This is a genomic window from Shewanella eurypsychrophilus (assembly GCF_007004545.3).
Classification (GTDB): Bacteria; Pseudomonadota; Gammaproteobacteria; order Enterobacterales; family Shewanellaceae; genus Shewanella; species Shewanella eurypsychrophilus.
In genome coordinates, this window is record NZ_CP045503.2 from 4783204 (window position 1) to 4840874 (window position 57671).

51 protein-coding genes and 2 pseudogenes (2 of these 53 only partly in view) are annotated in these 57671 nt (G+C 42.3%); 25 read left to right on the forward strand and 28 right to left on the reverse strand.

The annotated features are described in order from the left end of the window. The 5 genes and pseudogenes from FM038_RS20455 to FM038_RS20475 form a co-directional block, all read right to left on the reverse strand. Positions 1 to 647, reverse strand: partial view of a phosphocholine cytidylyltransferase family protein gene (locus FM038_RS20455; protein WP_142871434.1) — the 5' portion only. The gene continues 118 nt to the left of window position 1, outside the view; the window shows 647 of its 765 coding nt (coding positions 1–647); it begins with the start codon at positions 645 to 647; its stop codon lies beyond the left edge, outside the window. 111 nt (positions 648 to 758) lie between these two features. After that, positions 759 to 1526 carry a CDP-alcohol phosphatidyltransferase family protein gene (locus tag FM038_RS20460; RefSeq protein WP_142871433.1) on the reverse strand — a complete coding sequence of 256 codons (768 nt, stop codon included), beginning with the start codon at positions 1524 to 1526 and terminating at the stop codon, positions 759 to 761. Further along, positions 1523 to 2704 carry a pyridoxal-phosphate-dependent aminotransferase family protein gene (locus FM038_RS20465; RefSeq protein WP_142871432.1) on the reverse strand — a complete coding sequence of 394 codons (1182 nt, stop codon included), beginning with the start codon at positions 2702 to 2704 and terminating at the stop codon, positions 1523 to 1525. Before FM038_RS20465 ends, FM038_RS20460 begins: the two co-directional genes overlap by 4 nt. A 1141-nt stretch (positions 2705 to 3845) precedes the next feature. Continuing rightward, positions 3846 to 5981 carry a M3 family metallopeptidase gene (locus FM038_RS20470; RefSeq protein WP_142871431.1) on the reverse strand — a complete coding sequence of 712 codons (2136 nt, stop codon included), beginning with the start codon at positions 5979 to 5981 and terminating at the stop codon, positions 3846 to 3848. A gap of 658 nt (positions 5982 to 6639) precedes the next feature. Further along, positions 6640 to 7023: pseudogene (locus tag FM038_RS20475) on the reverse strand (2OG-Fe(II) oxygenase family protein); the annotation flags it as partial. Between FM038_RS20475 and FM038_RS20480 the strand changes: the two are divergent. After that, positions 7013 to 7129 (forward strand): annotated as a pseudogene (locus FM038_RS20480) (winged helix-turn-helix transcriptional regulator); the annotation flags it as partial. The pseudogenes FM038_RS20475 and FM038_RS20480 sit on opposite strands and share 11 nt — an antisense overlap. 29 nt (positions 7130 to 7158) lie before the next feature. Here FM038_RS20480 and FM038_RS20485 read toward each other — a convergent pair. Continuing rightward, a complete protein-coding gene (locus FM038_RS20485) occupies positions 7159 to 8037 on the reverse strand; it encodes a LysR family transcriptional regulator (RefSeq protein WP_142871430.1) in 879 nt (292 codons plus the stop codon). A gap of 94 nt (positions 8038 to 8131) precedes the next feature. On the opposite strand from FM038_RS20485, the gene FM038_RS20490 reads away from it, so the two are divergent. Further along, positions 8132 to 8575: a PACE efflux transporter gene (locus tag FM038_RS20490; protein WP_142871429.1), complete on the forward strand. Its 444-nt coding sequence runs from the start codon at positions 8132 to 8134 to the stop codon at positions 8573 to 8575. A 114-nt stretch (positions 8576 to 8689) separates the two neighbouring features. Then, a complete protein-coding gene (locus FM038_RS20495) occupies positions 8690 to 10315 on the forward strand; it encodes a methyl-accepting chemotaxis protein (protein ID WP_142871428.1) in 1626 nt (541 codons plus the stop codon). A 132-nt stretch (positions 10316 to 10447) separates the two neighbouring features. On the opposite strand, the gene glnD is transcribed toward FM038_RS20495, so the two are convergent. Continuing rightward, positions 10448 to 13054, reverse strand: coding sequence for a [protein-PII] uridylyltransferase (glnD, locus tag FM038_RS20500; RefSeq protein WP_142871427.1), 2607 nt, complete (start codon positions 13052 to 13054; stop codon positions 10448 to 10450). 362 nt (positions 13055 to 13416) lie between these two features. Next, positions 13417 to 13956 (reverse strand): outer membrane beta-barrel protein, encoded by a 540-nt coding sequence (locus FM038_RS20505; protein ID WP_142871426.1) that lies wholly within the window; start codon positions 13954 to 13956, stop codon positions 13417 to 13419. Positions 13957 to 14399: 443 nt separating this feature from the next. Between FM038_RS20505 and FM038_RS20510 the strand changes: the two genes are divergently transcribed. Beyond that, positions 14400 to 14645, forward strand: a complete 246-nt coding sequence (locus tag FM038_RS20510) for an HP1242/YdcH family protein (RefSeq protein ID WP_142871425.1) — start codon at positions 14400 to 14402, stop codon at positions 14643 to 14645. A gap of 463 nt (positions 14646 to 15108) precedes the next feature. After that, on the forward strand, positions 15109 to 15480 hold the full coding sequence (locus tag FM038_RS20515) for a TM2 domain-containing protein (protein WP_142871424.1): 372 nt from the start codon (positions 15109 to 15111) through the stop codon (positions 15478 to 15480). A 114-nt stretch (positions 15481 to 15594) separates the two neighbouring features. Here the strand turns inward: FM038_RS20515 and FM038_RS20520 are convergent, their stop codons facing one another. Then, positions 15595 to 16338 carry a DUF599 domain-containing protein gene (locus FM038_RS20520; RefSeq protein ID WP_185965730.1) on the reverse strand — a complete coding sequence of 248 codons (744 nt, stop codon included), beginning with the start codon at positions 16336 to 16338 and terminating at the stop codon, positions 15595 to 15597. 336 nt (positions 16339 to 16674) lie between these two features. Here FM038_RS20520 and FM038_RS20525 point away from each other — a divergent pair, with 336 nt between their 5' ends. The 3 genes from FM038_RS20525 to FM038_RS20535 all read left to right on the forward strand — a co-directional run bounded on the left by FM038_RS20525 (position 16675) and on the right by FM038_RS20535 (position 18437). Then, a complete protein-coding gene (locus tag FM038_RS20525) occupies positions 16675 to 16932 on the forward strand; it encodes a hypothetical protein (RefSeq protein ID WP_142871423.1) in 258 nt (85 codons plus the stop codon). Positions 16933 to 17283: 351 nt separating this feature from the next. Next, positions 17284 to 17880, forward strand: coding sequence for an HD-GYP domain-containing protein (locus tag FM038_RS20530; RefSeq protein WP_142871422.1), 597 nt, complete (start codon positions 17284 to 17286; stop codon positions 17878 to 17880). Positions 17881 to 17963: 83 nt separating this feature from the next. Beyond that, entirely contained in the window at positions 17964 to 18437 is a 474-nt protein-coding gene (locus tag FM038_RS20535; protein WP_223292927.1) for a hypothetical protein, read from the forward strand. A gap of 211 nt (positions 18438 to 18648) precedes the next feature. Here FM038_RS20535 and FM038_RS20540 read toward each other — a convergent pair whose 3' ends face one another. Next, entirely contained in the window at positions 18649 to 18855 is a 207-nt protein-coding gene (locus FM038_RS20540) for an AbrB/MazE/SpoVT family DNA-binding domain-containing protein (RefSeq protein WP_142871420.1), read from the reverse strand. A gap of 328 nt (positions 18856 to 19183) precedes the next feature. On the opposite strand from FM038_RS20540, the gene FM038_RS20545 reads away from it, so the two are divergent. Together FM038_RS20545 and FM038_RS20550 are read left to right on the forward strand one after the other, a co-directional pair. Then, entirely contained in the window at positions 19184 to 19657 is a 474-nt protein-coding gene (locus tag FM038_RS20545; protein ID WP_142871419.1) for a hypothetical protein, read from the forward strand. Positions 19658 to 19951: 294 nt separating this feature from the next. Further along, on the forward strand, positions 19952 to 20812 hold the full coding sequence (locus FM038_RS20550; RefSeq protein WP_142871418.1) for a delta-class carbonic anhydrase: 861 nt from the start codon (positions 19952 to 19954) through the stop codon (positions 20810 to 20812). Positions 20813 to 20923: 111 nt separating this feature from the next. Here FM038_RS20550 and FM038_RS20555 read toward each other — a convergent pair whose 3' ends face one another. The 3 genes from FM038_RS20555 to FM038_RS20565 all read right to left on the reverse strand — a co-directional run bounded on the left by FM038_RS20555 (position 20924) and on the right by FM038_RS20565 (position 23909). Further along, entirely contained in the window at positions 20924 to 21286 is a 363-nt protein-coding gene (locus FM038_RS20555) for a response regulator (RefSeq protein ID WP_142871417.1), read from the reverse strand. Between the two features lie 219 nt (positions 21287 to 21505). Next, the gene (locus FM038_RS20560) at positions 21506 to 22984 is read right to left on the reverse strand and encodes a protein adenylyltransferase SelO (RefSeq protein WP_142871416.1); all 1479 of its coding nucleotides are present in this window, start codon (positions 22982 to 22984) and stop codon (positions 21506 to 21508) included. A 142-nt stretch (positions 22985 to 23126) separates the two neighbouring features. After that, a complete protein-coding gene (locus FM038_RS20565; protein WP_142871415.1) occupies positions 23127 to 23909 on the reverse strand; it encodes an AraC family transcriptional regulator in 783 nt (260 codons plus the stop codon). A 107-nt stretch (positions 23910 to 24016) separates the two neighbouring features. On the opposite strand from FM038_RS20565, the gene FM038_RS20570 reads away from it, so the two are divergent. From FM038_RS20570 to FM038_RS20605, 8 genes are all read left to right on the forward strand, one after another. Further along, the gene (locus FM038_RS20570; protein WP_142871414.1) at positions 24017 to 25270 is read left to right on the forward strand and encodes an MFS transporter; all 1254 of its coding nucleotides are present in this window, start codon (positions 24017 to 24019) and stop codon (positions 25268 to 25270) included. A 152-nt stretch (positions 25271 to 25422) separates the two neighbouring features. Continuing rightward, on the forward strand, positions 25423 to 26004 hold the full coding sequence (locus FM038_RS20575) for a Crp/Fnr family transcriptional regulator (RefSeq protein WP_142871413.1): 582 nt from the start codon (positions 25423 to 25425) through the stop codon (positions 26002 to 26004). Between the two features lie 116 nt (positions 26005 to 26120). After that, positions 26121 to 26660 (forward strand): YgjV family protein, encoded by a 540-nt coding sequence (locus FM038_RS20580; protein WP_142871412.1) that lies wholly within the window; start codon positions 26121 to 26123, stop codon positions 26658 to 26660. 333 nt (positions 26661 to 26993) lie between these two features. Further along, positions 26994 to 29804, forward strand: a complete 2811-nt coding sequence (locus FM038_RS20585) for a CHASE3 domain-containing protein (RefSeq protein ID WP_142871411.1) — start codon at positions 26994 to 26996, stop codon at positions 29802 to 29804. Between the two features lie 142 nt (positions 29805 to 29946). After that, complete coding sequence (locus FM038_RS20590) at positions 29947 to 30828, forward strand: SDR family NAD(P)-dependent oxidoreductase (protein ID WP_223292928.1); 882 nt, start codon at positions 29947 to 29949, stop codon at positions 30826 to 30828. A gap of 70 nt (positions 30829 to 30898) precedes the next feature. Then, positions 30899 to 31960, forward strand: a complete 1062-nt coding sequence (locus FM038_RS20595) for an MBL fold metallo-hydrolase (protein WP_223292929.1) — start codon at positions 30899 to 30901, stop codon at positions 31958 to 31960. A 165-nt stretch (positions 31961 to 32125) separates the two neighbouring features. Beyond that, complete coding sequence (locus FM038_RS20600; RefSeq protein ID WP_142871410.1) at positions 32126 to 32341, forward strand: ribosome alternative rescue factor ArfA; 216 nt, start codon at positions 32126 to 32128, stop codon at positions 32339 to 32341. Between the two features lie 461 nt (positions 32342 to 32802). Further along, positions 32803 to 33735 carry a DMT family transporter gene (locus FM038_RS20605; RefSeq protein ID WP_142871409.1) on the forward strand — a complete coding sequence of 311 codons (933 nt, stop codon included), beginning with the start codon at positions 32803 to 32805 and terminating at the stop codon, positions 33733 to 33735. Positions 33736 to 33781: 46 nt separating this feature from the next. On the opposite strand, the gene FM038_RS20610 is transcribed toward FM038_RS20605, so the two are convergent. The 6 genes from FM038_RS20610 to FM038_RS20635 all read right to left on the reverse strand — a co-directional run bounded on the left by FM038_RS20610 (position 33782) and on the right by FM038_RS20635 (position 39218). After that, the gene (locus tag FM038_RS20610; protein WP_142871408.1) at positions 33782 to 34192 is read right to left on the reverse strand and encodes a cold shock domain-containing protein; all 411 of its coding nucleotides are present in this window, start codon (positions 34190 to 34192) and stop codon (positions 33782 to 33784) included. Positions 34193 to 34250: 58 nt separating this feature from the next. Next, positions 34251 to 34745: a hypothetical protein gene (locus FM038_RS20615; RefSeq protein WP_223292930.1), complete on the reverse strand. Its 495-nt coding sequence runs from the start codon at positions 34743 to 34745 to the stop codon at positions 34251 to 34253. Between the two features lie 342 nt (positions 34746 to 35087). Beyond that, on the reverse strand, positions 35088 to 35300 hold the full coding sequence (locus tag FM038_RS20620) for a hypothetical protein (RefSeq protein WP_142871407.1): 213 nt from the start codon (positions 35298 to 35300) through the stop codon (positions 35088 to 35090). Between the two features lie 309 nt (positions 35301 to 35609). Further along, positions 35610 to 36530 (reverse strand): hypothetical protein, encoded by a 921-nt coding sequence (locus tag FM038_RS20625; RefSeq protein ID WP_142871406.1) that lies wholly within the window; start codon positions 36528 to 36530, stop codon positions 35610 to 35612. A 133-nt stretch (positions 36531 to 36663) separates the two neighbouring features. Further along, complete coding sequence (locus FM038_RS20630) at positions 36664 to 37986, reverse strand: BamA/TamA family outer membrane protein (RefSeq protein WP_142871405.1); 1323 nt, start codon at positions 37984 to 37986, stop codon at positions 36664 to 36666. A 140-nt stretch (positions 37987 to 38126) separates the two neighbouring features. Then, on the reverse strand, positions 38127 to 39218 hold the full coding sequence (locus FM038_RS20635; RefSeq protein WP_142871404.1) for an endonuclease/exonuclease/phosphatase family protein: 1092 nt from the start codon (positions 39216 to 39218) through the stop codon (positions 38127 to 38129). 228 nt (positions 39219 to 39446) lie between these two features. On the opposite strand from FM038_RS20635, the gene FM038_RS20640 reads away from it, so the two are divergent. Continuing rightward, complete coding sequence (locus tag FM038_RS20640; RefSeq protein WP_142871403.1) at positions 39447 to 40712, forward strand: polysaccharide biosynthesis protein; 1266 nt, start codon at positions 39447 to 39449, stop codon at positions 40710 to 40712. 23 nt (positions 40713 to 40735) lie between these two features. Next, a complete protein-coding gene (locus FM038_RS20645) occupies positions 40736 to 40948 on the forward strand; it encodes a hypothetical protein (RefSeq protein ID WP_223292931.1) in 213 nt (70 codons plus the stop codon). Positions 40949 to 40977: 29 nt separating this feature from the next. Here FM038_RS20645 and FM038_RS20650 read toward each other — a convergent pair whose 3' ends face one another. Continuing rightward, positions 40978 to 41811 (reverse strand): hypothetical protein, encoded by an 834-nt coding sequence (locus FM038_RS20650; RefSeq protein WP_142871402.1) that lies wholly within the window; start codon positions 41809 to 41811, stop codon positions 40978 to 40980. A gap of 78 nt (positions 41812 to 41889) precedes the next feature. Then, a complete protein-coding gene (locus FM038_RS20655) occupies positions 41890 to 43524 on the reverse strand; it encodes a CHASE domain-containing protein (RefSeq protein ID WP_142871401.1) in 1635 nt (544 codons plus the stop codon). Positions 43525 to 44024: 500 nt separating this feature from the next. Between FM038_RS20655 and FM038_RS20660 the strand changes: the two genes are divergently transcribed. Both FM038_RS20660 and FM038_RS20665 read left to right on the forward strand, forming a co-directional pair. After that, on the forward strand, positions 44025 to 44684 hold the full coding sequence (locus FM038_RS20660; protein ID WP_142871400.1) for a DNA-J related domain-containing protein: 660 nt from the start codon (positions 44025 to 44027) through the stop codon (positions 44682 to 44684). 188 nt (positions 44685 to 44872) lie between these two features. Then, positions 44873 to 45526, forward strand: coding sequence for a thiol:disulfide interchange protein DsbA/DsbL (locus tag FM038_RS20665; protein ID WP_142871399.1), 654 nt, complete (start codon positions 44873 to 44875; stop codon positions 45524 to 45526). 81 nt (positions 45527 to 45607) lie between these two features. Here FM038_RS20665 and FM038_RS20670 read toward each other — a convergent pair whose 3' ends face one another. The 6 genes from FM038_RS20670 to FM038_RS20695 form a co-directional block, all read right to left on the reverse strand. Continuing rightward, a complete protein-coding gene (locus FM038_RS20670) occupies positions 45608 to 46690 on the reverse strand; it encodes a glycosyltransferase (RefSeq protein WP_419555602.1) in 1083 nt (360 codons plus the stop codon). A gap of 30 nt (positions 46691 to 46720) precedes the next feature. Then, the gene (locus FM038_RS20675; protein WP_142871397.1) at positions 46721 to 47257 is read right to left on the reverse strand and encodes a cytochrome b/b6 domain-containing protein; all 537 of its coding nucleotides are present in this window, start codon (positions 47255 to 47257) and stop codon (positions 46721 to 46723) included. Positions 47258 to 47351: 94 nt separating this feature from the next. Next, positions 47352 to 47873, reverse strand: coding sequence for a menaquinone-dependent protoporphyrinogen IX dehydrogenase (gene hemG / locus FM038_RS20680; RefSeq protein WP_142871396.1), 522 nt, complete (start codon positions 47871 to 47873; stop codon positions 47352 to 47354). 242 nt (positions 47874 to 48115) lie between these two features. Beyond that, positions 48116 to 49726, reverse strand: a complete 1611-nt coding sequence (locus FM038_RS20685) for a di-heme oxidoredictase family protein (RefSeq protein WP_142871395.1) — start codon at positions 49724 to 49726, stop codon at positions 48116 to 48118. 161 nt (positions 49727 to 49887) lie between these two features. Beyond that, positions 49888 to 51042 carry an imelysin family protein gene (locus FM038_RS20690; protein ID WP_142871394.1) on the reverse strand — a complete coding sequence of 385 codons (1155 nt, stop codon included), beginning with the start codon at positions 51040 to 51042 and terminating at the stop codon, positions 49888 to 49890. A 78-nt stretch (positions 51043 to 51120) separates the two neighbouring features. Next, entirely contained in the window at positions 51121 to 52506 is a 1386-nt protein-coding gene (locus FM038_RS20695) for a hypothetical protein (protein ID WP_142871393.1), read from the reverse strand. A gap of 358 nt (positions 52507 to 52864) precedes the next feature. On the opposite strand from FM038_RS20695, the gene FM038_RS20700 reads away from it, so the two are divergent. After that, a complete protein-coding gene (locus tag FM038_RS20700) occupies positions 52865 to 54037 on the forward strand; it encodes an MFS transporter (protein ID WP_142871392.1) in 1173 nt (390 codons plus the stop codon). An 87-nt stretch (positions 54038 to 54124) separates the two neighbouring features. Beyond that, on the forward strand, positions 54125 to 54958 hold the full coding sequence (locus FM038_RS20705; RefSeq protein WP_142871391.1) for a TIGR03899 family protein: 834 nt from the start codon (positions 54125 to 54127) through the stop codon (positions 54956 to 54958). Between the two features lie 13 nt (positions 54959 to 54971). On the opposite strand, the gene cobA is transcribed toward FM038_RS20705, so the two are convergent. After that, positions 54972 to 55805, reverse strand: coding sequence for a uroporphyrinogen-III C-methyltransferase (gene cobA, locus FM038_RS20710; protein ID WP_142871390.1), 834 nt, complete (start codon positions 55803 to 55805; stop codon positions 54972 to 54974). A 449-nt stretch (positions 55806 to 56254) separates the two neighbouring features. On the opposite strand from cobA, the gene FM038_RS20715 reads away from it, so the two are divergent. Then, a protein-coding gene (locus FM038_RS20715; RefSeq protein WP_223292932.1) for a S41 family peptidase crosses the window boundary here: on the forward strand, positions 56255 to 57671 show its 5' portion. It continues 95 nt past the right edge of the window; only the first 1417 of its 1512 coding nucleotides appear in the window; its start codon is at positions 56255 to 56257; its stop codon lies beyond the right edge, outside the window.

Below are 57671 nucleotides of genomic sequence, written 5' to 3' on the forward strand. Positions count from 1 at the left end.
TTCTTAGCGATCAGACGCTCATAGCCGCTTTCGTAATAATCCTGATGATTGGCTTTATCTTTCATCATCTCTTTTAACTCTGCGAATAACAGCTGCGCGGTCTCACTGCTAATTTTTTCAATACCAATGGATTCACCCACAGCCTTGTTAGGATTAACCTCTTTACTTGCTTTGATGACGTGACCCTTATCATCGATAATGACTTTAATCTCTTCGGCTTCAAGATTGATGTTCTTATCTACACATAAACAAGTGTCATGTTCAGATGCAATCAGGTTTTTTAGAATCTCAATATCGAAGACCACATCGGCATCGAATTTAATAAAGCTTGAATCTTTAACGGCTTCTTCTGTAAGCATTAAAGAATAACCAGTATTGGTGTCGGCGTAATGTTCATTAGTAATAAAGTGAACATTTAGATCGGGAAAGTTTTGGCCCACGAAATCTTTAATGTGATGTTCTAAATAACCGAGAACAAAAACAATCTCATTAATCCCACATGCTTGAATGTGAGAGACCATCATCTCTAAGATGGTTTTATCGCCAATTTTCAACAGACTCTTCGGGCAGTTATCTGTTAAAGGACGGATCCTTGAACCAACGCCCGCGGCTAAGATAATAGCTTTAATATTGTTTGTCTTTTTCATCTGTTACTGTAAACCTTGTCTCTGTGACATACGCTGATTTCAGCGTATGCGTTTGTATATACACAAAATATTATTTAATGATGTAATTTAACAATTGTTAAGAAGGATAAATTATTTCCCAATATTAACTGTTAGTTCTTGATCTAATTTTACACCTCGTTGCCAGGCGCGAAGCAGTCCATAAAATACTTGGCTAAGCGCAAAAATCCACAACATAGGGGTTAACATATTGAGGACCAAGGCTAATGACAGCATAAAAATAAACACGCCTTCATCGAAAGAGAATATTTTTTTCTGTTCTTTTAAAAACCATCTTAAATTTGCCATCAAACCGAATTCGATACCCGCAGTATCAGCTATTACTTCTTCTGGCGTATCGTCTTGAGTTGAGTCGCTTACTTGCGCTGCTTCTAAGTAAATAGTGACATACTTGGAGTAGCCGCGTAGCGAGTAAAACGCAATACCGAAAAGGGCCAAGAACACAGGGATCACACTGCCTGATTGCTGAAATGCCGCGTAGGCGATAGCACCAAACCAGATGAAGACTTGAATTTGATCCGTGAGCTTGTCGTAATAGCAACCTGAAATGGATGATGTTTTACGGTAACGCGCCATCTGGCCATCCATGCAATCAAACACATGGCTTAAATGGATCAGAATTGCCGCGATGATGAAATTCTGAACGCCGCCAAGCACGATAAATACCGCAGCAATAACGGCGGTGATAAAAGAGATCAAGGTGATTTTATTGGGGGTGAACCATTTGATATCCACCACAAAATAGTTGAGCACAATGGCTAGTGGCGAGGTCACAAAAGATGACCACCATTCATCGTCTTTAGTTTTGGTTGCCCACAAGTTTGTTAATTTCAGGTTCATAATGCAATCTCAGCGATGTAAGGTTCATTGGATGCAGTGCTATCGACCTGCATAATCTGTCTAGCCTGTAGTTCCCTAGCTTGGGCCCCAGGAAAATTATTTAAAATTTCTTTCAAGCAATTTAAGAAGTATTGAATATCGAGAATGGATATCTCGCCTATGTTTCCTACCTGAAACACCTTGCCCTTGAAGCAGCCTTTACCTTCATAAATGATGATGGAATTTTCACGCAATTTTTGACGCAATAAGCTGACATCGATGTTTAGAGGCATGTTAACTGTGGTAAGAATGGAGCACATATCTTGCTGCTTAAGTAAAAAATCTAGGCCTAAGTTAAGCAGGCCCTGTCGCAACATATTGGCTTTGTCTTTCATGCCTGAGTAGTGCAGATCGACACCCTGATCAATAATGTTTGCTAAGGCTTGCTCCAAGGCATAAAAGAGATGAACCGCAGGCGTATTAGGTGTTTGGTAGCATGTACTAATAAATTCATAGAACTTATACAGATTGAGATACATGGTTTTAGCAGGAATATCTTTGAGCTTTTCGAACTCAGCCGTTTTGCCCACCACGAAAGAGAGTCCGGCATAAGAACCTATTGCCTTCGAGCTTGAGCTTGATATGAAAGCAATGTTACATTTTTCCATCTCAATGATCTCGGCACCAGCACTGCTGACACAGTCAACCACAAATGTGGCTCCGTGTTTCTTGGTCAATGCACCTACATCTTCTAAAGAGTTTAGCAAGCCCGCACAGGTCTCATGATGAACCATAGCCACCACATCGATAGCATGCAGTGTCAGGTAAGCATCTATGCGGTCAAGGTCGAATTTTTCACCCCAGGGGAATTCTATCAAGTGTGTGTTTTTATTGTGGATTTTAGATATATGATGCAGTCTTCCACCAAATTCACCGTTAGATAAAATAAGAATATGTTTATTGCCCACCACCGAAGATAGTATTGATTCATTAGCAGCGGTGCCTGAGCCCGTAATGACGATGGCACGATAATTACCCGGGTTTTCAACTTTTAAAACCTGCAGTAATTTTTGTTCAATGCTGTTCAGTAAACGTTCGAATTCAACTTCACGGTGGCAGATATCTTCTTTACTGATAGCGACTCTTAAATTTGGAGCGACATTGACCGGACCGGGCGTGAATAACAAATATTTTTTCATCTAGCGTGTGTCATCCTATTGTTGCTTAGCTTATCTATTGTTTGGAATGTATGAAAACTCCCTCTTCGTTTCCACTCGATGTTAGTTAAGCGACGAGAAGAAGCGAGCAGGGAGCGGCTGTAAAAAATGTTAATCGTCAATCATGGTTTTATTTTGAAGACAGTTTAGTAATGAAAACAATACTGTTTTGCAGGATATATTTTCGAAAGAGGCTTATAAACCTGAGGTATCTAACTAGTCTGTGTGGGGGATTCGCCAGTTCAGGTCGGTGTTTTTCAAGATCGTTGGCACTCTTTACTTAAATTTCAAGCTACATTTATTACGTCAGTTTCAGGCTCTTTATCTGAATTTGGCATCACTTCGTCGATAGCTTCACAGTTGCTTATGCCATTTGACCATCGCTTGGGATCTCTTGTCCTCGCTTCCTCAAGTGCCTGCTGACGTCTAGATAAAATGCCCCTATTTTGATTTAATGGATAATTTTAAGGGGTGACAACAATCCTGACACAGAGGAAGATTGTGGAGGTCGATCTTCATGGGTGTGTCATAAACTGACAAGTTAAGCTATTTCCGCATCAGAAAACGAGCGGAGGGTCAAATTTTTTTTCGATAGTACTCCCGGAAAGCTGACCATGCAAGTTATATTCCTATTTATTTAATCCGTTAAAAACGGGGCGATATTCGGTGATCCCCTTAAACAAATTATCAAGCCACCCATGATAAAAACAAAGCTTTTTTATCATAGAGATAGTCAGGGTTAGGATTGACAACCTCACAGCAACAGCATGATTTAATTTGAATTATTATAATAAGCAGATTGGTTTGATACGATCATGATAAATAACAGCCATAAAATATATGGCTGCGCTATCCCTTACTCTATCCCTTCTCTTCTACCACAGATCACACGGAAAAAATGAGACAAAGATTAATATCTCTAAAAGCTCTAGCACTTATCTTACTCCGTGGCCCTGCGTGTTCTCCGTGGTAAATCGTTTTTGCTTTAACTAAGGCAAAGAGCATTCTCACCACTGAGCGCTTCTACTTAAACAAAAGAGCTTGGCGATGCCCTGTCTTTCTCTTATTTTAGACATTAAAAAGCCGCTCCCAAATGAGAGCGGCTTTTTGTCAGATTAACAGCTTACTTGTTTAAGCCTCTTCGGTTTAGCAGGGCTTCTGTTGTTGGCTCTTGACCCCTAAAGGCTTTATAAGCATCCATTGGTGCGACGGTATTACCGACCTCACGAATAGTTTTTCTAAACTTCATGCCTATTTCACGGTTTAAGCCGCCTTGAGTTTGCACGTAAGCAAAGGCATCGGCCGCCAAAATTTCACTCCACATGTAAGCGTAGTAACTGGCTGAATAGCCACCAGGGAACGCGTGAGCAAAGTAAGTTGATTTATACCTTGGCGGCACAGCTGATAGGTCTACACCGTGCTTTTTCAGTGCTGCCGCTTCAAAGCTGGCGACGTCTTGCAGTGGAGCATCGGCTTTGAGTGAGTGCCACTCTAAATCGAGCAGGGCTGCAGACATATATTCAAGCGTATCGAAGCCTTGGTTAAAGCTACGGGATTTAAGCAGTTTATTAAGTAGCTCTTCAGGAATGGGTTCACCTGTTTCATAGTGCTTGGCGTAGTTAGCTAACACTGCAGGATGCGCCGCCCAATCCTCTTCGAAGGTAGATGGAAACTCAACAAAATCCCGTGAGACTGAGGTGCCAGAAAGCGTTGGGTAAGTCACCTTAGAGAACATACCGTGTGTACCGTGACCCATCTCGTGGAACATGGTGGTCACTTCATCGTAGCTAACAAAGGTCGGCTCGCCCGCGGGCGCCTTTTTGATGTTCATCACGTTGACCACAACAGGCTTGCTGTTTAGCAGCTCAGCTTGGCCAACAAATGAACTCATCCAAGCCCCGCCGCGTTTACCTTCTCGGGCAAAGTGGTCGGCGTAGAAAATAGCTAAACTCGTGCCATCTTCATCAAACAGCTCATAGGCTTTAACGTCGGGATGGTATACCGGCAAGTCTGGACGCGGTGTAAAACTCACACCATAGAGGGCGTTAAGGGTGAAGAAAACACCGTCTTTTAATACGCGATCAAACTCAAAATAGGGGCGAGTTGCGCTAGCGTCTAGGTCATACTTATCTTTACGAACAAGTTCGGCATAGTAAGCCCAGTCCCATGGTGCTAGTTCAAAATCACCGCCGGTACTGTTTATCATCGCTTGGATGTCGGCAGCTTCTTTATTGGTATTGGCAACAACGGCTGGCACCATAGACCCGAACATCTGGTACACAGCTTCAGGCGTTTTGGCCATCTGAGGTGCAAGGCGATAATCTGCCCAGCTGTCAAATCCAAGTAGTTCTGCGCGCTCGGCTCGAAGTTTGGCTAAACGGGCAACAATAGAGGCGGTTTCGTTTTCGCCCTCAAGACCACGATTAGCGGAGGCTTGCCATATTTGCTGGCGTAGCTCGCGATTATCTAACTGCTTCAGCACAGGTTGGCGTGTAGTGTTAGTGATATTGAGTTGATACTTACTTTCCTGGCCATTGGCTTTTGCATCCGCAGCGGCGGCGCGAATAGCGCTATCAGATAAACCGCTAAGCTGTGCTTTACTATCTACAACAATAGCGATCTCTTTGGTCAGTCTCATTAAACGCTGAGCAAATTCATTGGTGAGTGTGGACTGCTCTTCGTTTAGCCCGCGGATCTGTTTTTTCTGACTATCGCTGAGCTTAGCCCCAGCGCGAACAAAACGCTGATAATAAACCTCGACTAAGCGATTAGCTTCTGCTGATAAGTTAAGATCGGCGCGGGTGTTATAAATATTCTCGACCCGGGAAAATAACGCTGGGTTTAGATTGATATTGTCTGAATGCGCTGCCATTTTTGGCGCCATCTCACCCTGTACTTTACGCAGTGTTGGGTTGCTGTTTGAGCTTGTGAGGTTATAAAAAATCTTAGAAGTCCGGTTTAACAGCTCACCACTTTTTTCCATCGCAACGATGGTATTTTCAAATGTTACCGCATCTGGATTATTGGCTATCGCAAGGATCTCTTGGTAATGCTCGGTGATCCCAAGTTCAAGTGCTGGCGCGAAATGCTCGTCTTTAATCAAGCTAAAATCGGGCGCTTGATATTGCAAGGTACTTGCCTGTAAGAAAGGATTTTGGGCTTGAACCATAGTCGCTACCGTTGAATCATTTTTAATGGTTGAACAAGCGCTTAACGCGAGCGTTGCTGTAATAGCAATAGCGATGAGTGTTTTATGCATCAGGTAATAGTTCCTTTATTATATACCCAAATCACTTAAAAATGATCGCTTCAGAGCTGCCGTAGGATATCAAACAAGGCTGTGATTGAGAGGGTGCTTGCTCCCTTTTTAATATCACTAACACAGTACTGTTAATACCTTGAACATTGTCACTTCTCAACAGGCTTAACGCTGCACTTTTAGGTCGTTTGGGTAAAATATTTTTTTATTAGTCTTAACAAGTGACACTAACAATTGTTTGTTAACTGCTCCTTAAAAAGGGCGCTAATTACTCTTCTGAATAGTGTCTTTCTTGTTGGTTATGCGAGCTTTGGTTTTAACCTTAAACATAGCTTTCCATACTAAGTGTAACCAGAGCGTGAATAATTAATTTTGTGCTATATCATGCTGATATAAGATTATTTAAAATAGGCGTTAACTCGCTAGTACATCGCTATTTTATAGACTGTTACGCTAGTTTGAAGATAGCAACTAAGAGATCTACCCTAGAGTTATGTTACAAGCTGGGCACCAATCGGTACCGGACTTAATGACTTCCATATCCTGAAGATGCCCCTATAAAAACAAAATTAATATACAAATAAAAAAAACAGGTTAATTATAAAACTGAAATATTAATGTTATCTTTTCTTTATATCTGGGGATTATCTGCAGAGGCTTATAACTCAAACAACAAGTCAGTTCGAATGATGTATTTCACCCCTGAAGTGATCGGTACCGAGCTGTGTATGCAATGCAAAGGGTGCATGCCGTGGGGGAAACACAATACGCTACCCGCTGGAGTTCGAATATCAACGTTAGCCATCTGGTCACCAGCTTTAGCAGGCTGAGTCGGATCATCTGCATTGACGATGAAACGCGTCGCTCCCCCTTCAAAGTCATCACTTAAGAGAATGAGAAATGTCATTTGGCTATAACGGTCAGGGTAAGCATTAGCAATCAATTCATCGTTAATGATCCGGCTTCCAGGCCAAGCACCATCTGAGTGTGGCTTGAAATAATCATCGGCGCTATATCGATAAAATCGAAAACGTGAAGTGATTTGTGACCGACATATCGCGGTCACCTATGAGATCACCGATTTTGGTCGAACGGCATTGGATATTTTAGAAAAGCTCAAAGACTGGACTGAAGAGAACAATATTTAACAAAAACTTCTAATGTGGTCAGCCGTTTTTTACTCACCCAGCAAACAAGTAACCGCTTCTGCTAGCCACATAAAGGCCGGTCCCCTCGCCTTTTGTTTTGCCATCACGCGATCAATCGGTACTCGCCATGGCTTATGATCAAAGCTTAAATTCATTCGCACCATCTCACCTTGATGCTCATATCGCTCCGCCATATGTACTGGAATATAACTCCACCCCAGCCCTTCTTTTACCATAGTATTAACTGCATTAAAGCTGTTTCCCCACCAGATATGTGAAGAGATGTGAGGGCAGTGCGCCAATTCCTGACCTCCCATGCCACGGATCAACAATTGACGATGTGGGATTAAATCCGCAGCAGTGACTATGTCCATTTTTGCCAGTGGATGCTCTGGACTCACGACGCCATTGAACGGCAAGCTACCGACGTAACATAAATCCACTTCTTTGGGAAAATCACCACTTGCAAACATTAGGCCTAAATCGGCTCGCCCCGTGTGCACTAGCGTTAACACATCAGGTGTTGAAACTGCGCAGAGCTCTATGTTGGTAGCAGGAAAAAGTGTCGCGAAATCATTTAAAATGCTAATTATAATCGGCAATAATGCATCGTCCACCGCCATTTTAATCTGTGTTTCATGGGATGAGTTTAGCGCGCTGGTCACTGAGTCAAGCTCGTATGTTTGTTGCAAAATAGCTTGAGCAAACGGTAATAATCGCTCTCCATGGGGGGTTAGTGACGGTTTACGGCTGCAGCGATCAAATAGCGTCGTATTAAGCTCAATTTCGAGGTTGGCGATCCCCTGACTCACCGCCGACTGCACTTTTCCCAGCTTGCGAGCGCATGCCGAAAATGACCCTGATTGAGCAGTTACGACGAACATCCTCAGTTGTTCCAAATTATACATATCACTTTTCCTGATAGTAACTAACTATCTTCTTCCGCTATTAATGATGATTATAGCAATCAAGAACGATTGAACAACATAAATGAGATTTAGCATGAACACGAAAGAACGTATTTTCCACAGCGTATTATTTGAAGCCATTGCCTTAATATTTGTTATCACTGCCGCCACCATCTTTACCGATGCTGGCGCACAGTCAGCCACAGGTTTAGCTATCGGTCTATCAGTCATTGCGATGTGTTGGAACTACGTTTACAACCTAGGTTTTGACCGTATATTTGGATATAACCGCATTGAGCGATCATTTAAAATGCGCATAAGCCATGGGCTCGGGTTTGAGTGCGGCATGATTGTAGCAACACTCCCCTTAATGATGTGGGTGCTACAGCTAGACTTCTGGACCGTATTTATCATGGACATAGGAGTTGTCATTTTCTTCCTAGTCTACGCGATTGTTTACAATTGGTGTTATGACATCATCCGTCAGCGTATTTTAGTTAACAAATCCGCAGTTAACAGCGCTAATGCAAGATCGTGAGTGCAAAAATTATTCAGTCATTTTTATTGTTTGTTATGCTTAATTCAGGGTTCAAAAAATGGAATGTCAGAGCCGTGATAAAGGAGGAGATAAACTGACTGAGTAGGTATATTGATGGCTAACTTACAAATTAAGCAAAAAATGACACTTGGATTGCTAGTCCCGTTAATGCTGCTGATTAGCATCTGTTTTTTAGCGATTAACATGATGGGAAAAATCGAAGCGGGTGTCATCAGTATATATAACGACAGAGTGGTTCCCCTAGAAGACCTTAAAATTATTGGAGATGACTACGCAGTTTCGGTTATCGATGCGGTCAACAAAGCCAATGCCGGTATGTTTAGCGCCGCTGAAGCGAGTCGGGCAATGACAGAGTCCAGCCGAAATATCAGCGAGAAGTGGGATGGTTACATGGCTACGACCTTGACCGACGAAGAGTCTAGGTTAACTAAGGAAGCCAATCGATTATTCAGTCCAGCAAATCAAAAAATCTCTCAACTTGTTAATAAACTCAATAGCATGCAGGGGTCACCTGTAGGCCAACTGAATGATGATATTGCACCTCTCTATGACGTGATTGATCCTATCAGTGGAAAAATTTCTGAACTGGTCGCCCTGCAGTTACGAGTCGCGGGTGAAGAGAAAGACAGAGTTGAAGAAATTTACTCATCGTCTATGACTATTTTTATCATCTTGACGCTGACTGCCATAGTGGCAAGTATTTTGATTGGACTCTGGGTTGCTCGGGCTGTAATGCGTCCCATAGATAGTATTGTCAGCACTCTCAACACAGTTCGGGTCGATTCTGATTTAACCGTGACATTTAAGACCTTTAATGACGATGAACTCGGGCAGATATCGACCAATCTGACATTAGTGATAGAGCATCTACGTGGCATTCTAAATTCTATCGCGCAGGCCGCTAACACTGTGGGTGACTCAACCGTAAAGTTGAGTGAGTTTACTGAGCAAACTAATGACAGAATGCATCAACAGCAATCGGAGACAGAGCAGACAGCTACGGCGATGAATCAGATGACAGCAACGGTGGCCGAAGTGGCTCAGAGCGCCACCAATGCCGCCGATTCTGCAAGAGATGCTGAAGCTAATGCAACAAAGGGAAATGATATTGTTCAACAATCGGTTGCCAGCATGACTCTACTCTCTAAACAGATAGAGAAAACTTCCGAGGTGATTACTAACTTGGCTAGTGAGAGTCACAATATTGGCAGCGTTTTAGATGTGATCAAAGGGATCGCCGAGCAGACCAATTTATTAGCGTTAAATGCAGCCATTGAGGCGGCTAGAGCAGGTGAGCAGGGACGCGGCTTTGCCGTTGTGGCAGATGAAGTAAGGACTCTGGCACAACGAACCCAAGAGTCGACTCAAGAGATAGAATCGATGATAGATAGCTTACAAAAAGGGGTTAATGAAGCTGTAGGCGCCATGAAAGTCGGGACTGATCAGGTTTATGATGCAAATGAGAAAGCGCACATGGCAGGAGAGGCCCTTAATGAGATAGTGCTTTCGGTAGATAATATCAGCAACATGAATACTCAGATCGCCACCGCTGCCGAAGAGCAAAGCAGTGTAGCCGAAGACATAAACCGCAGCATTATCGCCATCAGCGATATCGCGCAGACCTCCACCATGGCAGCTCAAGAACTGACAACATCAGTAACCGAGCTAAGCAGCCTGTCGGAAGGTATGCGTGAGCAGGTGAGTCAGTTTAAACTCTAATACCAATTAGTATAAACTTGCTCCAATTCGCGATCAAACAGAGAGAGCTTTATGCTTCTCTCTGTTTCAACTGTCATCTGCCTGACAGCGTTAATTCGATCATTCCATCAGGCCTAGTTACATGATGACGAATTAAATAGGTTCATGTTCTTTAATAAAATCAACAAAGAAGGATTTTAACGCTTGTTTGTTTTCATCATCTAATGATTGACCGTCTTTGTCAGAGACAAGAAATACATTGTCGACTTGTTCACCCACTGTGGTTATTTTTGCCGAGTGAATATTGAGTTCAAATTGCCTGAAACCGTTACAGAAGTGGCTCATAAATTGTGGGTTATCGAGTGCGGTAACACTGATAAGCGTTCTATCCTTTTTACGAGAGTGCAAGAATTCGACTTTGGGCTCACAGATAAATGAACCTATGTTGCTATTACGGCGTTGTTTCGGCACCTTTCTGTTCTCAAACAGTACCTGTTTCAGCCTCTGCTTGATACGCTCACGTCGCCCAGCGGTTCTTATTGGGTGCTGATCATAATCGAGTATTTTTAAAGACTCCACCACATAACCATCTTTCGTTCTGGAGATATTCGCTTGTTGAACAGAGATCTGTAATGAGGCTAAGGTATTAAATAGTGTCACAAACAAACCGGGCTTATCCTTCATGTAGACGAAGAGATCACTGCTGCCTTTAGTGCTGCTTTCATCGAGTAAAATAAGTGCACGTTCTGTCGGATGCTGTGTCATAGCTTGGGAGTAGCGAGCTATTTCACTGGGTTGAGCATTACTAAAAAATGATAGCGGTAAGCGTTTCCACAGCTGTTTAATCACATCAGGTGTTTCACTCATTCCCATCAGCTCTAGCGCTTCATTTTTGTGTTCTCGAACGATAGTTCGCTGCTCAAGCACGTTCTCTAAACCGTTACGCAATGCATAACTGATCGACAAATAAAGGTCTCGAAGTAACGTTGCCTTCCAGTTGGTCCACAGATCATCATTAGTCGCCTTAATGTCGGCAACCGTTAAACAGTAGAGCGCGTCGAGTCTGGCTTTAGTCCCTATCGCTTTAGCAAGGTTTTTAACTTCCGAAGGGTCATAGATATCTAACCGTTGGCAGGATAAAGATAGCAGTAGATGATTTTGGACTAACCAGGCAATCACCTTAGCTTGTGAAGGTTTTAGCTCATGAAACTTAGAAAATTGTAGCGCATCGACGGCCCCTAATTCACTGTGATCGCCGCCGCGTCCTTTGCCTAAGTCATGGAACAAGGCGGCTAACAATAACACCTCTTTATTTTCTATCGATCTATAAACTGCGCTAGGTTGTGCAAGCGAGGGGGCTTCGGGTTTGTTATTGAGTGAATATAAGTTTTTAAGTAACTTATGTGTATGTTCGTCAACGGGGTAAACATGGTAAAGATCGAATTGCATCTGACCCACAATTTCGCGCCATTGTGGAAGATAGGACGCTAATATCCCATGCTTGTGCATTAATGATAACGCGAGCCCCATCCCTTGAGGATGACGAAATAGCGAGATGAATTCTTTACGACAGCTATGAAAGTCTTGCAGATCCCCCAGTAATCGTCGTCTAACCTGACGGATTAACCGAATCGTTTGCGGGGTAATACCATCAATATCCTTGGCGTTTTCAGCGATATGGATAAACAAAGCGATGAGCTGCTTACGATCAACAAATACATCATCGTGACGCGCATTGATCAGTCGTCCATTTATTTCGAAGTGCTGATTTAACGGGGTAGATTTTTTGTCTGTTTGTACTAAGATTTCATCTTTAAAGTACTGCAATAGCATTTGATTAAGTTCACTGATCCGCCTCATCGCTCGATACAACTGACGCATCATTTTTTCGATAGCAAGGTGGCTGTTGTCACCAAAGCCCATCAGCCTAGCAACATCACTTTGCAAAGAGATAAGTAATCGATTTTCAGAGCGACCCGCAGCGACGTGTAATGCCCAACGAGCACGCCAGATAAAGTGTTGTGACTCTAATAGTTCTGTATATTCGTCGCCAGTAAAGAAGCCAAATCGTCTTAAAGCCGCCATATCTTCAGCTGCAAAATACTTACGGGTTACCCAGATAAGAGTTTGAATATCGCGCATACCGCCAGGACTATTCTTTAGATTTGGCTCTAGACTAAAAGCACTGCCTTGCGCCTTTAGATGGCGTTCATCTTGCTCACTGAATTTGGCTTTAAAAAATGCTTCGCTGCTCCAGACATCATCGCCATAGAGTCTGTCTAAGACCTGGTTAGCGTGAGACTCAGGTCCCGTTAAATGACGAATTTCAAATAGTGAAGTCGCAATGGTTATGTCTTCTTTACACGCCTTATCAATTTCATTCAATGCACGAACACTATGGCCGAGTTCAAGACCTATATCCCATAGTTGGGTAAAGAAAAGGCCGATCTGCGTGGTTTGATGGGTACTAAGCGCTTCGGGAAATAACACACAAATATCAATATCTGAGTGCAGGTGTAAGGTTTGACGGCCATAGCCGCCTATGGCATTGAGAGATAAATTTTCGTCAGCGAGGCCTGCACATTGCCAGAGGTGGAGAAGCAAGATATCAAAAAAATCAGCGCGCAACTTTACTATTTCGTCGATAGCAACATGGGTAAAGTTTTTATTAAAGTAGTTGTCAGCATCTTGGATTACTTTTTTATAATCAGTAATGCTCATTTCGGGACTGAGTTGAGGTGATATATCAGAGTCTGACATGTTTCTCCTGTACCTGTTGCAGTGAGTAAAATTAAGCTCTATTAACTTTATTTATACTTATTAAACTGCGCTGCAATGGCCTTTAAGTGAGCAAATAGGGTAGATGATCTCAATGTGAATTACAAACCGATAACAGCCTTGTTGACATCTCGTCACTAGAATTCCCCTTAAAATAACAGCAAAAGCAAAGGTTCTAGGTGTAGCCGTTCATGAAAAGGTGAATAGAAAGGTGCCTTACAAGACACCTGTTGAGATCTAGAGTGAAATGAGTGGTGCACAGCGAGTATGAATACGACTAGGCTGTAAGTTAATCCAGAAATGTTGAACTACAGCTTATCTGAAATAGCATTCAGTTTCGCAAGCTAAAATTTGTAATCTAATGTCAGATAGACTTGCTGACTATTGTCGATACTAATACCTTGACGTTCATAGTCTTGATCTAAATAGCGGTAGCCTAAATCAGACGAGAAATGCTCACTCCATTTGTACTGTACACCCGCTTGCCCACCCCAAACAACATCGGTAGAAGCCCGACCTGCTATCTTGTTATCATTCGCCCCGGCCGTGACACCAACAAATAGGTTCACATCTTTATGCACTGGGATTAAATAATCGTAAGAGACTAACCAGCTATATTGCTCTTGCTTATAATCTGAGCCAGCTTGCGAAAACTTATCTTCCATGTAACCAAAAGTGCCTGTGATACGGTGTTGCTGTTCTATCAATACACCCACTCGACCCTGCCATGACATATCTTCGGTATCATGTTGCAAGCTACCATCGACTTTATCCATTTGATAACCGGCTGCAGCGCCGACGAAATATTCCACTTCAGCAGCATTGACACTCGCTACCAGTAAACCTGAGCATAATACACTTGCTAATATCGTCTTAGTTTTCATTATAAACCTCACTCATTGCTTGAGAAATCGAGAATTTTGTTAGTGTCACCATCGACGCTGAGAGTAGATTACCGATAAGTTCCCATCTGAAAAAGTGCCTGAAGCCAACCAGTTTGTATTCTTTTTCATGACAATTAATCTATTGCATTAGAGTCATCGACATGAATACCGTACAAATACAGCAGTCACTCCTTGAGGAGTAGATACATAAAAACAACTAAAGATCACATTTTCGAGACAATCAACCTAAGAAAGAAACATCTAACACTGAAGCTGATGCCCCTCCTGCCAGGTGGATTGCTGTAACCTGCAATTCATTTGGATGAAATGAGAAAAGTTTGCTCTGGCTCCTCTTATTTTTAAACTTCATGATGCTATAGTGATTGCAGTTTCATAATAATGAATTTCAACTATCTTGAACAAACCGATTTCAGGGGTTATCTATGCTAAATGAGAATCATGCGCTTATTTTCGACTTCCCAGAATATAAACAAGACATTGTTTATTTGAATTATAAAGATGAAGAGTTCAAAACCTTATCCAAACAATATCACCTGTTAGACTATGATATTCGTCAACTCGAAGTCGTCGGCAGCCCAACCGATGATGAGCATATGCATCAGCTAAAATTACAACGTGCCAATTTAAAAGACGTATTATTCCAGAAGTTAAAAGCTCACCATGACTAGATAAGATGACCAATATTGGGGGTGTTCCAGAGTCAGCTTTGCGCGAGTCGCGGACTTGGGTTAGTTGAATACTGCATCCCGATGATGACATCGCCATATAGGTAGTGAAATCGTCATTCCGATATTCTTCCATTCCATCATCCCGGTGTGCTTTAGACCGGGAGCTATTCCTTTTGTTCCGAATTCCGTCATCCCGGTATGCTTTTAGGCCGGGATCTATTCCTTTTGTTCCGAATTCCGTCACCCCGGTATGCTTTTAGGCCGGGATCTATTCCTTTTGTTCCGAATTCCGTCATCCCGGTATGCTTTTAGGCCGGGATCTATTCTCTTATGCCGTAAGAAAGGCTGGGCTGCCTTATCTTTATTTTAATTATGTGAACTCTGCACCTATATTTCAGCGCACACTTGTACGCATAATATGTCATTAGCAATATTGATTAACGTATGACAACTGGAGTTTGAGATGAAAAGTAGTGACAGCCCACTCTCGCAGTATAAAGAGTCGCAATGTACACAGTGCAGCCAAAAGATCGCCTTAAATGTACTTACCTGCCCCCAATGTCATATCGCTCAAGGTCTGGAAGCGCTCGCTGGAGTCGATCCATATATTCACATTAAAAACCAAAAACTCGCCATATGGTTCAGCTTTGTACTCGGTGGATTAGGCCTACATAAGTTCTATTTAGGTCAATACGGAATGGGCAGTTTGTATTTAGGATTTAGCTGGACTCTAGTGCCTATGATTATTGGCTGGGTCGATGCGGTCCGCACCATGAGAATGAGTCCATTTAATTTTGAGCAACGTTATTGCCGTAGAGTGACTCACTGCTTTTAAAAAAGCATAACTAAGCCATCCATAGTGATTACTTCCCTAAGAGTAAGCTTTATTCAACCTAGAAGTGAGCAGTCCATTTATGGCAATGGCTCATTTAAGATGGCTAGTCAGGTTTTATAGCTTTAGACTTTCTTTTTTTAGCTCTTTCCTCTCCTGCTCTTCTCTCTGCAACATGATCATCCCTTCGGTGATAGCCATAACGGCTTTAGATTTAAACTCTCGCATATATAGGGTGTAAACAACCAGTAGGCTGGAAATAATGAAGAGTAGCGGATGGAAGAACCAGCTTAGTACAGCCATTGAAAAATAATAGCCACGCAAGCCATAGTTGTAGGCATGCGCTGCTTGATCTTGGACTATCGCCATCTGAGTTGCATAGTTTTTCATATGATCACTACTCTCATACTCTCGCAGCGGAGTAGCGCCAAGCATCACGTTGAGGAAGCCATATTGGCGCATCGACCAAGTGAACTGAAAAAAGGCCATCACGAAGATAAAGGTAAGCAGGCTTAACTTTATCTGAATCAAGGCATCGGTGGGCGTAGCCGTGAAAGGAATAGAGGCGATCACCGCCTCCAATCGACCAACCTGTGCAAAGAGTGTCAACACGCCAGCGAGTATTAGCATAGAAGTTGAGGCAAAAAAGGTAATATTTCGCTCTAGGTTTGCCAATAGTGCAGCCTCACCCACCCGCATCTCATGGCGCATCAGTTCATTCATCCAGTGAATTCGGTGCTGATGCAGACAACGGGCGATGCAGTTAGTGTTTTTTGCTTTTCGCTTGGCGAAATAGGTATAACCAATCCAACACACGACGAAACAGATAAATGCAATGAGATCTAATACTGGACTTGTCAACATAACGACTCCCTCAAGCTCTTTAGTAATATCACCACCGCCTCGATTAAGAAAAAAGACAGGCATACCTTGTCTAATCTAAACCTTTTACGCTTGATTTAAATGGATATCACAAGCTTTATTGATTTGTATCAAGTGATTGTTATTACTAGATTTGGTGGCGATTACTATCATCAACAATTCGGCAAATACATAAGCCTAACTGACACAGCTAAGCTTGATCTCAAACTACAAGCTCATATCGAGCCTCAATCTTGTACACTTGCGAATCATGCTCACCTCATGTATAAGACATAATATGTCGTAGCACTCTGCGTCCAAGATTAAGGATAATCGATGAAATTTATTGGTCTATTTATTTATGCATTACAGTGGCTAGCAGTTGCACTTTCACCAACACTCATAGGCGTTTTTATAGGGATTGCAATAAGCCTTCAATCTGAGCAGCTCAGTCCATCCGTTATCTTATCCTGGACTGCAGTAGGCTTTCTTATCGGTGGATTTTGGGCTGAAAAAATCCGCAAGACAGTTGGTTTATCCGCATTTTTTGGCCGCCTTGCAGGGGCAAATGATACCCGCGATAACAAGCTATAAGCTCTAGAAAGCTGTAAGCTATCCCATAGTCATTAAGCTACAGACGCAGATATTACTACTCGGAAAAATGAAAAAGACAGAACAGCTGTATCTTGTCTAATCTAAACCTTTTTTTACCGATAAAAAAGGCTATCAGGTGGTTTGTTGATTTGTATCAAGTGATTGTTATCAAAAGACTTGGCCTAGTCTAATTTGCCTTTCTGTAAAAGCCTAAATAGACATATATACTGGTGAATAGTGAGTTTTTCTACACTGGACAGACCTTATGCCAAATGAGTACGTAAGCATAGGTTTACATTAGAATTAGTGCTAGGTTACTCATATTGAATTTAGTAAAATGGATTTAACTAAATGGATAAACATGGACTTCATCAGCTCGTCGCGGCTATTTCTGCAGCCGCAGCCGCAAGAGATCATTACACTGCAACTCATCAAAAGAACGTTTCTTGCCTTGCCCGCCGAATTGCCCAACACTTAGCACTTTTAAGCACTCAGATAGAATGTATTAGGATCTCAGCCTTGCTGCATGATATTGGTAAACTAGGCGTGCCAAGCTCCATCCTTTCTAAGACCGGAAAACTTAGAAAAGAGGAGTTTGAATTGATCAAACTACACCCCGTCATTGGAGAAGAAATCCTACAACAGGTCGATTTTGAATGGCCAGTAGCAAGCATAGTGCGGCAGCACCACGAACGGTTAAATGGTTCAGGCTACCCTGATGGTTTAACCGGGGATCAGATCCACTTTGAATCTAAGGTCATTGCTGTTGCTGATGTGGTTGAATCCATTAGTCACTCACGTTCCTACCGTCAGGCATTAGGACAACAAAAAGCCATTGATGAGATCAGCAAGAATCGAGGCATTTTATATGAACCTATTGTGGTTGACGCTTGTATCGCATTGTACGATCTTAACCAGGGTGAGCTCTTTCCTTCTCAACAAGAATAACCCAAATAACCAAGACACCTATGATGATGTCTTTGAATAAGAGTAAGCTAAAATCAATATAGCGAGAGTTCAAGGAGTTCATTTTGAAAATACTGGGCTATGCTGCATCATTACTCGTGCCGTTAACGGGCTATACAACCACGATTGAACTAGATACATATCTAGGTGGCCATCAAACTCAACTTGATGGTAAACCAGCTCTCTCCTTTATCTTCAGCCACAATGCCAAGCTGAACAATGAGACAAGCGGTAGCGGTAGCAGCAGTAACAATTGCAGTATTATCACCACTGATCAGTATCTAAGACAATCTAAGGGTAGGCTAGAAAATATTAACCTCACCGAGCCAAACTTCTATTTTGACTGTGAATGGGAAGGTAAATTCTACATGCTCTCAAATCTCTACAGGACCTATGCAGAGGTGATCGTTAAAACCCCAGATGAAAATTTTCCAATGTCCATACACATCGAAGCTAAGCTAGTGACCTTGTCAGGTGAAAGACTAGAAGTCATCAGCGGTGATATCCCCCTAAATAGCGAGAGCGAAAGGGTTTGGTAGTCCTTTTCAATGAAAACTAGCGACGCTTGTTATTAAAAGCACTGCAGGCTTAGGGAAACCATTACGCATCTTCTTGTTTAACTCATCCGATTAATACTCATGCATCCTCTTCATGCATATAGTCTTCAAACAATGCCATCTGCTCAGCCAAGTCATCATCCTTAGAGACGATGCGATAACCCCTATCCTGTTTAACTCATCCGATTAATACTCATGCATCCTCTTCATGCATATAGTCTTCAATCTGCGTCATCTGCTCAGCCAAGTCATCATCCTTAGACACGAGACGATAACAGTCATGGGACATCTTCTCGAGACAGATACTGTCACCATTCCCGACATGGAGTCTCTCGACAACCTCTTGTGGTAACTCTAAACCTAAACCTTTACCTACATGTTGAATCTTAAGTACCGTCATATTTACTACCTATGCCTATCGTCTACATCTGCACTCAATCGTATAACTAGCGCAATGAAACAAAGAACCTACTAACGAGAATTATAGTTGCTTTCTATAAGAATGAGATAAGGCTAAGTGATATCAACCGGTTTAATAATCTTGTCAGCTCATTATTTTGGCCGCTTAATTCAAGGCAGATGACAAAGCAGAGATAACTCAAAACAGAATCGTGTTTAAAAAACCAAGAAAAAACATAAACAGATTGGTAGTAAATAGAAGTCCTGATCTAAAATTAAATTAACCCTAGATGAAATGAGTTGAGTCGCAGTAGCAAAAGGGAGCATTGATGCCAGTAAGCCAACTTCTATTTGGACTCTTATTAATCGCAGCTATCATAGGTGTCGTATTTTATATGCGTTCTCCTACGCGATCTAAACATAAGCTTAAGCGTCCGCTCTGCCCTAAGGGGACAAGTCATGTCTATGAAATATTACCTGATGAACAAGCAGTTACAGATATAGATACAGATAGTCAAACAAGACATCCCTATCACAATGTGACGATTGAGCTAACTCAGACAGCTTGCCAGGCAGTCAAAGAGTTACAAGGGAATCATTTTTTATCTCAAGATGCTCCATCATTGCCATTAACTCATTGCGATGCCTTAGCGTGTCAATGCCACTATAAACACTCGGAAGACAGAAGAGATGAGCCGCAAGAGCGCCGGATCGATTATGGTGTAACCCACGATCTATATGGCGCTTTTGGTGAAAAAAATCGTAGAGCCAGTAAGTTCGACAGAAGAGTCGATGACAAGTAATCATTACTATGACCAAAAATTTCTAGAGCGGAGAATCACTTTTCAGTTCATTCAAGCAGTCATTGACTGCTATCGATAATGCTAAAATACCAGTTTGTGCCTAAACTCAGTTAATAAAATCAACATTTAAACTGGCACTAGCAATGGCTCCTATCAATCAAACATGTCATTTATTTAATCTTTCTCAGCTTGAACCCCCATTGAATAATCAATAGGTTATAGCAAGTCTATATCCCATCACCCCTACTCTATACTTTGCAGAACTGTTCTGCTTACCAATAAAAAGGACAAAACATGATCAACAAGACTCGAGTATTCTGTGCAACGGCCGTACTTTTGCCGTTTTTGGCATGTGCAGCTTCATCACAAGATGCTACTAACAACGTTTCGGATCAGGTAATTAAAGAGCAAAGAGATGCACTGGCAACAAATACCCAAGGTAAAGGCTACGGCCCTCAGTCACCTCGAGACATAGATGCTATCAAGGGCAATAACCCACGAGTATTCGCTCAGGCGCCAGCCTATGAAAAAATGAACCTCTGTAATATTCACTTCCACAAAAATGCTGAGCACAAAGGGGGAGAATTTACTCAATATGCCGGGAATGGCGATGGCCATGGCTACCAAAGCGGCTACAAATATTCAGGTAAATTATCCAAAGCAGAATTAACTCCTCTTGAACATGAAGTGGGCACCAATAAACACGGTAGCCTATTTCCGGGAGATACCATTGAGGTTCACTATGTGCATTCAACGGCACAAGTCGGCCCAGGAGCGACTTTAGGTGCGTGTCTTAGCGAATCGAATAAAAATCCACAGCTGCGTGTAGAGACTCAAGTATACGTATTAGTTAACGATGCTAAAGCTAAAGGCTTTGTCGAGTTGACGGCATTAGGCATGAAGAATGGGCTAAACCAAGCGCTTAATATCCCAGGAGATACCGGTACCCCAATACAGTACTCAGGGTCAACAACGGGTCCAGGTTATAACGAAGCAGGTTCACCACTGCAGGTCAGTTGGAGCGTACGTCCTAACGTGATGAAAGTCGATATTAATAGTGTCGGAAAGTGGCTAGAAGGTAATGCTTTTGATGAAGATCATGCCCACGGTGTCAGAAATTTAGTGATTAACCCAGATCTGCTATCGGGTAGCTAAACGCACTCAATAATAAACCGAACACCTAGTGGACTAGCAGCTAACATTCATATTCTTAATGGTATTGTTAATTCACTAGTGATCTCATTTATTCTGTTAGTGAGTCGATGGCTATAAATACTTTTCTACCATCTTTTGGATCACATTCGGCATAATTGGCTTATTGATATAATCATCTGCGCCAAGTTTAAGCGCAAAGTCACGATCTGACACTTCAACAAGTGTGCTTATCACCACAACGGGAATATTAACCCGTGATGGGTCAGCTTGTAAAAACTTCAGCACTTGATAGCCGTTGACTTCAGGCATTGTTATATCGAGTAGTACAAGATCCGGAGTCAAGGTACTAAGAAGCTCAATACCACCACTACCAGAGTTTGCCGTAGTCACTTGATAATCATCACCAAGCATTGCCAGTAATACTCCAGTACAAACGGGATCATCATCAATGATCAGTATGTTAGCTCTTTCCATTTAGCCCCTCTCGGCTCAATTTTTATTACTTTAATTGTATCCAAATTTTAACTAAAAGATAGCCACTAATTTAACGATTAATATACATATTTAATGTAGGGCTTAGCCAGCTCCCTGTAGTAAAACATATATCGCTATAATCTAAGTTAAAACCATAAACGTCGCATTTTGTCTGCATGTATAGCTTACTCGGTAAACTTGTATATAAGCTGAATGGAGCTAAGTTCCGCAAAAAGTCGTATAACGTCCAAAACTCTCGGGTGCAGATTTTGCGTACTCTTTTGCGCCTTGCTGAAGTGTATAGGGATCAGCAAGCACTGTGATGAGTTGCTCAAACGGTTCATAATCCCCACGCTGCTCAGCCGCTTCAATAGCTTGTTCGACTTGAAAGTTTCGCGGAATATAAACCGGGTTAGCCGTATTCATCACGCTGATACTACCAACAACAGATAATTCATCACGGGTAAGTCGCGCTAACCATAGCTCACGCCATATTAAAAATGCTTTGGCATCATTAAAATAGCTTTGGCTAGTATTACAGCCAGATCCAAGGTCTTCAGCTAGCTGACGAAATAATTGAGTGAAGTCCACATCTTGACCCGCCATCGATTCGAGTAATTGCTCACAAAGCGCTAAATCACCCTCCTCTTGGCTAGATAAGCCAAGTTTAGATCGCATTCCACCTAACCACACTTCATGGTATGTATCCCAAAACCCAGTGACCGCTTGCGTCGCTAGTTCTATAGACTCCTTTTTATCTTCACTCATTAGAGGTAATAAGGTTTCGGCCAATCGAGCCAGGTTCCATTGTGCCAATACAGGCTGATTGCTGTAGGCATAGCGACCATCTCTATCTATGGAGCTAAAAACAGTATTGGCATCATAATTATCCATAAAGGCGCAAGGGCCATAGTCTATGGTTTCGCCACTAATAGTCATATTATCTGTGTTCATCACACCGTGAATGAAGCCAACCAGCATCCATTTAGCCACCAGCTGAGCCTGGTTGTCGCGTACCGCGCAAAGAAAATCTAAGTATGGTTGTTTGCTACTTTTAAGCTCAGGGTAATGACGGGCAATAGCATAATCAGCCAATTGTTTCACTTTGTCCAGCTCATCACGAGAGGCAAAATATTGAAAGGTACCAACACGTAAATGACTCGACGCCACGCGGGTAAGCACCGCTCCAGGCAGATATTGGGTTCGTAATATAGGCTCACCTGTGGTCACAACGGCTAAGGCTCGGGTGGTAGGAATATCTAAGGCATACATGGCTTCGCTGAGAATATATTCTCGCAAAATTGCACCTATGACCGCCTTGCCATCTCCGCCTCGTGAAAATGGTGTCTTGCCTGAGCCTTTTAGCTGAATATCTAACCGCTGACCTTCTTTATCAAGCACTTCTCCAAGAAGCAGCGCGCGGCCATCACCAAGTTGCGGACTAAAACCACCAAACTGATGACCCGCATATACCTGAGCTAATGGTGATGAACCCACTGGTGCTTCGCTGCCTGAGAACACTTGCGCTAACGCATCTGAGTTAACATTTGTCAGACCGATACGTTCAGCCAAAGCCACGTTTAGCTTAACAAGCTCAGGGTTAGGCGACTCAGCGCCCGTGCAGGACACATAAAAACCTTCCAGCTCTTTTGCGTAGCTATTGTCGAATATCAAACCTAGGTCAATCTTGTTACTCATAAAGTGTCCATGCTATCGATAAAGAGAGGGGAAAAGCCTACAGCCCTATAGTTTACTGTACCTCAGCTTTGGCTTTAATACCCAATAATCCAAGCGCTATTATTGGGTATGTCTGAGCTGGATATGCCTGAGCCGAGGGTAACTAGTCACGATCTTTCATATATTGTTTCGGCGATTTACCTAAGGTCTTTTTAAAGAAGGTGATAAAGGCACTGACCGATTCATAACCTAACTCTTCGGCAATACGTTGCACAGACCCACCCACAGCCAATTTTTGCAGGGCAATAATGAGGTGTAACTGCCCACGCCAGCGCCCAAAAGTGAGGCCCACCTCTTGTTTTACCAATCTGGCTAGTGTTCTTTCGCCCATAGCAAACTCACCAGCCCACTCGGCCACAGTACGTCTATCTGCGGGGTTAGCCAGCAGCCTAGATGCGATGGCATTTAATCTTGGTTCTGAGGGAGTCGGAAAGTCAAAGTCCTCGGTCGGCATATTGGTTAATTGCTCAACCAATACATCCACCAGCTTTGCTGTTGGACTATCGGGTAGGTAATGTTGATCTTGAACGGTTAAATACAGTGTTAATTCACGGATCAAAGGTGAAATTGACAGAGTGCAGCTTTTTTGGGGTAAACCGACGATGTCGGGATCGACAAATAGCATACACACATTGGCATCACTAGAGATAAGATTGCTATGAGGCACCTGACTTGGGATCCATGCAGCACAATTGGGGGGTACGATCAAAATGGCGTCGGCCACTCTGCATTTAAGATAACCACTCAATGCCATCACCAACTGACACTTATGGTGTTGATGAAAAGGCGTCTCAGCTTCACGCTCGCCACCACTCACCCTAAGAGAAACCACTTTCTGTGGAAACGCGTCAGAATCAAAATCGGGGAACTGTAGAGACTTAGACAAGGAAATTGACCGTTTTTAGATATAAAAAGTCACTATAGCTCAATACTGCATTAAAAATGAAGCATAAGCTACAGGCAAGTTTACACGTACAATTAAAGGAATACTCAGTGACACAAGTTCACAGCTCTCGCGTAACCAATGGCGCCTTTTTGATATTAGGTGTATTGCTGATCGCGATAGGTCTACGTAGCCCTATTACTGGAGTCGGCCCACTCCTCGAGCAGATGCAGCAACAGCTGAGCTTATCGGCGACTCAAGCCGGCATGTTAACCACCTTACCGCTATTAGTATTCGCATGTTTTTCACCCATAGCATCTAAGATAGGTCGCCGAATAGGCTTAGAACGGGCGTTAATGCTCTCTCTTTTTTGTTTGCTCATTGGCATCACAGTGCGATCCTTCGGCTCACTGACTAGTTTATTTGGCGGTACCTTGATCATTGGTGTCGGCATTGCCATTGCCAACGTGCTGCTACCCAGCTTGATGAAGCGTGATTTCCCTACAAAAGTCGCCACCATCACCTCCATCTATGTATTAATGATGGGCGTTGGCTCTGCGCTGAGTGCTAGTCTGGCCATTCCTATGATGCACCTTGCCGACTCTCTATCCATCAGCTTTATTCCCAACTGGGCCTTTGCACTGGGAGGCATAATTATCTTCCCAATAATCGCTATTTTTGTCTGGCTACCGCAGATAAAAAACCGCACGAAGCCGACTCAAGATACACTTGAGTTTGATAGTCATAGCTATATTTGGTACTCAGCTTCTGCTTGGCAAATCACTCTGTTTTTGGCGCTGAATTCATTTTTAATGTATACCTTTATCAGCTGGTTACCGAGTATTTTAATCGACTCTGGATACAGCCATGAAAATGCGGGGGTTATCCATGGACTATTACAATTGTTCACCGCGGTTCCTGCCATAATCATGATACCTATGATGGCCAAGATGAAAGATAAGCGATTGTTAAGTACTGGGTTAACTTCATTAGTACTCATTAGCATCTTAGGTTTTATCCTGCTGCCCACGCTAGCTATAGTCTGGTCAATGATGTTTGGCTTTGGTGCCGGTGGGGGCTTTATTTTGGCACTAACACTCATAAGCATACGCACTAGCGATCCTCACCAAGCTGCGTCTTTATCGGGTATGGCGCAATGTCTGGGTTACTTGCTAGCGGCATCGGGGCCTGTGCTTATCGGTGCCGTGCATGAAGCGAGCGGCAGCTGGACTCTGCCTCTGCTGATATGTGTCTTCGCCAATGTGCTCTGGATTATCTTCTCTTTCTTCGCATCGAAGAGTGAACTTATCTTATCACCACAACAAGATGAGCTTGCCCAGCAAACATTAGCCCAGCAGGTCTAATATTATTGCAGGGTTAAATCAGTGATGCCTGACTTAACCCAGTTTTATCATTCATTGTTAAAATAAACCTGTATGCTGTGGGCAATGCTATTGCCTTGAAGGCCATTCCTCCTGAAATCCATATTTAATAATTACAACAAAATGCCTCCCTCATGGATCTAGATCATTGCCCAGCTGAGCATCAAAGATGTCTCCGTGTTTTGACTCAACTCGGCATCAGCGAACAACAAGCTAAAGCCGCCCAAAAGCACTTTAAAACCTTAAACGTCCATTCAGGTGAGATCCTTTTACGCCAAGGAGATACACAAACTCACGCTTACTTTATTGATTCCGGCGTGTTAAAAGCTTGCCATTATGCAAGTGCAGGTACTGCATTATCTAAAGAGTTCTATTTTCAACATGAGTTGTGCTTTCTGTATTGCTCCTGGCTGACTCAAGATCCGGCAAAGTATCAGCTCGAATCGATAGAAGATACTGTAGTCATTCAACTGCCATTATTCCTGCTTTCACAAATAGACTGGCAGCAAGTAAAAATAACCTTACTCAGTCAGCAACTCATCTATAAGGAGCAAAAAGAGGAGTTTTTTTTACTCAATACACCAGAGCAGCGTTACTTGCACCTAGTAAAATACCGACCACTTTGGATAAATAAGCTTAATAATATTCAACTTGCCAGCTATATCGGCATAAGCCCAGTCAGCTTGTCACGACTAAAATCACGATTATCCAATTAAGCTGATAATTATCTTGTCACAATTATCTTAAGTTAATTACCTGATTTTATTTTGGCCCTAGCCTAGTGCACCTTAAGTTCGCAAATACGCGAACCTAGACTCTAGATAGGGTATTTATGTCTGACTTTGCTATTTCACAATGTTTAATTGCCATCGCCATTGTATTTGATCTCATCTCTTTTCAATTTAAACAAAAACAGAAAATTGTCGCGTGTTTATGCGTATCGGGAATGCTCATCAGCAGCCACTTCTATCTCCTCGAACAGTGGACAGCAGCGAGCTTAATGTTGCTCGCGTCTATACGCTATTTCGTCACGATTTTTAGTCATTCTAAGCGGATCATGCTGGTATTTTTATCTGCCAGTGTGATAGTTACCTTTTTCACTTTTACAGGTTTACTCAGTGTCATTAGCCTAGTTGGAAATGCTATTCAGACTCGAGCAGCATTTTGCCAAAGAGACCAAAATTTAAGACTGTTGATGATTATCGGGACCTGTGTTTGGCTGCTCAACAATGCACTCGTCGGCTCTTATATCGGTGTATTGATGGAAGTCTTATTTATTGGCAGCAATCTACTCGGCTATTTTCGATTTTATGGTTTCACCCTTTCAAATAAGTACAACCAGACCGAACCTCAAGGCCAACAACATCCATAACTTAAGACACATTCAGCTGCTTTTTGTCAGAAAATAAAATCAGTCTAACTAGTGATTTTAAAAACTTAGACTATGCTTTTGTTAGTTAACTTTTAAGTCTTTTGCTTACTAGCCTTGATATTGCAGCCATGACTTAAAAGTAGACAAGGAGGTTTCGGGTGCAAGAACATGAAAGCAATCAAAACTGCCCCCCCCTTAATTAAACCAGCCCTCCAAGCTTTATGACTTGCTGTCTCGCTCAACTTACACGGTTTGAAGAGATTCATCACAGCATTCGTAAAGGGACTAATTCCAATCGGTATTAGTGCTCATGATTATTCTGGAGTCGGTAATATGTCTAAGTGGTTTAAGTGGTTTAAGTGGAATGTAGGTAAAAAAATTGGCTTAGGGTTCGCATTATCGCTCATTTTTATCGTGATCATCGCCGTAACCTCCTATCAGAGCACTTTGAAACTCGTCGAAACATCACAGTGGAAGACCCACACCCATCAAGTACTTAAAGCCTTAAAAGACGTAATATCAAGCATGCAGGACGCTGAAACTGGCCAGCGTGGCTACCTGATAACAGGTGAAGAGAGATACTTAGAGCCATACTACCTTGCACAACAAAACATTGATCGGGACTTTAAAACCCTCTTTAAGCTCACTCAAGATAACCCCAGTCAACAAACTCGCTTAAAAATACTGGAGCCATTGATCCATGGCCCAAATGGAAAGTTTACAGAGCTAAAACAGACCATTGATATCCGCAGAAACCAAGGCTTCGAGCCGGCTCTCGCAATTGTCTTATCTGACAAAGGCAAGCTCATCATGGATGAGATCAGAAGTCAGATAGATGAGATGACATTAGTGGAGGAGCAGTTACTCGTACAAAGAACCAATGATGCAATCTCAACGGTTGAAAATACAAAAATTGCTATGACTTCTGTATCACTATTAGCCTTGGTTATGCTGACATTCGTAGGCTTTGTTATCACTCGTAATATCGCAGCCCCTCTAGAAAAAATATCCAAAGTAGCCAAGCGAATAACCCAGGGGGATCTGCTGGCGAAAATAGAGATAAACGCTCGTGCTGATGAAGTCGGAATATTGGCAAGAAGTCTCTCAACGATGACTCATTCACTCGCTAAAAACACAAGCTTACTTAAAGAAGCCCTATCAGAGGCTGAAAATGCCAACCAAACAAAGAGTGAATTTTTAGCCAATATGAGTCATGAGATCCGCACCCCGATGAATGGTATTCTTGGCATGTTAAAACTGCTGCAGCACACAGTACTATCGAAACGACAGAACGATTATACGCTCAAGGCACAGACAGCGACGGTATCTTTGTTATCCATTATTAACGATATTCTCGACTTCTCAAAAATTGAAGCGGGTAAGATGACCATTGAAAATGGTCGCTTCGAACTCGAAGATATCATGGGCGAACTCAGCGTTATTTTATCGACAAATTTGCAAGAAAAAAGTATCGAATTACTTTACAACATAGATCCCAATATCCCCACTAGCCTCATTGGAGACTCTCTTCGAATTAAACAAGTTTTACTCAATCTCGCCGGTAATGCACTCAAATTCACGACCAAAGGTGAAATTATCCTGACGGTGCGCATACTAAGCCAGAGTGAAGACCTATTTGATATTGAATTTTCGATATCAGACACGGGAGAGGGGATAGCGGCAAATAAATTAGAGCACATCTTTACCGATTTCAGCCAAGCGGAATCCTCAACCTCAAGACGGTTTGGCGGCACAGGGCTAGGCTTAAGCATCTGTACCCATTTAATCGAACTTATGGGCAGCAAGCTGCAGGTACAAAGCGAATTAGGCCAAGGAAGCCGTTTTTACTTTAGCCTACAAATGAAACAGGGTGACAGCCTAGCTCAAACAACAGGTTCACCTCAGTCCATAAGCGTACTGGTTGTAGATGACTGCGCTATGGTCAGGGATGTATTACAAACAATGGCGCAATCAAATGGATGGCACTGTGATTGTGTGAGTAGTGGCGAAGAGGCATTAGCACGACTCGAACAAGATGATTATCCAGACTACCAAGTCGTACTCATGGATTGGAAAATGCCCGGTATTGATGGCATGGAGACAACTCGGCGCATTCGACAATTTACCGATCTTCAAGGCTGTACTCCTGTTGTGATTATGGTCACAGCTCATGGACGTGAAATGTTAGAAGGCTCTAACGAAGACCGTAACCTTCTTGATGGTTTTTTAATTAAGCCTATTACTAATTCCATGCTGCAACAATCGGTAAAAGAAGCGCTCGACTATGAAGCAAATACTTCAAGCCAGATGATCAATGGAAGCCATCGCTTACAGGGACTACATTTACTCGTTGTCGAAGATAACTTACTCAATCAACAAGTTGCTTTAGAGTTGTTAGAATCTAATGGAGCCAAAGTCACCCTTGCTTCCGGTGGTGTAGAAGGGAAAATGCTCGCATTAGCGGCGGATGAACCTTTCGATGCTATTTTAATGGATATGCAGATGCCTGATATCGACGGTTTAGAAGCCACCCGTCAAATCCGTCGACACGACAGAATGTTGTCAGTGCCCATTATCGCAATGACGGCAAATGCAATGCAGTCAGACAAGGATGCTTGCTTAGAAGTGGGCATGGTGGACCATATCAGTAAGCCTATCGAATTAGAGAACATGCTGATGACGATTCAGCGCCATACAAAAAGTAACTTCACAAATATCGAGATACTCCCAAACACTCAAGTTAATGATACTCAGCATATTTTAGATGCAAAGCAAGCCATTAATCGCTTAAACGGAGAGCGACAACTCTATATTAAATTAATCAGTGTCTTTCGAGATGATTCCCAAAAGCAACTACAAGGGATAAAACTCGGCTTTCAAGAGAATAACATCAAAGTCGCAGCCAACAGTTTACATACCTTAAAAGGTCTTGCTGGAACCATGGGAGCCATTGAATTGCAAGCTATTACCACTCAGATTGAGGTGAATGTAAAACAACTAATAACCGATAAAGACACACCAACTGACTCAATACGCTGGATCAGCAGCATTGAAAATGCCTTAGAGCAGGTATTCACTCAACTTGATATAGAGTTTCCCAATACTGAAAATAAAACGGTTAAAGCGCTCTCTGTGGCGCAATAAGGCTCGTTTACAATCTTGTATGCAAATAAGTATCCTTCATCAACTGCTGTTCTTGTCTAACCCTATGATTAAAAACTATCCATACTGCTGGCTATATCGTTATAGTGGAAATAGATGATTAGTCACCTTTAAAGGAACTCAGATGACAGCAGATGTGAATACGGGTACAGCAAACGTAAATAGAAGCGCCCAGATAAGCTCTGCGATGCCTACAATCCTGATAACTGGCGCATCTAAAGGCGTAGGTGCAGCCTGTGTGCATCAGTTTGCTCAAGCCTTTCCAGATGGAGTGAACCTTGCCCTAGTAGCAAGAGGCTTAACAGGCTTACAAGAGCTTGAAGCTAAGCTAGAACAATATCCCAACGCTAAACTATTAACCCTATCGGCAGATATCGCGTGTCTTCAGGCATGTAAGACCATCATTGAAGAGACGGTTGAAACTTTTGGCAGCATCAATGTACTGATCAACAATGCCGGACTTCACCATCGAGGAGATTTTAGCCAACAAACACCGGAACAGATAGCTGCAATGGTGGATGTAAACCTAAGATCGCCTCTTTATCTATCGGCATTGGTGTTGCCTCATATGCCTCAATCTGGCCCTAAGGCCATTGTTATGGTGGGATCGTTGGCAGGCCGCGCCCCTCTACAGGGCGCTTCGACTTACAGCTCCACTAAGTCAGGATTGAGAGCCTTTACATATGCCTTGAGTGATGAACTTAGGGATAAAAATATCAATGTGGCAGTTGTATCACCAGGCCCCATAGACACCAGTTTTATTATGGATGAAATTGATGAAGTCGAAGATATCGTCTACTCACAACCCATGAGCACGCCTAAACAAGTCGCCGAGGCTGTAGTGAGCCTGGCTAAAGGTAAGCAAACCGAAATTGCCATGCCCTGGTTTAGCGGCAAACTCACCACATTAGGTTATCTTTTCCCCAGTTTTCGCCGCGCAAGTCGCAGCTTGCTCTACCGTATAGGTCGTAAGAACAAAGATAAATACCGTCGAAGGCAGACTTAATATTTCGATCAACACATCTCAGCCAATTTCACACTCATCGACTATATTTAATTCTGTCTGGTTCCATTAAATGTCCGAATATATGTCGATATATTTTAATCAAATACGTACACAGAGGGGCTGTCAGTCTTACCTTATTGGCTGTCATGACACTGGTTCAGCTATTTTAATCGATCCCGAAACCAGTCAAATTGAGCATTACTTAGGACTTCTTAACCATGATGGCCTTAGCCTTCAGTATATTCTCGATACTCACACCCATGCGGATCATTTCTCTGCCAGCAAACAATTGGCAAACATGCTGAAAGTTCCCATCATCATGCACAGTGCCAGTTCAGCACCTTTTGTAAATATGCATGTCGATGACGGCGAGATGATAAAAGTGGGTAAATTACAGTTAACCATAATGCACACGCCGGGTCATACCGCAGACTCTATATCTATCATCATGAAGGACAGAGTTTTCACCGGAGACACCCTACTGATTGGTGGAACAGGAAGAACCGATCTGCCCACTGGAGATCCCGAGCAGCTATACACCAGTTTGTTTAGTGGATTACTCAAACTCGATCCCGAATTAAAAGTCTATCCAGCCCATATCTACTCCCAACGGCTCCATAGCAGCATAGGTGAAGAGTTAGCAAATAACCCCAGACTTCAGAAGCGGAACAAAGCAGAATTTATAACACTAATGCGCGCAGTCGAACTCAACACACCGGAACACTTAACCGAATCCTTACGCACCAACTTAACGGGTGCTAAGTCCGTAGAATGCTTACTCGATGAAGCTAGCAACGACATCACTTTCATCCAAGCCAAGCAGCTGTATATTCATACACAAACCGACTCGAATGAATTTATGATTATAGATGTTCGCGAGCAGGAGGCTTTTAGCCAAGGTCATATCAAGGACGCCGTAAATATTCCTCGAGGTCAGTTAGAGTTTAAGGTGAACGAATTATTGCCAGATCCCACAAAACGTATCGCTGTGTATTGTGAGTCTGGTAGCTTATCGACCTTAGCCACAGCAACCTTAAGAAGGTTGGGCTACTCACATGCTATAGCACTAGAGCAAGGTGTAAATGCCTGGATACAACTCGGTTACCCGCTAATGAAAAGCTCAAATAAATAGATATTTGGCCATCTGTTACTTCGCAAGACATACAATAATTGTTTACTTTTTCCACGCGTGTCGATTATAGTTCGCACGTTCAATATAGAGATGAAATCCGATAATTTTTGTTGAACAGAACAAATACGAATCGTTTATAAATTTAAAAATACACAGGGGTAACAAGTGGCCAAACACAATGAAAGAACTGCCATTATCGAGCATGATAATAAGCGTGGCACAATCAAGGACAATGCATTGAAAGCCTTAGTCACTAGCGAACTTTTCAGGATGCGAGTCGAAAAGCCGAAAAAAGGCAAAGGGTCTTACAACCGCAAACAAAAGGGGCATATGCTGAAAGGCAATGCCCCTTTCGACTTTTTAACCTTCAACGAAATTTAAAATCACCTTCTCAATTCAGCTGAAAAAACTCACTTCCTTCTGAAAAAACCTATCAAAACCTTCATCTTTATTAGCAGTAAATAAATTAGATTTTCAATTGACAGCTCACCTTAAGAGATACACTATCAATGTTCACTTAATCTCCAAATTTAGGAACACGGTTTAGTCCATGCTTTTAACTCAATCTCAAACAAGTCTCCACTTTAAACAGGTATCGACTCTGCTGCGACTCCTCGCAATGGATATCAATACCCGAGTGAATACTTGTGTGTGGCTTAATCAGCCCGCGGATGAGATGGAATAGAAAACTAGCCTAAACCATTACCCAGCCGCAGAAGATAGCAATGCGGCAGATAACTCCCCTTCTCCGCTCCCCTCTCTTCACGGCTTACCACAAATTTGATGACCAAGACTCATGTCTTGCTTCACATTCTTAATGTCAGCAATAAGCGAGGTCCACGATGACAATGCAAGTCCCTGCAACAGTACCCAAGTTGGTTCCTGTAGCCTTTTTATCTGTGGTGTTAATCTGGTCTACCACACCACTGGGGATTGTCTGGAGCAGTGGATCTGTTCACCCGACAATGGCCGTGTTGCTGAGGATGCTTATCGCCTTAAGTTTAGGCTTCATGATCTTACTCATCACTCGCATCCGGTTGCCTTTTAGTCGAGCCGCTATCAAGCTCTATTGTGTATCATCGATTGGCATTGTCGGTGGTATGTTGCTCAGTTACTTTGCTGCCAGATATATAGCATCGGGAACCATGTCACTTATCTTTGGCTTATCACCGTTAATCTCGGGTCTTTTAGCACAAAAGATACTCGGCGAAGATAAGTTTGGACCGATGAAACTTATCGCCTTTACTTTCGCCTTTATCGGCCTTGGAATTGTATGCTCATCTAAGCTGGCATTAAGTGCAGATAGCTGGATTGGTTTACTGCTGATCTTAACCGCTGTATTTCTATTTAGCCTAAGCGGCGTACTAATTAAAACCGTAAAAATAAATATTCACCCCATAGCGAGCACAGTCGGAGCCCTGTTATTTTCAACGCCGCTATTTGTATTTGCTTGGCTGATATTTGATGGCAGCTTACCCATAGAGACGTGGCAGGAAAAGTCACTATGGTCAATTCTCTACTTAGGTGTATTTGGCTCATTAATTGGCTTTATCTCTTATTTCTATATATTGCAAAACCTCAAGGCGAGTACTGTCGCCCTGGTGACTCTAATCACCCCTGTTTTTGCCATGATGCTCGGCGCTACACTTAATGGGGAGGTGATAACCAATGCGTTGATTATTGGCGCTATCTTCGTGATCTGCGGACTTGGCTTGTATCAATTTGGTGACAAGGCCTCAGTCATTGTTAGTCAGAAGTTAGCCAAGAAGCCTTAGAAGCCCTAAAGGAAGTGATAGATTTGAAATTGTTAATCAAGGCTGCTTACTGGCTAAGCAGCTGGTAGGCGTAACTTGCTATCAATAAGATAACGACAATTCCCCCTAATCTGGAAAATACTCCTAACGCCGTGATGAGCTGCCTGGTTTTACCATCTGAGCTGTCTGTGTTACCCGAAGGTTTAACACGTGGATTAACGGCCACACCTTGAATACTGGCATCAAAGGCGTTGAGTTTACTGTCTAGTTTAGTCTCTATTCGAAACAAGATGCAGTCCCCAACCTTTGGTTGCCTGCTCATATGCTTTAGCGCCGAGATCTGAATGGCAACTATCTGTTCACTGGCGGGTCCATGTAAGGTCGCAACATCACTATGCGCCTTATCTGGTTTAATGGATCCTAAGCCTTTACCCTCATCCCAATGGGTTAATTGACCTGTTAATCTGATATTTTGCATATGTGTATCGACTTCTATTCTATTATTCTATCTTTGCCTAGTAATGAGCATAATCAGGTCACAGTCTACGACTATTTTTAATGTCATTCATTGCCTGTAACTTCTGTTGAAACTGACTATCTAACTTGAACCATAGATCTCCGGTCGGAGCGACATCTTTCATCACTGTGTATTTGCCTATCTTACCGATATAATAGCGCGAGAAACGTCCGGCCATAAAAGAGGTTTGGGCATATATTTTGCCATTGCCGACAGAGTTACATTTTATCTTAAATGCCGACGTTTCTGAGATCGAGAAGTCTATGATATCGATCAGCTCTCCTTTGACCTTAATCGACTCTTTAGAAAGGATCTCGAGCATCTCACTGTAGTGAGTATTGCCCTCGCATACGCCAGGGATTTTCACCCAAGTGCCTAACACTTGTGGGAGTAACACCTTATGCGGATCCTGATTATCTGCATTGATATAGAGTCCAAGCCCTGCCCCGCCCACCAGTAAAAAAAGCAAAAAACCAAATACTATTCTCTTGTTATGATCTGCAGCGTTCGACATTCTTTAAGGCCTTCATTTTACTGATCATATGTCACAACACTCTAAAGAGAAATATGAGTATCAAGACGAAATATCAGTTCAGAAAATATCGGTTAAAGTTACCTTATTAAAGGTTAAACATCCATAACATACTGTTAAAAAACGGTTAATCAATCTATTCCAATCAGTGCTAAATATTAAATCCTGGTGCTGTGGCGACATATTATATCCATGAATATAAGAGTTATCAGGTTAATCACGACCAATTAAAGGATAAGTAAGCGGGGAACACTAAGCCTATTAGGCTCTCATTCCCAGCTTAACAGGAGGAATCACTTGGATTTGCTCTATAACTGACGGTCATTAGTTATACCCAAGAATGAAATCCTTCTCCAAATTGATCACATCTTCTGCATTACAGTTAACCTGATTGACCTGCCTCAGCTCATCTCCTGCTAGCAACTTAAGCACGTAGTCGACTCTACAGCGATAAGAGTTTGAGGTCTCATAAAGGTGATGATTAACCTTAAACTCTAACTCTGGCTCAAGGTGTTTCATTTGGTTTGTGATTGGCATAATCGTATCCTCATATTATTCATTTACACCTTATAGAACAGATGTAAAAGCCTAGGCTTTAATAAAGCATATGCCGTGCCAAATAGACTCGATATAAACAGATCACTATAAATAGAGAGTGTTGATTTTGATTTAAAAAGAATTTTTATCTGCAGATCATGATCAAATATCGATACCGATTGAGTCATTCAAGATAAAAAATATTAAAGCTGTTTTATCGATCTCTTTTAATCAATAAAATTTGCGTTTTGCAATGCCTGTTATCATTTTGCAAGCACAAGGCGATTAACACCAATATAGGGATAAAGCTTAATCCTCTAGCTTAGCAATGAATAATCGACTCAAATCTTTACTCCAAAGCTGAATAATCTTACGTGTCTTATCTTTATTCCAGAAACATTTACCAAATAGAATAATCCCAGCCCCTTCAAAATCTCTTCTATCCTGAATATTAAGGTTCGTCAGCAACGCCTCTTGGTAGTCCTCTATCGGGATACCAAGATCACTGCAATCGGCAGGGTTGAGCCAATGCATCTTCTTATCGCTATGGGAAAGGGTTCCCCAGTACATTCGTGGCGCACCATTTTCGGTAGGCTCAGCATCGGCAAAATTAACAAACAGGTTCTTCGCCCGCCAACGATACTTTTTGTCGGTATATACCCAGAGGTCTGACTTAGCTAACTCACTGCCTCTAAGCAGGCTAAGTAGTAATTTTTCTAGCCCTTGAGTCGCCACCCTCGACATGGGTACTTCAGACAGGTCATCAGCTTTTACACAGGCTCCCACCTCAACGGTGTCACTTAACAGCACGTCATTATCGGCGGATATTTGCTTTCGCTTGGGTGTGGGATCAACAGAGGCTTTTTTATCAATGTCATTGGGAGGTATTGATGGCTTTCTTCCCTGAAAACTCAACGGCTGCCTGCTAAAGTCGATCATCAAGGCATCGCTATCTACCAGCTGCTGATTGACCTCGATTGCAGCAAGTTCTTCACGCGCTTTAGCCTTTGAGGGCTTAAACTCCTTGCAGTCGGCATGATGATATCGCGAACCAAAACAGGCTGCACGACCATCTTTGGATGCTTTTCGAAAGTAAGCCTTTTGCTTACACGCAGGACACAGTAACGATTGCCGATACTTCTCTATATCGGCTTCATTGAGTTTCTGAAACTTAAACACAGTATAAGTCTCAGGGCTGGCTTCATCATAAATACAGATAGCATCTAGCATGACACTGCACAAATCCTCTTAGGCTCAATATTCACAACAAGCACTAACTGATTGATGTTTACTGGGCTTACAAGCTAATAACGTGCTTATAAATTACCAGAAAATCAGTGTTGAGTTTCATTAAATTTAAATTTTAGAAAGGATGGTCTACCATCACCCAAGTATTGCTACCTTCATCAGACACTGCAATATCGGTTCTCACCACGAGACCGGCAGCTAAAAATCGCAGAGAGAAACCCGCATCGTACTTAAGGTCTGTGAGTAGCTCACTAGCGCTATACTCAGCGCCCACTCTCCCCGCTTCGACAAAGCCAACAAGCTGAAACCAATCGATTTTAAGAAATTTAAGCCAATTAACATCTTCTATGGGATTGTATTTGAGGGTATATCGATATTCAGCTGAGCCATAAATTGCGGCTTTATCATGAAAACGATTCTGATCATAACCGCGCATACGGTAGAAACCGCCTAACGTCGCCCCTTCATTATAGGGAGCATTGTTTATCACTCTTTGACCACCAAGACCGTCATATTCTACATCCCACGAAGGTGAATACCCTGTCCAGAAGTTAAGCGCCAGAACTCTTTGATGAGCATATTCAGACTCGCCGAAAGAGAAATATTTACTCATATCCAAGTTGATGAATGTCCACTCATTGTCTGAGTCAAGCCAGGCAGCATCATGAGAAACTGATAAATATTGACTGCTACCAGTAGAGGGGTTGATTGAGAAATCAGTATTATCATGCAATATCCCCAATTCAATCGCATGAATCGTTCCATCCAACTCCCCCTCTTCAAACTCAAAACTTTGATAACGGTTAAACTGGCGTAGAACCACAACGGTCGCACCATGTTTAAGGGGATTCCAATCCCCACCACTGGGCTCCGAAATTAGCAGTCCATTTTTTAGCTGGTACTCTACCAAACCTTTGTCTGCCATGGCGCCAATGGGTAACGCATATTCAAGCTTGATATCAAACCAGTTAGATGAACCATCGGCTTCAAGGTATTGAGTGTTATCTGAGTTATTACTGCCAGGAAGTGGCATTGATACGGGGATGAACTCTCGTGCTCCTCCAGCATAAGCCCGCTGCTTGGGATAATAGCCCATCATGCCATAGACGCTTAAATAGAAGCGTTCCGTGCTAGGAAGAAGGAAGTTCCATACACCACCACCAGCGGCATTACTAACATCACCACCAAATACAGTTCCGCCTATGGTCATTTGGTCTTGGTAATAGCCATTTAGCATGCCACCGACACCAAAGTTTAGTCCCATTGATTCAGAACTAAACAGATAGGGCAGCACCAGACTCTCTTTAACTCTATCGGGCGACTCGGCTCGATTGACCGAGGTTTTCACATTCGCTGCTGGGGCTGCATGTGCGGTGACATTTAATATTAAAAATAATAAAGCACAGAGAGAGACAAAAAAGAGAGGGAGTTGCTTCATTGGAGTCGGGTTCCATCGGCTTTTGGCATTAAGCCATTAAAAGACAATAATTAAATGTACTCCGCACATACTAGCAAAGCTGTTACAGCATTGTAGCATTAAGTTAAGAAGACTAACTCAAGAAGACTAACTCAAAGGGGTTATTCCCGAATAGAAAGAGTGACCATCACAGGGGCGTGATCTGTACTCTGGCTATCCGTTTCAAACCTGGGATTGATTAAATGGCGATCATAGGTTTCATAACGACTCACTTCAGCCAAACTAAGATCATTTTTCGGATCAAACTCACTCGACAATAAAATATAATCGAGTACCGACCCCTTAGCAAAATAGTAATGCGTCGCCGCTCTAGCCTGCCCAGATAAACTATACTTTCCCTCTTGATATAACTCATAGCCATCTTTTAATCGGTAGTGAGCCAATTGATGCTCGACCCTCCCTATCGCCCCCAGACCCAAGATTGTCTGTGGTTTAATTCGTGTATCCACAGAGGTTAAACCAGCCAGTACACCATCACTGAGTAGATCGTTAAAGTCGCCCATCAAGATCGCAGGCTGTTGCGTCTCGCTTCGCCTTGATACCATGGCATAACGCAATAATACCGCCTCACTACCACGCTGAATACTCGATCCCCACTGTCCCAGCACTTCTACAGCCAAGGCTTGCCCTGTATTATGCTCAGTGTGATGTAAACTAGAAACTGTCTCAGCCGAAGAAGCAGCGAACTCATCTATAGAGAATAATGGGCGCTTAGATTTAAAGTGCACGACATAGCAATCACATAGGCCTAGCTTTGGCAGTTCTATCGTTGCTCTTAATGGACTACGACTGAATTCAAAACCTTCACTTAATCCCATTTTCTCCGAAAATAGCTTATCAGCCTTAACCGAAACGGCCTCTTTAATCGGATAACGTGAAGCCAGCGCCACCACAGGTTTACTATAAATAAAACCATCGACGACTTGAGGGGAATCTAATACGCTGAAGTAACCCAATCCACATCGCTTAGTCAGCGCCTCGAGTTCAATTGGGCTAAACACCTCCTGAAAACCTATCACATCGGGTTGATGCTCATTAAGGTATTTTTCGATCCAGTTTAACTTTTTCAACCATTGCTCCTGAGTATAGATATTATCGAATTCATAGAAGGCATCAGGAGGTGCAATGAAGTTAAACAGATTGAAGGTGGCTATTTTTATTTGAGAATGGCTGTCTGTAGCAATAAGTGACAAAGGTGAACCCAGTAATTTCGAATACTCGTTAGAGGTTATACCTAAAACAGCTTTTATCCATCATATATTTCGCTTTAACACTAAGAATAATTTTTATAATATTAGATTTAATGTACTTCAATCACACCCTTATCTTAAGATGTTAGAGCTAAAGCATTTCCCAGAGTAGAATCCGCTGACAATTGATTTATTACTTACCCGTTAGCTCCATAACCGTCTAAGGTAAAAATGCAAAACACTGCGATTAACCGTGTTAAATCAGCTTTTCTTGCTGGGATTTGGGCAACATTGATCAGCATCAGCCTAGGATTCGGCTTTAAAATCTGGCTAGCTCAGTGGATGGCTAAAGAAGATTTAGCCCTGTATCACACCATCATAGATATCATCTCTTTGTCTCTTATCTTGATGACAGGTTTTCGCTCTTCCATGGTCGTAAGCTACTCTCAAAACCAGAATGATAAAGATATCACCAATATCTTCCGCTACAGCCTAATCACTATGGTTTTATTAACTTGGGGAATCGTCTTACCTTATATCAAACACCAACTCAATATCGATGTAGAGTACTTTCATTTAGTCGGTATTATTCTAGGGATGGGGTTTAAGGTCTATTTCACCAACCAGATAGCCATGTATCGTATGTATGCTATCTCTAATAAAGTCACTTGGATGGAGCCCTTAACTCAGATTTTCGTCTTCTTTATCTGTTTCACTCTTATGGCACAAACAGCCATCTCTTCGCTGTTTTTTAGTATGATGATCTCCTCTACTACGATGGCAGCGTACATGTTTATCAATAGACGGAAACAGATTGCCACAACCCCGTTTGACTCTGTAAATATGAACCCCAACTTAGTCAACTTTGTAAAGAAAAGCTTCATTGCTTCACTCGAAGCGGGTGCCAGTATCTTGATGATTTATATCACCGTATTGTTAACTATTGCTCATTTTAGCATCGAAGAGTTAGGCGATTTCCAAGTCGTTGTCAGACCATTTATTACTTATCTCACCTTGCTATTTGTGTTCCCAATCTATCGATTTGTATTTCCCGAGTTAGCAGTCAGTGTACGACAAGAAAATTTTGCACAAATAAAACAAATTAAACACTGGGTTTATAAATTAGCCATTCTGGTTGGTGCCAGCTTCTTTATCAGCATGCTGCTATTTAGCCACCAAATCGTCGGCTGGGTGTTCCCACCTCAGTATGAGAAGGCAGCTCCAGTGCTGATGCATTTCTCAATGTTCTTTGTCTTTATGATCCTCAATGCCTATCAACTCGCTTTTATTAAAGCACACGGCTTGTTTACTCAAAGCTTGATGATCAGGATCTGTGGCGTATTAGCATTAATCGCTAGCTACTATTTTTATAGCAGAGTGACTGATAATGTCGTCGCGGTGACACTAGCACTAGGCACTGGTTACCTCTTGATGTTTATCATCTCAACCTTTGTAGAAAGGCAGATCCATAAGGGGAAATTTGTCGTTACGACTTAACACTAACCGCAACTCGACTCATCTTGATCAAAGCACACGGCTTGTTTACTCAAAGCTTGATGATCAGGATCTGTGGCGTATTAGCATTAATCGCTAGCTACTATTTTTATAGCAGAGTGACTGATAATGTCGTCGCTGTAACACTAGCACTAGGGACTGGCTACCTCTTGATGTTTATCATCTCAACCTTTGTAGAAAGGCAGATCCATAAGGGGAAATTTGTCGTTACGACTTAACCAGAAAGTGATAATCCGACTAAAATGATTTAAACACCCCACGGCATATCGATGTAAACTCTGACTAAGGAATCGTTATTCCAGGGCAAAATCGGCAAATAGTCAGGGTCATCTAAGGGAACCTTGGCATAGGGGTCTAAATTGTACTCCGTATGCTCAACACTCATGACAAAAACACTATCCTCAACCCATGAGTTCGAGTCATAGCTCAACACCATGCCATAACGGTTTTCTAGCCATTCACTGCCATCGCTCCAATGCTGAATTTTAGCAGAAAAGTCAAAAGAACTGCCTAACGAGATCCGTGTATCGACCGCCAGCGTGTATGCGCCAGTTTTATTTTGAAAATCTTCACGATCGTAACCACGCATTCTAGGCACATCATCATCAATTTCCAGAAAATACAGTCCCGCGCCAACCTTTGCAGCAACATCAAAAGCACTCGTGTTAAACGCATAACCCAAAGCAGGCATCACTTTAAACTGCTTCTCTACCGAACTAACCGTATTGCGTCGATCCGCTATCTCTACTTCCCAATTTAAATGACTGGTTTCTGAAATTTCAAACAATGGCCCAGTAGCTAAAAACTCAGAATCAAACCAAAGCGGTATATGATCAGGATCGAGCTTATCTTTATCATGATCAATAAACACATCTATCGAGCCTGTTAATAAAATATTCGACTCGGTTAGATGAGCAAGCGAGAGAGCCGCCCCAACACCTAAAGTGTGAGAATCAGCCTGTTCGACAATAATATCATGACCGCCGAAAGCGATCCGCCAATCCAATGCCTGAGCATTGAACGAACTCGCTAGAGATAGACACGCTACAGGGAAAAGCAGTGGTTTTATTTTCAATTTCATATTGCAACAACCTCTTATACCTATTGGTATTAGACACCATGGCAAAACAATCTCACCAGGCAAGCGTTAATCGAAAGTTCACTTCTGTGGCGCTTTAAAGTCAATAACATCGCCTGTTTTTGAGATGGGTAAGTCTTCGACACAAACTCTGTTCTTCCCCAATTCTTTTGCTTGATATAAGAGGCGGTCAGCTTTGGCTGTAAAGGCGATAGGATCACAATTCAATGTAGGAAAAGTACTAATAGCCCCGATACTGATAGTCACGAATTCAGACACGCTTGATGGCTCATGAGGAATTCGAAGTTTTTCAATATTCATTCGACATTTATCTGCGAGTAAAGCTGATTCGTTAGTATTAGGCAATAAAATAACAAACTCCTCTCCTCCATATCGAGCAACGAGATCAGTATTACGACTTGTGGTGCAGCTCAGTGCTTTAGATACATCTATTAAGCATTGCTCTCCCGCTAAATGGCCATATTGATCATTGAATAATTTAAAGTTGTCGATATCGATTACAATCAATGACAATCTGGTATTCCCTCGTATCGCTCTTTGCCATTCTTTTGAAAGCTGCTGATCGAATCGGCGTCGATTAGCTATCGATGTAAGACTATCAGTATAAGACAGCTCTTCCAGAGCCAACGAGGCTTCATTGAGGGCTTTAGTCCTATCTTCAACCTCTATGCTAATCAAAGAGCTACGACGGGTGATCGCATAAATATAGCAAGCCCCAAGTAAAACAAATAGCATACCCAAAGCACTAATTAAAAAGGGAACTAAACTTCTTCTTTCGGCAATATAGCCTAATGTAGGACTCGTAACTAACGTCCATTGTCTGCCACCAAAACGTCTCAATGGCTTACTATAAGTCAGGTGCAGCTGTGTATTATCTTGGACCTGCTCAGGTGAGAAGTTAATGTAAAGCTCCTCAGCCTTAATCGCGGTATTATCGATCAACTTTAAATTTATACCTTGCACGTCGGTATACTTGATAGCAGTCTCAAACATGTCACCAATTCTGTACACTCCGAGAACAAAGCCTCGTAGCTTTTCACGGCGTTTGACTAACGTCGTTGGAGTGCCTTCATAAGTGGGCATAAATACCAGGAAGCCTTTCTGGTTAGAAACTTCTTGTACTAACGTAATACTAGCAGTGGCCAGTGAAAGATCGAGATCCCGTGATTTATCTATTATTGTTTCTCGTTTAGGGTTTGAAGCAAGATCAAACCCTACTGCAACTTCATTGCCCTCCAACGGCTCCACGTAATAAACGGGAAAATACTCACTGCGCTTAGCAGCCTTCACCATGCTTCCTTGAAACTCTCGTTCGGTAAACTCAAAATCTGGATATTTCTGTCTTTTCAATGCCTCAAATGTCTCGCGCTCGTCGTCACTCACTCTAGGGATCCACTCTAATGCCTGAATATTCTGATGCCTAACAAGAAAACTACTCGCTAACTTTTTAAACTCAATTTCAGTCACATTATCTGAGCTATCAAACAAGCCTTTAACTGCGTATAGCACCTCTAAATTAATGAGCAATTCTCGCTCAAGAGCAGCCGCTTTATCATCGACATCTCGCTTAAAGTCTAACTCTATGGCTAAGGTTTCATTTTGATAGAAGCTGTATCCAACTAAACCTGAGAGTGTCATTCCAACAAGAATGGATAGTAGAAGAACATAGTTAGATAAAATATTAAATGAACGCACGATTATCTCTCAATACTCAAAGGAAGGAGAACAAATAGGGAGTAGGCTATTTCAGCCTTAGTCAAGGCCACACTCTGCTTTATCAAAATCAATGAAAAAAAGCCTTAAGCAATCTGCTAAAAATCTAAACTATATTAGATAACTTTTTCATGAAATTATCATTTTTAAGCCATAATGCCGAGTCTAAATTTAATTTGAAAATTGCTATACCAAGAAACAAATCGTTACGAAAAGAGTAAATATCTCTTCTTAGACTAGTTCTCACGATAGAAAAATCAAATGTTACAACTGTGTAACTCACCTTAACACAATGCTTTCCATCAAACTAAGCTAAGTCTAAAGAGACGATTAAAATGTCATTTTAGAAACGTGAAACACTGGGCTAGATTGGTCATTAGAATAATCATCCTTGTATAGTTTAATATCAATAACATAGTCTGTATGCTGATAACATCTACTAGCGCGTTAAGCATGGTCACTAATTCAGGATGAATACCCATATGCTATTTGATAAGAATCCAACATCTCTCCCTGTAAAAAAAGAGACCTATGGCGATGCTAACCTTAGTGATATCAAGGGAGACAACCCACTTATATGGCCGCTACTCAGCTTACTTCAAACCTCAAATCGAAGCTGGAAAGTTCACCACCTTGCAGCGGAACTAAAATCCAAAGGCCTAATGCAAGATCTCGATAGCGATCAACAAAAAGCACTCTTTAAAACCAATTTTTTACTTATGAATGCATTATTTGAGCTACAGGAGATGCTTTTACCGGATCACTGGTTGCAAGTTAAAGCAATGGAAATTCAAATATTTCGCATCCTGCCACAAGATCTGATAGCCAGCTTAAAAATAGATGATGCATTGAGAGATTATTACCTTAACTGGCTCAATTACGACACTTGTCCCAATATCATTCAGGAGATGCTTGAGTCTTTCTGGAATCGATACGAAGAATACATTGGTACCAATCCCAATTTAATGCACAACAGCCAGGCATTGTCCGTATTTGAGTTAGATGGAAACGCAACCGATAAACAGATACGTAAGCAGTGGCGTAAATTGGCCTTGCTCTGGCATCCGGATCGTCCCAACGGGGATGCTGCTCAATTCCGAAAAGTTTGTGAAGCGTGGCAGACTTTACGAGAGAAACATTAAAAGATGCTCAAAACTCTTACTTAGATCACACATCAAACACTGATCCTATGAGTTAATTCAGTCATAATTAAGCATTAGCTTTTATGCTGGATTTATTAGGCGCCGTATGACGTATTGTCGGCTTTAGTCTTTAAAGACGCAGCCAATACTAAGGTCATCTTAAGCCTGTCACCTTTGAGGATAATCAATTGATTAAACACATAGCATTAGCGTTAACTTTGGCCATAGCCCCATTAAGTAGTTTTGCAGCACAATTTGTTGAGGGTAAACATTTTACTCAAATCGCTGAAAAAGCCAGCGCCCAGCCAAAGCTCACTGAATTTTTCTCTTTTTACTGTCATAACTGCTACAACATGGAAAAGCAGTATCTTGGTGATATCAAAGCTAACTTAGATAAAAACATTACCTTCGATGGTAAACATGTCGACTTCATGAACAGTGATATCGGTACCGAAGTGATGCGCTCACTCGCGGTTATACAAGAGTCTGGTGCTGGTGAGAAGATGACTCACGCCATGTTTGCAGCGATTCAGGGAGATGAAGGAGCTCATGGTCACGATCATGATCACGGCGCACATGAAGAGCCTGAGCTAAATAATCGTGATGATATTAAAAAAGTCTTCGCTGATAATGGTTTCGATATCAGCAAATATGATGCGATTGCCGATAGTAAAGCCGTTAATGATAAAATTGACCTATGGCGTGTACAGCAAAGACAGTTCCAAATTCAAAGTGTTCCAGCCTTTGTTGTTAATGACAAATATGCTGTCAACATGAGCTCTATCCGTACTCTTGGTGAGCTTATTGACCTCATCAATTACTTAGCGGTAGAGCATAAGTAATTTTGGTTTAAACACCCATAAAAAAGGCCTCATTGAGGCCTTTTTTTATGTCTAATGTATGATCTCAATTGCTCGAATAAATCACACGGAATGGAGTAACTCTCTCCACCTGAGTAATAACGAAGGCCAAGCTTGAGCCACTAGCTCTCTTTGATGTTGACTCAAACCATAAACAAATCCATTTTTCACATCTTGAGCTTGTCGCTCCTCTATACTGCTGATCTGTTGTCTTATCGCTATCTCTAAACACTCTTCAGTTAACTCATCGAGCACGATAGAGTGAACATCTTTGTCCTGATGTGTCGTTTCATTCGCTGAGTTAAGGTTAATTAGCTGCTCTGTCAGCCCATCGATATTATTTGCAATCACCACCTTACCCGCAGCTAGAGACTCCTGACACGTCAACCCAAACGGTTCCCAACGAGATGGAATAATCACAAGGTCACATCCGTTTAGAAAATGAGGAACATCTTTAATCTCATCGACGAAGGTGACTCTCGAGTCTCCTTCGTTATCGTGTTCGGCTAGTGCTCGCAGTTCTAGTTCTAGTTCTTGCTCTCCACTACCCGCAATTCGTAGTTCAAGCTTGTCAGTCTTAACTGCTGCGATTGCTCTAAGCAGGATATCGAAGCCCTTCTGATGATGTAATCGTCCGTAGGCACCAATAACTAATGGCCAGGAAAATACGTGATGATTAAGAGAGGTAAGCGCATCTAATGATTTGGCCTGCCCAGTAATAAAGAGCTTATCCTTACTCACTAACCTTAACTTGAGTAACCATTTCCCCTGAGCTTGTGAGACAGCTAGCACCTTATTCATAAGGCCATAATACAACTTAAGCATCATCAAAAAGCGCCATTTTGTCTTCACCTGATGCAAGACAAATCCTTCACTATAATGATGTTCCTGATAGAGAATAGGTATACCTAAGTTAACCAGTTTCAACAAAGCCATAGCCGGGAGTTTTTGCCAAGAAGCCGCGGCATGCAAGCAGATAATATCAGCTTGATACCTAACAGGTTTCCAAGCCTTTAAGTTGATATGATAGATCTCGAAATTAAACTCTCGATTAAGGCTAGAGTGACACAAACCCTCTACGGCTAATTTGACGCCCCCCAATTTTTGATCATCGATAAGATGAATAACTTTAGGTTTCAAAGGCACCTCCTTGGCCACAAAAGGAACGAGTTTAGATCAATTTCTAATGAAATCTAATAGATGTAGACCTGCACAGATAATATGGATCAGAATGAATCCCATAAATCCTTGGGCAAATACTATGTGGTTGCTACGCCAAAATAAAGCATCGGAACTCCCTTGTAAGCAATACCAAAGCACGCCAGTAAAACCTACACCAACTAACAGTAATATTCCAATCCCTTCAATAATGCTGAATAGCCCACGCCCACCAGCAGCAGGTAATTTACCTTTACATAAACCGGATATATCTTTTATCAAGTGAGAAAAGTCTAAAACTAGCCAAGGGAAGAATTGGCGCCATTTCCCCTTTATACAATTAGACACTAACATGCTAATGGATAGCCCTGCGGCCACTAACCCTAGATAAACATGTAAATAATCCCAAATAGAGGCGCTGGCTCTTAAGCTACGTCCCATCATAATCCAACTGCTTGTCGAGATAAGAAATGCAGACAATAAGATGATTAACACATGTTGATATTCAACGAGTGTATTAGTGAGCTTAGCTAAAAATGTAGACTTTTTTGACATATAATCTCACTTAAATTGGTATTCATACCTATTCCATTAAATTTACGACCAATTCAGAGCTCTCTCAGGACTATTTTAATGGAACAGGTATAAGTCAGAGCTGATGCAACTGCTCAGCAAATTGTTCGACTTTTTTCCAATCGGTATATTCGACTTTGGTTTCAGCGTCCGTCGGCCCTTTCGTCATCCACATAATAAAGCGGATAATATTTCTATCTAAGCTGTTATAGCCTTGATAATCTAGGTTGCCACCGAATACTTGCAGTAAATCTGGCTGCCATGGTGTTTTACTCAAAAAGGCTTGCATATAGGGGTTAGTCTCAGGAGTATCTTTACCCGGCTTGCGAGCCACTAAGCTGACAGAAAAAAAACTGGTCGCTTTACTTGTTAATATCTCGATATTGTTTGTAATGAAATCATAGACTGCAGGTTTATGTTTACCATGTCGAATGCTTGCACCTATGACAATTTTATCATAATCGGCTAATTCAACCTGTTCACCGAGTGTGACGAGTGAAACCTGATGGTTTTCGATCATTAGTCGCTTCGCGATGAAGTCTGAAATTTTTCTAGTTTGGCCATGAACGCTGGAATAAATAATCAAGATTTTGCTCACTCACCCCTCCAAAATATACATAAAACGAATATAAACATAGTAATGTAAATATCAAATTTTTTACTTGAAACAGATCACGAGGCATCAGAGCAAACACACAGATACCTTTACCTATATCACAAATTATTATCTTAGATATTTAATTAGGGGTATAACACAATATAAAATGCGGAGTGTTCAGAAAGTAAAACGCGGAGCAATGAACTCACTCCGCGAGGGGATATATACCGTTAAAGCGAACTTTACAATGACATCAGGAAGGCAACCACTTGATCTCGCTCAGTCTTGCTCAAGTTCATAAATGCATCACGGCTATTTTCACTTTCGCCACCATGCCATAAGATAGCCTCTTCCATTGTTGCTGCACGGCCATCATGTAAGAAGCCAGCTTGGGGGTTCACAGTTTGAGTTAACCCTATGCCCCAAAGAGAGCGAGTACGCCACTCATTGCCATTTGCCAAGAAGTCAGGACGCCCATCGGCAAGATCTTCTCCCAAATCATGCAGTAACATGTCAGTAAATGGGTATATGGTCTGGCCCTTATGCCCATCAATCATCGCCGTTCCACCGATATCACCCGATGATTTAGTGACAAAGCTTGCTTTATGACAACCAGTACAGTTGATCTCATCGAACAAACGAGCGCCTTCACGCACATTTGGATCATCCACATTGCGCCTTGCCGGAACCGCCAAACTTTCAGCATAAAAAACAACTGAATCACTGAATGCTGCATCAGCCTCAGGATTGCCATTTTCATCTTCACCAGTATCGGTAAAGCCTGTACGTGTTAGATAGCTATCGTGTAATGCTGTACCGACAACACTCTCATCAGGGAAAAGCGGATTAGTAATGCCGATATCTCCACGAAGCGCTCCTAGGGATTGCACGCGAACACTTGGAGTATTAGCCTTCCAACCAAAGCGACCTAGAGAAACAGGATGTTCATCACCAGCCTGGGCCTTCACCGCATCAAAAACGAAGTTTGCTCTACCTGAGATCTTGTCTCCATCAGCGTCGTTTTCATCGACTAGCGCCAGAATGTCGGCTTCAGGGATCGCTTCTAATAAACCTAAACCGAAAACAGGCATACCATTTCGCCATCCCATCAATACATCATCTTGAAGCAGATCTGATGTAACGTTCACACTCCCCTTAGTTTCACCCGGTGCATCATAGGGGTTTTCAACATCAAACAGCGGCTTCTTCAGTGTAATGCTACTGCCATCTGGGTAAGTCACTTCTTTAGTTTCATAAGAGAGATAGACATCGGCCTGACCACCAAAAAGATTATCTTCCCAATCGGCACGGGCTTTTAGCACCCCTCTATGGAAGAGTTGGCCACCGAAGTTAGGCACAGCAATGGGCGCACAGTAATCATTCGCCGCATTTCCTTCAGTACATGGCTCAGCAGGAGCCTTACTGATCCGTAAAAATATCCCAGACGCAGAACTCAATTTAATGCGTTCTTGTCCTGCAGGTACAATAGGGGTTGAGTTACGCCCGTCACGCTGGTGACAAGAGTTACAATCTGTATTGTTAAATACAGGGCCTAAACCATCGAGATCGGGATGCTCTTGGTTAGGTGCAGTTGTAAAAGCAGTTTCAAAGCTAAGATCACCCTCTAGGTGATGCTCTAGCTCGGCTTCAGTCAAATTTGGCGCTGGTGTTGAGAATCCATGACCAGACTCAGAAGCATCGTATGTTGTTGTATCACCGCCACTGGCAGTCATATCGGTATAGGCTGGGTAAACTTTTTTATCAGGCTCACTCGTATCATCACCTGAACCACCACAAGCACTTAATCCTAGGCATATGGCAAACGCTAAACTGGTATATCTATATGTCTTCATAATCATCATCTCACACTGCAAGAGTTCATTCAGTTAATCTCTATCCTGAAATTTACTGCTTGAAACAGGGTACTCACAAATAAAAAAAGGAGGCCGTTCCGGTGCCTCCCTTTGATTTATCTAGTCAAAACTTATTAGCTAGGGAGTAATACCAATCGCTATTATACTTTCCACTCATTAAGCAAAGGCAGTATGTCTGTCTCTAGGCTAGCTTGCAGCTTAGAGAGCGCATCAATAGCAGTTTGCACCCTTACACGAGCATCAGCATCTAAGATTGCCTGACGGAATGGCATGTCATTTGAACCTGAGATAGCTTGAATCTTGATAATTGCATCATCGATTTCACTACCGATACGTGAAGCGAGTACTGAGTCTGCCGCATTAACGAAATCAACCAAGCCTTGCTTGTCTGCTGCACCAGTAAACTCACCTTGATAGACATTACGTACGCCAACAATGTTGTCGCTAAAGTCAGTGAGTGAATTCCAAGAATACTGAGATTCAACTTTTGACGTATCAGCGGTATCGATTGATGTACCGAACGGATCAGCAATTTTACCGTTACCCACTTCATCTACGATGGCTATCATGCCGTTAATCAACTCTTCAATCACACCGACTTGAGAAGCATAAATAGTGTTCCACTCTGTTCCTGGATTCTTAACAAACTCACCATAGGCATTGCTACCGGTTTGACCGTCATGGCTTATCTGCCATGCATCATCCAGCGTCTTAGTGTAATCACGGAATACTTCAGCCAAGCCCATTAGGTAATCAGCTTCTGCAGAAGTTAAATCAGCAATGGCTTTCTCATTATCTGCAACACCGTCACCAAACAGTAGGTATTCCATAGTATGGAAACCTTGTACATCATCGTTCCAACCTTTAATGGTGTCAGCATCAAACCCTGAGCCGCTAGCCAATACCGTCGTTAGATCGGTAGTATTTAGTGGCCAGCTATCTAAATGTGGATCGATACCTAACGAATCAACAGGGCCAAAGATATGTGATTCACCTTGCTCCCAAGGCAAACGAGCCGCTTTCCAAGCGACTTGTGCAGCGAGAAGATTTGCTTGAGTTGGATCATTGACTAAGGTTTGAGCCGCAAGCAGCATCTCTTCGCCTTTCGTCGCTAAAGCAGCGTAGCCACTCACTATCACATCGTCAGTTAAATTAGTGATCATCTCAGTTGCTGCAAACTCAAAACCTGTTTCAGGTTCAGGATCTGGTGTACTTGAATCGTCACCAGAACTACCACAAGCGGCAAGGGTTGCAATAAGCGCGAAAGCGACAGCTGAGTACTTAAAGTTGTTCATGTAAAGCTCCATTTTTACGTCATAATAACTTGCATCCCCACTGCTTATTTAAGCAGCGAAAATGCGTTAAATTGGCTGTTATAGCGAGAATTGATAACCCACGCCTAAGGCAAAAAAGTTGGTGTCAGGAATTGATGAAACGGCAACTTGATGAAGGCCGACCTCGGCTTTTATCACAATTTCAGGAATGGGGAAGTAGTTAACTCCGACACTTGTCCATGTGTTTTCATAGCGCTTTGTCGCCGTCCCCGTTTCCACTTCTGCCAATGGGTTTGAATAATCGATATTGGCAAAAATAGTAATTGGAACTGGTGTGAATTGACCTAAATCGACGCCTGCTTCAACAAAGAAAGCTTCAGATTTAGATCCTAATTGAGCAAAGTTACCTGGCTTGAGGCCTGGCGTGGTTTTGTTGGCTTGGGTGATTGCATCAGCATCGCTAAGCGTACCGTACATGTACTGACCACGTAGTATCCAAGGGCCCTCAACAAAAGCTGCAGCGACAGTAGCAATACTGACCGTGCCATCACCTTCGACCTTGTTACTCTTATTTCGATTTCCTGTGGTATTACCATAGTAGTAAGACACACCGACCGCAGTGCCCTGCTTGAAGCTGCCATAATCTAGACGTAGCGCGTAAGCTAAGTCATCGGCATTCACATGCTCAAAACGCGTTTGATGGCCAGAAGCAACCCAATCATAAGTGCGGAAATATTCCGAATTTAAGCCACTGATGACCTGTGCTTGATAATGGAAATTTGCAAGCTCACCAAATACTCCGACCCCCATCTCGTTCCAAACAGCCGGCACCATAGCTGCTTCACTACGGTGGCGCTGAACAGTAAGATATTGATTTGGTTTATGAAGCATACTAGACAAACCGACAGGAAGATGAATGCTACCGAACTTAACGCCGATGGCATCGCTTGGACGATATCTTAATTGAGCCTTCTCAACGATAACCTCACCGCCCGCTTCAATCTCAGATTCAAACTCACCAAACTCATCAAAACCATCATATTCGAGTGAAGCACCTGTACCACCGTGTTCATACTCGATCTCAATTTCCATATCCCATTCGTCAGTAAACTGATAACCAAACTCTGTGACAATTCGCTCTAGATCGAAACGGTTACGACGCTCTGGATTTGTATCTTGAACATTTTCAAAATACTCATCACTGGTAAAGTTCATGCTGCCGTAAGATTTAAATGAAAACTTGCTAAACATACTCTCCAGGTTTTGCTGCTTAGTCGTCGCAACAATTTCAGCCTGCTTGTCTTGTGTCTCTTTTTGCTCTTTCTGTTGAGCAGCAAGAGCCGCTAGATCTTTTTTAAGCTTATTAAGTTCAGCCTCCTGCTTAGCAATTGCCTGCTCTAATAGAACAGGATCCGTTGCAGCAAAAGCACTGGTACAACTAAAACCAGCGATACATAGCGCCAGTAAACTTAACTTTGTTTTCATTAATCTCTCCACACTGATTAACAGCAGCCCCCTAAATTTGTCAACAACCTACTATAAATGAAAACGATTTGCATTAAACTTTACATTTAGCTTTGCAATACAATTTACATCACATTTACATTCGTGAACACTAATATTACGTGTGCAGCGTGTAGAGTGGATTTGTTTTGAGGACTGAGAGATAAAGCATTAATACTAACAAGATAAGAAAAAACTCATGTAAACTGAGTGTTAATTTCACACTTAGCCACTTAGCCTCTTGGCCTTTTAGGTCGTTGCATGGATGATCAATGCCTTATAACTCCTTAGCGTTATCAATTTATCTTCTCCTGCTAATAAGCAAGAGTTGGAGCCAGTTATGAACCGTAAAAGTCCGCAAAATTTACTGCTTTGGATGACTTTTATCATGTCGCTGGTCTTCTCTGTATGGCAAGTGTTACTCAATAACTTTGTCATCGAACGCGCCCAATTTACCGGTGTTGAGATTGGTATTTTACAGAGCCTACGTGAAGTGCCAGGCTTTCTGGCTTTTACTGCTATCTTTGTACTCTTGCTAATTCGTGAGCAGAGCTTCGCTTTACTTTCTTTAGCTGTGTTATCTATTGGTGTCGCTATCACCGGCTATTACCCTCAAGTGCTAGGGCTATACATCACCACAGTATTGATGTCTGTTGGCTTCCATTATTTTGAAACGGTCAATCAATCCCTCACCCTGCAATGGGTCGACAAGAAAGATACTGCAGGATTTCTTGGAAAAGCACTGGCTTGGCGCTCCGCAGCCGCGCTATCAGGTTATGCCAGCATCTGGGTGGTGATGACCTGGCTAAAGCTCGATTATGTGTGGATGTATGCATTAATTGGCTGCTTAGGCCTAGTCATGGTGCTAACCATCACCTTATATTTCCCCAGGTTCGATGTGGGCGAAGTGCAGCATAAAAAAATTATCTTAAGGAAAAAGTATTGGCTCTTTTATCTGCTGACCTTCTTTTCGGGAGCAAGACGCCAAATATTTATGGTCTTCGCAGGCTTCATGATGGTCGAAAAATTTGGCTATAGCGTCAGTGAAATCACCGCCTTATTCTTAATTAACTATGTGTTCAACTTGCTATTTGCGCCGGCTATTGGCCGCTTTATTGGGCGAATTGGAGAGCGTAGAGCCCTGACTATCGAGTACATTGGTCTTATTATTATCTTTGTCAGTTATGCCTGGGTACAGCAACCCGAAATAGCGGCTGCACTCTATGTTATCGATCACTTACTCTTTGCTATGGCCATTGCGATAAAAACCTATTTTCAAAAAATTGCCGACGGTAAAGATATTGCGGCAACCATGTCGGTGAGCTTTACGATTAATCATATTGCCGCCGTAGTGATCCCTGTATTACTTGGACTGCTTTGGCTCCATTCACCACAGGCAGTATTTTATATAGGAGCAGGGTTTGCTGTTTGCTCCTTGTGCCTCGCTCGAAATATACCTAATGCCCCTACACAGGGAAATGAAGTAAATTGGAGTTGGCCGCAAAAGACCTAGAGCAAAGGTGAGTAAATAACCTGATTTAATGTGGATGGGGATAAGGTACTATACTGCTCTTTACTATTGTCATTACCTGAGAGTCGCATGGCCGAAATAACAAAAATTAGTGAAGCAAGATCAGCACAGCCTGATGTTTCTGCGCGCAAGAAGGCACTTTTACTCGGCCGTCAACTTGGATTAAGTAGTGAAGAGGGTTATAGACCAACTAATGCATCGGTAGCCGAAAGAGCCGAGCATAGGAATCGAAAATTGATGAGTCAGTATCAAACGAATCTTGAGACCATATATGCCATCTCCTTAAGCCATACTCCATCAGATGTTACCGGAACTGATTTAGATCCAGATTGGGCTCATCAGTTTTTTCAAATGGCAGAACAGATCCACAATAGAAAAATGCAGGAACTATGGGGACGAATTCTCGCTAACGAAATAACCAGTCCAGGTAACTTTAGCCTCAGAACACTCACAACCCTTAAGCAGTTGACCCATAAAGAAGCACAGCTATTAGAGAAAGCCTTAGGCATGGCCGTTAAGGTCAATAACGAGACGCGTTTAAAACTTATTATTGGTTATCGCTATACGGGAGGAATTGGTCAAATCTTCAGAAAGTCAGCCCCTATCAATATTGGCCTATCTAATTTCGGCTTACCTTACTCAAACATTCTCACCTTAGTCGATGCGGGTATACTCCATAAAAGTGAATTTGAAACAGGTTTACTCAATAGTAAAACCCCGATAAATTTCACCTTATTCAACACCCAGATGAAGCTTACCCCCAAAAGTGGACACCTATTATTTAACTATTACCGTTTAACGCCAATTGGTGATGAGCTCACTCAGCTTATTCAGCCAAAGGCTGATAATGACTACACCAATGCAATGAGATCTCTGTTTGTTAAAGACTTTAAAATTGAGTAATGACTCGCTAGCTTTATAGCGCTAACTCAGAATGAAAGTTTATAGCTAACTCTTCATTTTTTTGACTTTTATCTGCATCAGGATGGAACCAATTTAGGCTATCGGCTAGCTCTACCACCTCACCAATGATCATCAAGGCTGGCATCTTAAGCTCTGGTTCTGCTGCAAGCTTTTCTAGTTGCCCCAAGGTACCGATAAAACATCTTTGTTCTTGTGTGGTTGCTTTCGAAACTATCGCCACTGGTGTGTTTTCGCTCCGTCCAGCATTGACTAGGCCATTCCTAATCAAGCCCGCATTTAAGATCCCCATATAGATAACTAGAGTATTATTGGGGTTGGCATAGCCATTCCAATCCATAGGGCGGCTCTCAAGCTGACAGTGACCAGTTATAAATGTCACACCTTGTGCATAATCTCTATGAGTCAACGGAATACCGGCATACGCCGAGGTGCCACTAGCAGCGGTAATACCCGGGATAACTTCAAACGCTAAACCTGCTTCTACTAAAGTTTGTAGCTCTTCGCCACCACGGCCAAAAATGAATGGGTCCCCACCCTTAAGCCGTACCACGTTTTGTTTGGTAAAGGCTTTAGTGACCAGAAGCTGGTTAATTTCATCCTGTGCAGCGCTATGCTTGCCAGCTCGCTTACCGACAGGGATCTTCTCTGCACTTTGTGGCACCAGCGCCATAATATCTGCGCTAACGAGTGCATCATAGAGAACGACATCAGCAGTCTGTAGAATGCGATATGCCTTAAGCGTCAATAGCTCAACATCACCTGGACCTGCGCCGACTAACCAAACTTTGCCACCGGCTCTTTGACCCGGTAAAGTGACTACTTCCATCTCTATGCCCCACACACGACTTTCAATAGTCTAAATATAACCGCCTACTTATAACTTAATAAATAGTTATTTCTTTTCAGTTATAGCTTTTAGTTATTAAAAGAAGATAGCTTTCAACCAAGGCTAACCGATATCAACACTATACTTCTGCATTGCTTCTGCATTAGTCGCCATTTATCGAACGTCATTGGTCGAACCAATCTGCGGCAGTATCACTCGAAGAGGTGATAAGGAAAACAACTGTATAAACATGGAGGTATACTTAAGCTAAAAAATTGAAAGATGAACAAGAGTAGGTTCTATCAGCATATTTATCAGCTATAATTCAACGAGAAAAGCTTATTGAGTTTACGCTGAGCCACATAAAATATCTTAACTCAGGGCTTACTGCGTGTTCATGCTCAATATTCTGCTTACGTTGCTTAGGCTCACACATATCAAGGAGAGATATGAAATTCGGGTATCCACAAATAGTAAACATATTTGGAATTTGCCTGCTACTTAGCACCTTGCAATTAGCTCGCTTGACCCTATTGAACTTCGAATATAAATCCAGTTTAACCCAGCATGAAATGCACCAAGATCTCGACTTTTTACTTCAGCAAGTTGAACAACATTCAGCATTGTCTTCCCTCAATCCAGAAAAGTTTACTCGCCTAGTCAGTAAAATCGAGCCTCTGCTTTTTCGATTATCTCACTTTCAAGAAACCCAAGCCTTTTATACTGAAATCTTAAAGCTTCTGGCTATCCTTGATGATCCAGGGCTTACTATTTTTTACCCAAGGTTAGAGGCTGAAAAACTGCCATTTACACTTAGGGTTGTCGCAGACTCATGGCTTGCTCTAGGCTCAAATTCCCAGCTCCTGGATGAAGATCATCCTTTTATTACCCATATCGATGGCATTCCAATCACCCGATGGGAGCAGGCCAGTCAAAAGTTTCTTTCTGGTCCCGAAAAACAAAGCCTAAGTGCTCGAGTCGATGGATTATCTCAGTTAAGCATGCTGAGGTACGATATGGGCCTACCACACAAAGCCAGCGTCTTACTCAGTCTCACCGACAATGCCGATTCTAATATGCAGCTGTCTTTGCCAATTAATTCACTGTCATCAACTAAAAATAACGCTTCTATACTTGGTAAGTTACTCTGGTCAAACGCTGATTTATTGCCAACATACATCCCCATTGCAGATCTTGCTGATATTGAAACAGATCCTAAGCTGGCAACGCAGCTAGATGACAGCCTTCAGCAGCCTATGACTATCTTAGACCTAAGAAATTCCAATGGTAACAATGATAAATTGTTGAGCTGGATAGCCAATCATTATGCTGACGTTCCACCTGCAGTTCACAATACTAAAACTAAGCAAAGCCTTATGGCTTTCGGCCAATATAGACGCTCTCTCGACTTTAAATCAGACTTTCTAAAGCCACTTGGATTTCTTCCTTTCGATGAGCTTAGCTTTTTTGAACAGATAGAATTTAGCCAGGCAAGTCAGGATGTCACCTTGTCTGAAAATAGCCATTTCGGACTTTGGTATGGAAAGAGATCACCGGTTTTAACACAAGCGGCTTTAAAGCCGCCCGACCCCTCCCTTCAGCCACATTTAGTCTTGCTTATCGGACCTGAATGCCGACGTGAATGTGAATGGATAGTCTACTTTGCAAAATCCTTATCTAGAGTCACTCTGATTGGTGAAAAGACCTCTGGAGATTTTGGAAGACATTACGCTTTTATCTTGCCAAATAGCGGCATCAAAATTGAGCTAACCGCCAGTCTCACTTACAGTATGCAAGGAGATTTATTATCAGGCATTGGTACTCAACCGGATATCTCCCTTCCTATCAATGATAATATTCACTGGC

What these genes read in the sequence shown, in the direction of transcription:
- FM038_RS20460 (WP_142871433.1), bottom strand. Translation starts at nt 1,526, where the DNA reads ATGAACCTGAAATTAACAAACTTGTGGGCAACCAAAACTAAAGACGAT.
- FM038_RS20465 (WP_142871432.1), bottom strand. Translation starts at nt 2,704, where the DNA reads ATGAAAAAATATTTGTTATTCACGCCCGGTCCGGTCAATGTCGCTCCA.
- FM038_RS20470 (WP_142871431.1), bottom strand. Translation starts at nt 5,981, where the DNA reads ATGCATAAAACACTCATCGCTATTGCTATTACAGCAACGCTCGCGTTA.
- FM038_RS20485 (WP_142871430.1), bottom strand. Translation starts at nt 8,037, where the DNA reads ATGTATAATTTGGAACAACTGAGGATGTTCGTCGTAACTGCTCAATCA.
- FM038_RS20490 (WP_142871429.1), top strand. Translation starts at nt 8,132, where the DNA reads ATGAACACGAAAGAACGTATTTTCCACAGCGTATTATTTGAAGCCATT.
- FM038_RS20495 (WP_142871428.1), top strand. Translation starts at nt 8,690, where the DNA reads ATGGCTAACTTACAAATTAAGCAAAAAATGACACTTGGATTGCTAGTC.
- glnD (WP_142871427.1), bottom strand. Translation starts at nt 13,054, where the DNA reads ATGTCAGACTCTGATATATCACCTCAACTCAGTCCCGAAATGAGCATT.
- FM038_RS20505 (WP_142871426.1), bottom strand. Translation starts at nt 13,956, where the DNA reads ATGAAAACTAAGACGATATTAGCAAGTGTATTATGCTCAGGTTTACTG.
- FM038_RS20510 (WP_142871425.1), top strand. Translation starts at nt 14,400, where the DNA reads ATGCTAAATGAGAATCATGCGCTTATTTTCGACTTCCCAGAATATAAA.
- FM038_RS20515 (WP_142871424.1), top strand. Translation starts at nt 15,109, where the DNA reads ATGAAAAGTAGTGACAGCCCACTCTCGCAGTATAAAGAGTCGCAATGT.
- FM038_RS20525 (WP_142871423.1), top strand. Translation starts at nt 16,675, where the DNA reads ATGAAATTTATTGGTCTATTTATTTATGCATTACAGTGGCTAGCAGTT.
- FM038_RS20530 (WP_142871422.1), top strand. Translation starts at nt 17,284, where the DNA reads ATGGATAAACATGGACTTCATCAGCTCGTCGCGGCTATTTCTGCAGCC.
- FM038_RS20540 (WP_142871420.1), bottom strand. Translation starts at nt 18,855, where the DNA reads ATGACGGTACTTAAGATTCAACATGTAGGTAAAGGTTTAGGTTTAGAG.
- FM038_RS20545 (WP_142871419.1), top strand. Translation starts at nt 19,184, where the DNA reads ATGCCAGTAAGCCAACTTCTATTTGGACTCTTATTAATCGCAGCTATC.
- FM038_RS20550 (WP_142871418.1), top strand. Translation starts at nt 19,952, where the DNA reads ATGATCAACAAGACTCGAGTATTCTGTGCAACGGCCGTACTTTTGCCG.
- FM038_RS20555 (WP_142871417.1), bottom strand. Translation starts at nt 21,286, where the DNA reads ATGGAAAGAGCTAACATACTGATCATTGATGATGATCCCGTTTGTACT.
- FM038_RS20560 (WP_142871416.1), bottom strand. Translation starts at nt 22,984, where the DNA reads ATGAGTAACAAGATTGACCTAGGTTTGATATTCGACAATAGCTACGCA.
- FM038_RS20575 (WP_142871413.1), top strand. Translation starts at nt 25,423, where the DNA reads ATGGATCTAGATCATTGCCCAGCTGAGCATCAAAGATGTCTCCGTGTT.
- FM038_RS20580 (WP_142871412.1), top strand. Translation starts at nt 26,121, where the DNA reads ATGTCTGACTTTGCTATTTCACAATGTTTAATTGCCATCGCCATTGTA.
- FM038_RS20585 (WP_142871411.1), top strand. Translation starts at nt 26,994, where the DNA reads ATGTCTAAGTGGTTTAAGTGGTTTAAGTGGAATGTAGGTAAAAAAATT.
- FM038_RS20590 (WP_223292928.1), top strand. Translation starts at nt 29,947, where the DNA reads ATGACAGCAGATGTGAATACGGGTACAGCAAACGTAAATAGAAGCGCC.
- FM038_RS20595 (WP_223292929.1), top strand. Translation starts at nt 30,899, where the DNA reads ATGTCCGAATATATGTCGATATATTTTAATCAAATACGTACACAGAGG.
- FM038_RS20605 (WP_142871409.1), top strand. Translation starts at nt 32,803, where the DNA reads ATGACAATGCAAGTCCCTGCAACAGTACCCAAGTTGGTTCCTGTAGCC.
- FM038_RS20610 (WP_142871408.1), bottom strand. Translation starts at nt 34,192, where the DNA reads ATGCAAAATATCAGATTAACAGGTCAATTAACCCATTGGGATGAGGGT.
- FM038_RS20615 (WP_223292930.1), bottom strand. Translation starts at nt 34,745, where the DNA reads ATGTCGAACGCTGCAGATCATAACAAGAGAATAGTATTTGGTTTTTTG.
- FM038_RS20620 (WP_142871407.1), bottom strand. Translation starts at nt 35,300, where the DNA reads ATGCCAATCACAAACCAAATGAAACACCTTGAGCCAGAGTTAGAGTTT.
- FM038_RS20625 (WP_142871406.1), bottom strand. Translation starts at nt 36,530, where the DNA reads ATGCTAGATGCTATCTGTATTTATGATGAAGCCAGCCCTGAGACTTAT.
- FM038_RS20630 (WP_142871405.1), bottom strand. Translation starts at nt 37,986, where the DNA reads ATGAAGCAACTCCCTCTCTTTTTTGTCTCTCTCTGTGCTTTATTATTT.
- FM038_RS20640 (WP_142871403.1), top strand. Translation starts at nt 39,447, where the DNA reads ATGCAAAACACTGCGATTAACCGTGTTAAATCAGCTTTTCTTGCTGGG.
- FM038_RS20650 (WP_142871402.1), bottom strand. Translation starts at nt 41,811, where the DNA reads ATGAAATTGAAAATAAAACCACTGCTTTTCCCTGTAGCGTGTCTATCT.
- FM038_RS20660 (WP_142871400.1), top strand. Translation starts at nt 44,025, where the DNA reads ATGCTATTTGATAAGAATCCAACATCTCTCCCTGTAAAAAAAGAGACC.
- FM038_RS20675 (WP_142871397.1), bottom strand. Translation starts at nt 47,257, where the DNA reads ATGTCAAAAAAGTCTACATTTTTAGCTAAGCTCACTAATACACTCGTT.
- FM038_RS20685 (WP_142871395.1), bottom strand. Translation starts at nt 49,726, where the DNA reads ATGAAGACATATAGATATACCAGTTTAGCGTTTGCCATATGCCTAGGA.
- FM038_RS20690 (WP_142871394.1), bottom strand. Translation starts at nt 51,042, where the DNA reads ATGAACAACTTTAAGTACTCAGCTGTCGCTTTCGCGCTTATTGCAACC.
- FM038_RS20695 (WP_142871393.1), bottom strand. Translation starts at nt 52,506, where the DNA reads ATGAAAACAAAGTTAAGTTTACTGGCGCTATGTATCGCTGGTTTTAGT.
- FM038_RS20700 (WP_142871392.1), top strand. Translation starts at nt 52,865, where the DNA reads ATGAACCGTAAAAGTCCGCAAAATTTACTGCTTTGGATGACTTTTATC.
- FM038_RS20705 (WP_142871391.1), top strand. Translation starts at nt 54,125, where the DNA reads ATGGCCGAAATAACAAAAATTAGTGAAGCAAGATCAGCACAGCCTGAT.
- cobA (WP_142871390.1), bottom strand. Translation starts at nt 55,805, where the DNA reads ATGGAAGTAGTCACTTTACCGGGTCAAAGAGCCGGTGGCAAAGTTTGG.